Source organism: Massilia alkalitolerans DSM 17462 (assembly GCF_000427785.1).
Lineage (GTDB): Bacteria > Pseudomonadota > Gammaproteobacteria > Burkholderiales > Burkholderiaceae_D > Telluria > Telluria alkalitolerans.
Genome location: NZ_ATYR01000024.1, coordinates 1 through 54,839 on the forward strand (window position 1 = coordinate 1; position 54,839 = coordinate 54,839).

Genomic DNA, 54,839 nt, shown 5'->3' on the forward strand with positions numbered 1-54,839 from the left:
ATTGCGCACCAGGCGGTGAACCTGCGTGCCGGCGTGCGGGTACGCAGCGGCGTTGCCGGCGCCATCCATGTGCAGAATGTGAACGCCTATCACCAGCGCTTCCGGCAATGGTTGAGCCGCTTCCGCGGAGTAGCTTCGCGCTACCTGCCGAACTACCTGGGCTGGCGTCGGGCGCTCGATGGTGGACGGATAACGACGGTAGAGCAATTGCTACGGATCGCGATCGGGGTCATCCATAGCTAACGGTGACAGCGCCTGAAAAAAGGGCCTGCACGCGGCAGGCCCTTTTAGCATTCGGTCAGCGCAGGCCGGTCAGAACTCTTCCCAGTCGCCCGCCGTGGCGGCCACGCTCGGTTCCTTGCGTGCCGGCTTCGCCGGCGCCGCGACCTGTTTCACGACTGCCTTCGCCGGTGCCCTGGGCGAAGCCGGACGCGGCAGGGGAGGCGCCGCGGCGGCAGGCACGGCGGCCTGCAGGTCGAGGTCGCGGGTTTCGATGCGGAACACGCTCACCGCCGAGGCCAGCATGCCGGCCTGCTCCTGCATCGAGGCCGATGCCGCCGCCGCCTCTTCAACCAGCGCGGCATTCTGCTGGGTCACCTGGTCCATCTGGGTGACCGCCTCGTTGATCTGCTCGATGCCGGCCGTCTGCTCGGCGCTGGCCGCCGTGATCTCGCCCATGATGTCGGTGACCCGGCGCACGCTCTCGACGATCTCCTGCATCGTCGAACCGGCTTCGCCCACCAGCTTGCTGCCGGCTTCCACGGCGTGGGTCGAGTCGCCGATCAGCGACTTGATTTCCTTGGCGGCGGCCGCCGAGCGCTGGGCCAGGTTGCGCACTTCCGACGCCACTACCGCGAAGCCGCGGCCCTGTTCGCCGGCCCGTGCCGCCTCAACGGCTGCGTTCAGCGCCAGGATATTGGTCTGGAAGGCGATACCGTCGATCACGCCGATGATGTCGACGATCTTGCCGGCGGACGCATTGATCTGCTCCATGGTGCCGACCACGTCGCCGATCACCTGGCCGCCGCGTTCGGCCACGCGCGATGCCGCCTCGGCCAGGGTATTGGCCTGGCGGGCATTGTCGGCATTTTGCTTGACGGTCGAGGTCAGCTCTTCCATCGACGACGCGGTTTCTTCAAGAGAACTGGCCTGCTGTTCGGTGCGCGCCGACAGGTCGAGGTTGCCGGCGGCGACTTCGGCGGCCGCGGTGCCGATGGTGTCGGTGCCGCTGCGCACCGCGCTCACGGTGCGCGCCAGGTTCTCGTTCATGGTCTTCAGGGCTTGCAGCAGCTGGCCGGCCTCGTCGCGGCGGTCGACTTCGATGCGGCTGGTCAGGTCGCCGGACGCCACCGTATTGGCCAGGTCGAGCGCACGGCCCAGCGGTACCGTGATCGAGCGGGTCAGGAACCAGGCGATGGCTACCGTCAGCGCCAGCACGACGCCGGTCAGGACGAACACCATCGTGCGCGTCGAGGCTTCGATGGCGCGCACTTCCGCGGAGGCCTGCTCCGCCAGCTCGTGCTGGATCGTCATCTGTTCGCCAATGGCGCCTTTCAGCGCGGCCAGGTAGGGCCGCAGCGTCGTATTCAGGTAGTCGCGCGCGCCGGCGTCGTCGCCGCCATTGGCACGCTGCAGGAATTCCGTCAGCCCCTTGTCATAATTGGCGTGGGCCGATTTCATGCGTTCGAGCACGGCCTGGGCGCGCGGCACGGTCGGCTGGCGTCCGAGCATGTCGAGTTCCTGTTGCAGGGATTTGCGTGAAGCGGCGATCAGTTCGTTCTGCCTGGCGCGGCCGGCCGGATCGGCGTCCAGCAGGATGTTGCGCAGTGAGACCGCGATGTCGTTGACACCGTCCAGCACGCCATTGGTGCTCTTGATGTTCGGGATGCGGGCGTCGGCGAGTTCGGTGGCGCCGGCGCCGATCCGGGACAGCATCTGCATGCCCATGACCTGGCTGAGGACGAGGAAGGCGAGAATGACGCCGAAGCCGAGCGCGAGGCGCTTGGCGATCTTGATGTCGGAGATGTTCATGTGTGTTCTTGTTTAATGATGCTTGGTGGTTCAGGCAGCCGCCGGCAGCGCGTCGGCCAGGCCCATGTCGGGTGCGGCCATCACGCGCTCGATGTCGAGCAGGATCAGGGTGCGCTCGCCCACCGTGCCCAGGCCCAGTAATTGATCGGTGTCGATGGCGCTGCCCATGTCCGGAGCAGGGCGCACTTGCTCCGGGGTGAGGGCGCTGACGTCCGAGACGCCGTCGACCACCATGCCGATCACGTGGCGCCCGATGTTCAGGACGATGACGACGGTGAAGGCGTCGTACTGCGCTGGCAGGCCGAAACGGATGCGCATGTCCACGATGGGCACGATCCTGCCGCGCAGGTTGATCACGCCTTTCAGGAAGGCCGGCGCGTTGGCGATCCGGGTAACCGCCTCATAGCCGCGGATCTCCTGTACCGCCAGGATGCTGATGCCATACTCTTCCTTGCCAAGCCGGAACGACAGTATTTCCAGGTCACCTGCGGCCGATGCTGATTTGTCCATTCGATCCCAATCTTTCTTTAATATGAACTTGGTTTCCGTATGGAAATATTTTACTATGATGTTAGTGAGTTTGCGTGATTTTTGGTGAGAATTCGACGATGCTCTCTAAAATATGCGGCACATACGCATCAAAAAATGATGAATTTGGTACTGTCGCTGAGGAGCCCCGCAGAGCCGGCTGCGCGCTCGGACAATCGCCTGCGGCGCTATACTGGCGCTTTCGTTCATTCATCAAGCACTATGCGATTTCGCCGATCCCTTCCTGCCGCCGGCCCGGTATCCCTGGCAGTCTCGATGCCGGAGACGCCATGAGCTTCGTGTTCCAACTGGTGCGCGAAGACGAAGGCCTGCCACCCATGGTCGTGTTCGAGGATTCCATCACGCCCGGCCTCGTGCCCGTATGGGAAGAGGCCGGCGTCTATGACGCGTTGTACAACAGCGACGGCAGACTCGCACGCGACGTATCGCGCGCCATTTCCTATGGCCTCGACCGCGTCACCGAAGACGCCTCGCTCGCCCAGTTGATGCCGCCCGGCGTCTCGCAGGGCGAGGCCATCCGCTTCCTCGAGAACGTCAACCGCGCCTGCATCACACACGGCGCCGCCTGGATCCAGACCCGTTGATTTGGTAGTCGAGTTACATCTTTTTGTCGTACTATGTGATGCTCAGCCGTAGTAAAGGTAGTTTTCCTACGGCGCATTACACGACAAGGAGACCCGATGCACTTCCACCGCTCATTTGCCACGGCCGCTGCCGTGGCAGCATCCTGCCTGCTGGCCCTGCCGGCCTGGGCCCAGAAACTGATCGCCAGCGCCGCCTCCCCGGGCAATGTCATCAGCGTGGAAGTGCAGGTCGACGGCATGGGCAAGCTGGCCTACGGCGTCAAGCGCAAGGGCAAGGAGCTCATCGCCCCTTCGCGCCTGGGCTTCAACCTGGCCAATGCACACAAGCTCGACGGCGGCTTCAGCCTGCGCAAGCAAGACGTGAGCGACCATGACAGCACCTGGGAGCAGCCCTGGGGCGAGCGCCGCTTCGTGCGCAACCATTACCGCGAGCTGCGCGTCGACCTGGAACAGAAGAACCGCGCCGGCCGCCAGCTGGCGGTGGTATTCCGCATCTACGACGACGGCGTCGGCTTCCGCTACGAATTCCCGGCCCAGCCGCAGCTGAAGGAAGCCGAAATCATCGACGAGCTGACCGAATTCACGGTGGCCCAGCCGGCCACCGCCTGGTGGATTCCGGCGGCCGAACTGCCGGGACTCGAAGAAGAGATCCGCAAGGCGCCGCTCAAGGAAATCGGCATCGCCAATACGCCGCTCACCGTGCGCCTGGATGACGGCACCCACATCGCCTTCCACGAAGCGGCGTTGGTCGACTACGCCACCATGTGGCTGCGCAAGGTCGACGGCCAGAAGCTGCGCGCCATGCTGGCGCCGTCGCCGAGCGGCCCGGCGGTGGTGCGCAAGGGCGCCTTCACCACGCCATGGCGCACCATGCAGATCGCGGACAACGCGGCCGGCCTGTACATGTCCGACCTGGTCCTGAACCTGAACGAACCGAACAAGCTCGGCGACGTGAGCTGGGTGAAGCCCTCGAAGTTCGTCGGCGTCTGGTGGCAGATGCACCTGCAGAGCGGCACCTGGAACGCGGGCCCGAAGCACGCGGCCACCACTGCCAACACGAAGAAGTACATCGACTTTGCGGCGCAGAACGGCTTCCGCGGCGTGCTGGTCGAGGGCTGGAACAAGGGCTGGGAAAGCGACTGGGGCCATGGCGGCGCCGACTTCAGCTTCACCCAGCCTTACCCGGATTTTGATCTGCCAGGCCTGGCCGCGTATGCCAAGTCGAAAGGCGTGCGCCTGATTGGCCACCACGAAACCGGCGCCAACATCGTCGCGTATGAGAAGCAGATGGATGCGGCGTACAAGCTGTATGCGAAGCTGGGCGTGGACAGCATCAAGTCGGGCTATGTGCACGAAGCCGGCAGCGCCCTGTTCACGGGCCGCGACGGCAAGCCGCGCTACGGCCACTACGATTCGCAGGAAGGCGTGAATCACTTCCTGAAGGCGGTGACCGAGGCGGCGAAGTACAAGCTGTCGATCGACACCCATGAACCGGTCAAGGACACCGGCCTGCGCCGCACCTACCCGAACTGGCTCACCCGCGAAGGCGCGCGCGGCGTCGAGTACAACGCCTGGGGCAATCCGCCGAACAGCGTGGACCACGAGGCCAAGCTGGTGTTCACCCGCATGCTGAGCGGCCCGATGGACTACACCCCGGGCGTGCTGAGCCTGGTGGGCGCGGACAACAAGGTCTTCAACTCGACCCAGGCCAAGCAGCTGGCGAACTTCGTCGTGATCTATTCGCCGATCCAGATGGCGGCCGACCTGCCGGAGAACTACGCCAAGTATCCGGCGGCCTTCAAGTTCATCAAGGACGTGCCGACCGACTGGGCCGACACCCGCGTGATCAACGGCGAAGTGGGCTCCTTCGCCACCATCGCTCGCAAGGACCGTGCGGGCGACAACTGGTACGTCGGCGCGGTGACCGATGGCGAAGCGCGTAGCTTGCCGCTGCCGCTCGATTTCCTGGACAAGGGCAAGCGTTATACCGCCGAGATCTACCGCGACGGCGACGCTGCCGACTACCGCAGCGAGCGCCGCTTCGACCTGGTGACGGAGACGAAGACCGTCACCGCGGCGGATACGCTGCAGCTGCGCCTTGCGCCGGGTGGCGGCCAGGCGATCCGCCTGACCCCACAGCCTTGATTTTCGTAGGGTGGGCGGGTTTTCCCGCCCACGCGTTCAAGCGGCTGCAAGATCATCCGGCCGGACCCTTCACCCGATAGCTATCGCCGCGTGGGCAGGAGACCTGCCCACCCTACAACTGCGATCGTCCGCTATTACGCCAGCAGCTTCTCGATGTCGCCGGCGATTTCGCTTGGGGCCGTCTGCGGCGCATAGCGTTTCACGACCTCGCCGTCGCGGCCGACCAGGAACTTGGTGAAGTTCCACTTGATGGCTTCGGTGCCCAGCACGCCCGGCTTCTCGCCCTTCAGGTGCTTGAACAGCGGGTGGGCGCCGTCGCCGTTGACGTCGACCTTGGCGAACATCGGGAAGCTCACGCCGTAGTTCTTCTCGCAGAAGGCGCCGATCTCGTCCTCCGTGCCCGGCTCCTGCTTGCCGAACTGGTTGCAGGGGAAGCCCATCACCACCAGCCCCCGCTCGCCGTACTGGCGGTGCAGCTCTTCCAGCCCCTTGTACTGCGGCGTGAAGCCGCAGGCGCTGGCGGTGTTGACGACCAGGAGCACCTTGCCGTGGTAATCGCTCAAGTCCATCGGCTTGCCGTCGAGCGTGGCGGCGCTGAAATCGAATACGTTCATGTCTGAGCCCTCGTCTGGAAAACCAGAAGTGTATGTCATGGCGGCGCAACACGTATGCATGCCCCAATCGCTCAAGTCGGTGCTTGTTATCTTTTGTTACAAACGATAAGAAGGTGGCATGCGACAATCGCGCTCGCCTATATTGCAGAGCCGCTTCCATGCCTACCAATTCACACTTCGCCAGCCACTCCCGTCATCCGCGCCGTTCGCTGATCGCGCATCTCGTCGCAGGCACGCTGCTCGCCCCGTTCGCGGTGAGCGCACAGCAGGCCCCGGCCGTGCAGGAGCAGGCGAAGCAGCAGGCGCCGGTACAGGCCCAGCCGGCCCAGGCAACTGCTGCGCCGCCGGCGCAGACGCCGGTCGAGTCCACCGTGACCGTCAGCGCGACCCGCAGCCAGAACCGCATCGACCGCCAGAGCTATGACGTCAAGGCCGATCCGGCCACCTCGGTCGACACTGTGGCCGACACCCTGAACAAGGTGCCTTCGGTCGCCGTCGACGGTGACGGCAACGTGACGCTGCGCGGCCGCAGCGTGCAGATCCTAGTGGACGGCAAGCCCTCGGCGATGATGCAGGGCGAGAACCGCGCGGCCGCGATCAATGCGTTGCCGGCGGGCGATCTGGACTCGGTGGAGGTCATCAACAACCCGGGCGCGCAGTTCGGCAACGAAGGCGGGGGCGGACCGATCATCAACCTGGTGATGCGGCGCGAGCGCAGTCCCGGCGGTTTCGCAACCGTGAGTGCGAACATCGGCACCGAAGGCCGCTACCGGACTAACGTCTTCGGCAACTACACGCAAGGCCGCTATAGCGTGCAGGGCAACCTGGCCCGCAGCAAGGGTAAGAACGAGAACAGCGGCGAGCTCCAGCGCGAGCGCATCGACCCCGTCACCGGCGCCATCGCGCGCAGCACTTCGTTCTCGAATGGCGTGAACGAAGACGAGAACACCAGCGCTAACGGTGGCCTGACCTACAACTGGGGCGACAAGGACGTCGTCGGCCTCACCGCGAACTATTCGCAAGTCGACAGGACAGGCGAATCGAACAATCGCTACAGCAACAGCAACGCCGCCGGCGTCGTCGACTCCGAATATGTGCAGAGCAGCCTGCGCACCAGCAAGCAGCGTAATTACGGCCTGGGCGCTCGCCTCGACCACAAGGGCGACGCCCCGGGTGAAAAATTCCAGATGGACCTGCGCCTGTCGGGCACCGACGCCGACCGCGGGGCGCGCAACAACTACATCTACACCGTGCGTCCGGCGCGGGTCGGCACTCCCGTCATCCATGAGACCGGCGTGACCGAAACCCGCATCGCCGACTTCACCGGCGACTACGAGCTGCCCGGCGAGAACGGCGTGCTGAAGGTCGGCTACAAGGTGGCGCGCAACGAGAACGTGTTCGACAACGTGTTCTTCGATCTCGATCCGGTCACCGGCGCCGAGCGTGTGAGCACGTCCCGCACCAACCGCTTCGAGCTGAACGACACGACCTACGCGCTGTACGGCACTTACCAGTGGCGCGTCAACGAGGACTGGGGTGTGCTGGGCGGCCTGCGCACCGAGTACGCGGAGCTCGACATGAACCAGGTCACCACCGGCATGCGCGCGACCAATCATTATTTCGATGCGATCCCGAGCGCCTTCGTGACCTATGGCCTGTCGGACGACACCACGCTGCGCCTGAGTTATGCGCGCCGCATCCGTCGTCCCGGCGCTGGCGACCTGAACCCGTTCGTGGTGTACCGCGACGAGCAGAATGTCTCGTCTGGTAATCCGGACCTCCAGCCGACCAATAGCGATTCGCTGGAGCTGGGCGTCGAAACCAAGCTGGGCAAGGTGGATACCACCGTGCGCCTGTACGCGCGCCGCGACGCCGACCTGATTTCCGAACGCCGCTTCGTGCTGGCCAACGATGTGCTCCTGACTACCCGGGAAAACGCTGGCAGCGCCCGTTCCGGCGGGCTGGAATTCAGCTTCAGCGGGCGCGCCACTCCCCAGCTGACACTCAGGCTCAACGGCAACGTCGGCTATTCGGAACAGACCGTGCTGGGCAGCGTTAGGGATGACAAGCGCAGCGCTACCTCGCTCACCTTGCGCGGGCACATGACCTACCAGCTGGACCCGAGCAACAACTTCATGCTGATGCTGACCGGGCAGGGCAAGACCCTGTTCGGCGAAGGCTACCGCGAGCCGAGCTACTGGGCCATGTTCAACTACAGCCGCAAGCTGACGCCTGCGCTGACCCTGAACCTCAACATCAACGACTTGTTCGATTCGCAGAAGTCGGAGATGATCACCGAAACTGACCGCCTGCGCGAATACAGGGTCAACCGCAACAACGGACGCACCGCTTTCATCGGCCTGAGCTACCGCTTCGGCGGCTTCAGCGGCCCTGGCGGGCAGCGCCGCCAGATGATGTTCGGCGGTCCGGGCGGCGGCCGCGGTCCTGGCGGCCCCGGCCCCGGCTGATCAAGGCCTTTAGAGAAGCGCTTCAAACAGGGATGCGGCGGGGCGGCCGGACGTGTATGCTGTCCGGCCGAACCACCGCATCCTTGCCATGTCCCGCACCACCATTACCCTCGGCGGCGAAGCCCTCGACCGCGCCCGCATCGAATCCTCCCTCGCTTCCGGCAGCCTCCTCGTGTTCGAGGACTGCGACTTATCAAGCCTCGACCTGTCGCGCCTCGACCTGCAAGACTGCGTGTTCCGCTCCTGCCAACTGGCGGAAACCTCGTTCTACGCGGCCAAGCTGGCGCGCACGCGCTGGCAACGCTGCCGTGGCGGGCACGCCGATTTCGAGTCCGCCGAGCTGGTCGACGCGCTCTTCGCATCCTCCGACCTGAACAACAGTAGCTGGCGCCGCGCGCGCCTGGCGTCCGCCTCCTTCCGCAGCTGCAAGCTGACCGGCGCGCAGTTCGAGGAAACCAGCCACCTGGCGCTCAGCTTCGAAGACACGCTGCTGGTCGGCGCCGACCTGCGCCGCATGTCCTTCCGCAAGGCGAAACTGGTGGGGCTGGATCTCGCGGATGCAGACCTAGCGGGCTGCGACTTCCGCGAAGCGGTGTTCGAAGGCGGCAGCCTGCGCGACGCCCACATCAGGGACACGCGCTTCGAGGGCGCGGACCTGCGCGAAGCCGATATCGGCGGCTTGAAGCTGGCGAATGCGAAGCAGTTCGCGGGTGCGACTATCTCGGCGCGCCAGGCGGCCGAGATGGTGCGGGAGATGGGGCTGAACGTGGCCTGAACGGGGCCGGCGCTACGTGAAGTCCGGCCTGAAGGTCTTGGCCGGCGCGGTGCAGGGCGTCGAAGATCGGATTCGGCGTCAGAAGGTTTCCCATTCCTCCTCGCGCACGGCGGCCTTGCGTGGCGCCGGGTGGGCCGCCCTCAGGGCAGGCGCCGCCAGGCGCGTTGCCGGCCTGGCCTGCGCGGCAGGCGCAGCCACCGATGGCGCCCGCGCATCGAGCTTGAACACCGACACCAGCCCGGCCAGCTTGCCGGCCTGGTCCTGCAGCGATTCGGCCGCCGCCGCCGCTTCTTCCACCAGCGATGCGTTCTGCTGGGTCACCTGGTCCATCTGGCTGACCGCCATGTTGATCTGCTCGATGCCCGAGGTCTGCTCCACGCTGGCCGACGAGATCTCGCCCATGATGTCGGTGACGCGGCGCACGCTGTCGACGATCTCGCCCATCGTGGCGCCGGCCTGGTCGACCAGGCGCGCGCCGGCGTCGACCTTGCCCACTGAATCGTCGATCAGGAGCTTGATCTCCTTGGCCGCCGCGGCCGAGCGCTGGGCCAGGGTACGCACTTCCGAGGCCACCACCGCGAAGCCGCGGCCCTGTTCGCCAGCGCGCGCCGCTTCCACGGCGGCGTTCAGCGCCAGGATGTTGGTCTGGAAAGCGATGCCGTCGATCACGCCGATGATGTCGACGATCTTCTTCGACGACTCGTTGATCGAGGCCATGGTGTCGACCACCTGCGACACCACCATGCCGCCGCGTTCGGCCACTTCCGAGGCCGAGCTCGCCAGGCCGTTGGCCTGGCGCGCATTGTCGGCATTCTGCTTGACGGTCGAGGTCAGTTCTTCCATCGAGGAGGCGGTTTCTTCCAGCGAGCTGGCCTGTTCCTCGGTGCGGGCGGACAGGTCGAGGTTACCGCTGGCGATCTGGCGCGATGCCGAGGCGATCGCGTCGGTGCCGGTGCGCACCTCGCCGACGATCTGCGACAGGCTCTCGCGCATGCGCTTCATGGCGAACAGCAGGCTGGTCTTGTCGCCCGGGCGCAGCGCCACGTCGACGCTGAGATCGCCCTCGGCGATGCGGCCGGCGATGTCGCTGGCATAGTCGGGCTCGCCGCCCAGCTGGCGCATCAGGCTGCGGGTGATCAGGATGCCGATGCCGATGCCGGCAATGGCGCTGGCCAGCACCAGCACCAGCATCATGCTGCGGCTCGTGGTGTAGGTGGTGATGGCCTCGTCTGCGACGAGGCGGGCATTTTCTTCCTTGATCTCGATCAGCGCCGCCAGGCGCTTGTCGACTTCGTCGGAGCGCGGAACCACCACATCGCGCAGGTAGTCCAGCACCGCCTGCCTGTCGCCTGACTCTGCGTCCAGCACCATCTTCATCGCCTGCCGGGAAGCGGCTTCGTAATCGCGCAGGCCTTGGTCCACCGCGGCGAAGCTGCGCTTGCCGCGCTCCGAGAAGTACAGGGGACGCGCCCGGTCGAGGCTCGCGTTGAGCTCCTTCGCCAGGAACTCGATGCTGTCCAGGGCCGCCTTCTGCTCTTGCGCGCCGGACGCCAGGATCAGGTTGCGCAGCGAGCGCCCGATATCGATCAGGTGGATGTTGGCTTCCTTGGTATGGACGATGCCGAGCAGTTCGCGGGTGTAGAGGCGATCGGTATCCGCGTTCATGCGGGACATGCTGAAAATGCCGATGGCCGCGACGGCGGCGCCAAGGAGCGTAATGGTCAGGAAACCGGCCAGCAGCCGGGTGCCGACCTTCAAGTGCTTAAACATGGTAAATCCTCTGAAGAGTAAGGGTCAGGCCGCGCGCGGCGCGATCAGGCCGAGCTCGGGAGAAGCCAGCAGGCGCTCGATGTCGAGCAGGATCAGCATGCGTCCGTCCACCGTGCCGAGTCCGAGCAGGCAGCCGGCTTCGAAGTTGCCGCCCGTTTCCGGGGCGGGGCGGATGTCGCCGGGGCCGATGCGGACCACGTCGGACACGCTGTCGACCACCATGCCGAAGGTGCTGCCGGCCAGGCCGAGAATGATGACGGCCGTGGCGTGGCCCAGGCTGCCTTCGTCGATCCCGAAATGCGGACGCAGGTCGACGATCGGGACGATCGTGCCGCGCAGGTTGATGACGCCCTGGATGAAGCCGGGAGCGCCGGCGATGCGGGTCAGGGCGTCATGGCCGCGGATTTCCTGCACCGTCAGGATGTCGACGCCATATTCTTCCTGCCCGAGGCGAAAGGCCAGGACCTCGAGCGTGCTCGTATCGTTGCTCATGCTTGCTGTGATAAATGGTTGATGGCGGAACGAATGCCGCCTTGGACAACACCTTATCAGGGCAGATGAATAGTTCCAAGGGGAAACATTATTGCTGTAAGTTATTGATTTTATGAGGATTCGTGCTTGTGCAGCACAAATGTCCGGCGCGCCCTGCTCAGGTGGCGGGGACGTCGGTTTGTACAGTACAAAGCTGGCCGTTGGCGGCAGAGGGCGCGGGGCAGCCTGTTTCTTCCTTACAACAACATGCCCGTGCGAGCGTAGCTGTCAGCCGGGAAGTGCGACCGGACGCGAGACGTTCGCACGCCATCCCGACAAAGCCGTTTCGATATCGCGAAAAGATGGGATGTAGTCGATCCCGGCCAGGACCGGCAACTGGCCAGCGCCGCCGCCTCCGATCCACAGGACCGTCCTGGCCGGCAGGCTGGCGCGCAGGGCGGCCAGCCTGCGTTTCAGGTCGCGGCGCGGCGCGGCCATGTCGATCGACACCGCGACCAGCTCCGCTCCCGACTCCGCAACCGCCGCGGCGATTTCGTGCAGGGGAGTGTCTGCGCCGAGCTGCAGGCACTCCAGGCCGAGCGTGGTGAGGACCGTCTCCACCATCGTGATTTCCAGGACATGCGGATCGCCCGGCAGGGCCGCAAGCACGGCGCGGGGACGTGCCTCGGCGGCAGTGCGCACGGTGGACAGGCCACGGTGCAGGACCGAAGCCGCCACTTGCTCGTACAGGTGAGCGAAACGCAGCGCCAGCTCGCCATGGCGGACAGCCTCGGCCACCGTGTGCGACAGCGGCGCCAGCAGGTCGATGACGAAGTCGCGCATGCCGCTGCTCATCAGGTGGAACAGCAGGTGCGCGTGCAGCTCGGACAGGCGATAGGCGCGCAGCAGGTCGATGGCTTCCTGGTGCGCGGGGCTGGCCGGAGGACGCACGGGAATGGAAGGCGTGGCGCCAGCAGGAGCGAAGATGTGGCTTGGGCGGACGCCCTGCAGCATCAGGCAGCGCGCCTCCTTCAGGCGTTCCACCTGGGCCGGCGGGTAACTGCGCTTTCCATGCGCGTCACGCAGGGGGTGGGGAAAGCCGTAGCGGCGCTCCCACATGCGCAGGGTGCCCTGCCGGATGCCGGTGAGGCGTTCCACTTCGGCAATGGTCAAGAGCTCGCTGGCGAAAGGAGTAGGATCCTGGATCGTCACGCTCGCGAGTATATCCGATCGTGCTCAGACGATCCCGAGGTGGTCCATCCCGGTCGAGAAATCGCGGTTCTTCGCGTGCTTGCTGTTGAGCTTGATGTTCAGGCGCAGGTCGTTCACCGAATCGGCATTGCGCAGCGCATCTTCGTAGCTGATCTTGTCCGCCTCGTACAGGTCGAACAGGGCCTGGTCGAAGGTCTGCATGCCCAGCTCTCGCGACTTCTTCATGATTTCCTTGATCTCGTGGACATCGCCCTTGAAGATCAGGTCGGAGATGAGCGGGGAGTTCAGCAGGATCTCCATCGCCACCACGCGGCCCTTGGCTTCCTTCTTCGGGATCAGGCGCTGCGACACCAGGCCCTTCAGGTTGAGCGACAGGTCCATCAAGAGCTGCTGGCGGCGCTCTTCCGGGAAGAAGTTGATGATGCGGTCGAGCGCCTGGTTGGCGCTGTTGGCGTGCAGGGTGGCCAGGCACAGGTGGCCGGTCTCGGCAAACGCGATCGCGTGCTCCATGGTTTCGCGGTCGCGGATCTCGCCAATCTGGATCACGTCCGGCGCCTGGCGCAGCGAATTCTTCAGCGCCGCCTCGAAGCTGTCGGTGTCGACGCCCACTTCGCGCTGGGTGATCACGCAGTTGCGGTGCGGGTGGACGAATTCGACCGGGTCTTCGATGGTGATGATGTGGCCGTAGCTGTTCTCGTTGCGGTAGCCGACCATGGCCGCCAGCGTGGTCGATTTGCCCGAGCCGGTGGCGCCGACCATGATGACCAGGCCGCGCTTGGTCATGATCACGTCCTTCAGGGTTTCCGGCAGCTCGAGATCCTCGAATTTCGGGATGGTGGTGGTGATCACGCGCAGCACCATGCCGACGCAGCCCATCTGCATGAAGGCCGAGACGCGGAAGCGTCCCAGGTCGCCCGGGCTGATCGCGAAGTTGGCTTCCTTGGTCAGCTCGAAGCCGGCGGCCTGCTTGTCGTTCATGATGGCGCGCGCCAGGTCGGCGGTATGGGTGCCGTTCAGTGCCTGGTTCGAGACCGGCGTCATCTTGCCGTCGATCTTGATCGCCGGCGGGAAGCCGGCCGTGATGAACAGGTCCGAACCGCCCTTGCTGGTCATCAGGCGCAGCAGGTCGAACATGAACTTGGATGCCTGGTCGCGTTCCATTGCCGCTCCTTAGCCCGGGAAGTTTTCGGGAATTTTCGCAGCGGCGCGGGCAGCGGCGCTGGAGATCACGTTGCGGCGCACCAGGTCGGTCAGGTTCTGGTCGAGCGTCTGCATGCCGACGCTGCTGCCGGTCTGGATGCTGGAATACATCTGCGCGATCTTGGCTTCGCGGATCAGGTTGCGGATCGCCGGGGTGCCGATCATGATCTCGTGCGCGGCCACGCGGCCCGAGCCGTCCTTGGTCTTGAGCAGGGTCTGCGAGATCACGGCCTGGAGCGACTCCGACAGCATCGCACGCACCATCTCCTTTTCTTCGGCCGGGAACACGTCGACGATACGGTCGATGGTCTTGGCCGCCGAGGAGGTGTGCAGGGTGCCGAACACCAGGTGGCCGGTCTCCGCCGCCGACAGGGCCAGGCGGATGGTTTCCAGGTCGCGCAGTTCGCCTACCAGGATGCAGTCCGGGTCTTCGCGCAGCGCCGAGCGCAGCGCGTTGTTGAAGGACAGGGTGTGCGGACCGACTTCGCGCTGGTTGATCAGGCACTTCTTGGAGTCGTGCACGAATTCGATCGGGTCCTCGATGGTGAGGATGTGGCCGTATTCGTTCTCGTTGAGGTGGTTGACCATCGCCGCCAGCGTGGTCGACTTGCCGGAACCGGTGGGGCCGGTCACCAGCACCAGGCCGCGCGGCTTCAATGCCAGCTCGCTGAAGATCTTCGGCGCGTTCAGCTCTTCCAGCGACAGGATCTTGGACGGAATGGTACGCAGCACCGCGGACGCGCCGCGTTCCTGGTTGAAGGCGTTGACGCGGAAGCGGGCCAGGCCGGGAATCGCGAACGAGAAGTCGCACTCCAGCACCTCCTCGTACTGCTTGCGCTGGCCGTCGTTCATGATGTCATAGATCATGCCGTGCACGTCCTTGTGCTCCAGCGGCGGCAGGTTGATGCGGCGCACGTCGCCGTGCACCCGGATCATCGGCGGCAGGCCGGCCGAGAGGTGCAGGTCGGAGGCCTTGTTCTTGACCGAGAATGCGAGGAGTTCCGAAATGTCCATTGTCTTATAATCCAGAGCGTGTATGGAGCCAGGCGAAGTCCTCGTCTCGACTCGAAAATATTTCCTATAGAAAATCATTATGTCCATAATCGCCGGGAACTTGCAAGCTGTCGAAGCGACAATCCAGGCCGCCTGTAGCTCTGCCGGAAGGAGCAGGAACGAAGTCCAGTTACTGGCCGTTTCCAAGACCTTCCCTGCGGAAGCCGTGGTCGAAGCGATGGCCGTGGGCCAGCGCGCCTTCGGCGAAAACTACTTGCAGGAAGCGCTCGACAAGATGCAGGAAGTGGCGCGCCTGCAACCGGATGCCCCGGTCAGCTGGCATTTCATCGGTCCGATCCAGAGCAACAAGACGCGGCCGATCGCCGCCCATTTCAACTGGGTGCACACGGTCGATCGCCTGAAGATCGCCCAGCGCCTGTCCGAACAGCGTCCGCCGGAGCAGGGCCCGCTCGACATCTGCCTGCAGGTGAACATCAGCGGGGAAGCCAGCAAGAGCGGCGCCGGCGAAGCGGAACTGCCGGAGCTGGCGCGCCAGGTGGCCGCCTTGCCGAACCTGCGCCTGCGCGGGCTGATGGCGATTCCCGAAGCGAGCAATGACCCGTCGCAGCAGCGCGCCGCGTTTGCCCGCCTGCGCGGCCTGTTCGAGCATCTGCGCACCGACGGCCTGGCGCTCGACACCTTGTCGATGGGCATGTCGGGCGACCTGCAAGCGGCCATCGCGGAAGGCGCGACCATCGTCCGCATCGGCAGCGCCATTTTCGGCGCCCGCCATTACGAGCAATAAAAAAGGAACAGCATGAAGATTGCATTCATCGGCGGCGGCAACATGGCCACGGCCCTGATCGCCGGCCTGGCCGGACAACTCACCGGCGCCGGCAGCCTGCACGTGGTGGACCCGAATACCGAGGCGCGCGAGCGCCTGGCCAGCCAGTACGGCGTGAGCACGGCGGCAAGCATCGACGTGCAGGTAGGGGGCGCCGACGTGGTCGTGCTGGCCGTGAAGCCGCAGCAGATGCGCGACGTCGCGGCCAGCCTCAAGCCGCTGCTCGGCGCCCAACCCCTGCTGCTGTCGATCGCGGCGGGCATCCGCATTGCCGACCTGTCGCGCTGGCTGGGCGGCTACACCCGCATCGTGCGCTCGATGCCGAACACCCCGGCGCTGATCGCCATGGGCATCACCGGCATGGTGGCCGCCAGCGAAGTCGACGAGGCCCAGCGCTCGGCGGCCGACAAGGTGATGCGCGCGGTCGGCCAGACCGTGTGGCTGAAGGACGAGAGCCTGATCGATCCGGTGACGGCGGTGTCGGGCAGCGGCCCGGCCTATGTCTTCTACTTCCTCGAAGCGATGCAGCAGGCAGCGCTGGAGATGGGACTGGACGCGGAGCAGGGCAGGCAACTGGCGCTGGCCACCTTTACCGGAGCGGCGCAGCTGGCGGCGCAGTCGGGTGATCCGGTCGAGGTGCTGCGCCAGCGCGTGACCTCGAAGGGCGGCACGACGCATGCGGCGATTAGCAGCATGGAAGCGGCGGGGGNGAAGGACGCGATCGTCGCCGCGATGAAGGCGGCGGCGGATCGCGGACGCGAGCTCGGGGACGAGCTGGGCAAGGATTCGTAGGGTGGGCGGGTCTTCCCGCCCACGCGGTGATCGCTACCGGCTCCGCTTTCGTACCGAATGATCTTGCTGCTAACTATCACCGCGTGGGGTGTTCTGGTCCAGTGGACCAGAACACGAGCCGCCCACCCTACGGGTCAGTGGACTTCGAAGCCTCGCCAGCGCAGCACAGGCAGCAGCTTCTGCGCGAACTTGTAGGCCGAAACGACCGCCGTCACCGTGCCCACCGCCCATTTCGGCTTGGTGAGGAACAGTCCCGCAGCCACGCCGGCCACGATCAGCGCCGTCTTCTGGTGCCTGGCCGCGTAGGCCGGGATCAAGCCCAGCGTCTGCGGCGAGGACAGCATGGCCACTTCCTGCGCCACCTGGACGCGCTGGTCGGCGCACCTGGCCACCAGCGCCTCGCGGCGCTCCGCCAGCTGCTGGGATTTAGACGCCATGGAAGTCATCTCCCTTCAGGGCCGCCGCATCCTTGCGCAGTTCCGCCAGGGTGGCCGGCAGCATCGGCGGACGCGCGGCCAGGCCGGCGCGCAGCCTCATGACAGCGAACAGGGTGCCCAGGATGAACAGCACGGCCATGCCACCAACCGCGGCCAGGCGGTGGGTGTCCCAGAACAGCACCAGCACGAACAGGATGACCAGGCCCAGCGCGAACAGCCCCAGCACCGCGGCCGCAACGGCCCAGGCGAGGTAGCCGAACAGGCGCTGGGCGCCTTCCTGCAGCTCGATGGCGGCCAGCTCGAGGCGCGTGCGCGCCAGGTCGAGCACATCGGCCCCGATCCTTCTCACCGCCGCCGTGATACTCATCTTAGCGGCGGGCGATCAGCATGCCGATCACGACGCCGACGGCGGCGCCCAGGCCCACGGACTTCCATGGGTTCTCGTGCACGTATTCGTCGGTGACGCGCGCCGCTTCCTTGGTCTTCTCGACCACGGTGTGCTGGTATTCGCCTAGGCTTTCCTTGGCGGTCGACAGGGTCTGCTCGAACTTGGCCTTGGCGGCCTTCAGCTCGTCGCCGGTCAGTTGCCCGCCGTTGCGCAGCCAGGCCTCGGCGTCCTGAATCACGGTCTTCAGGTCCGACATCAGTTGGTCGCGGGTGCCGGTTTGGGTAGGGATTTTTTCCATCATGGTAGGCCTCGTCAGTGAAGGGTTGAATGCTTTTTGTGCAATATTACCTGAATGCATAGTCTAGCGCGACACCAATGAACAGTGCGGCGCCAAGCCAGTTGTTGTGACGAAAAGCCTTGAAGCAGGCCATGCGTTCGCGATCGCGGATCAGGGTGTAGTGGTAGAGCGCCATGCCGGCCGCGACCACGATGCCGCCCACGAACCACCAGCGCAGGCCCAGGTACCAGCCGCACACCAGGTTGATGGCCAGCGCCGCCCCGTAGCACAGCATGATGGCGGCCACGTCGAAGCGCCCGAAGGTGATGGCCGAGGTGCGCATGCCGATCTTGAGGTCGTCGTCGCGGTCGACCATGGCGTATTCGGTATCGTAGGCGACGGCCCAGAACACGTTCGCCACCAGCAGCCACCACGCCACCGCCGGCACCGTGTCCTGCACGGCGGCCCAGGCCATCGGGATGCCGAAGCCGAAGGCGATGCCCAGGTAGGCCTGCGGGATCGCGAAGAAGCGCTTGAAGTAGGGGTAGGTGCCGGCCACGATCAGGGCCAGCACCGACAGCTGCTTGGTCAGCGTGTTAAGCGGCAGGATCAGCAGGAAGGAGATCAGCGACAGCACCGCCGCCACCATCACCGCTTCCCATGCGCGGATCTTGCCGCTGGTGAGCGGGCGGTCGACGGTGCGCTTGACGTGCCTGTCGAAGTCGCGGTCGGCATAGTCGTTGATGGCGCAGCCGGCCGAACGCATCAGGGCGGTGCCGAGCACGAAGATCGCCAGCACCGTCATGTCCGGCACTCCGTCGGACGCCATCCACAAGGCCCACAGGGTCGGCCACAGCAGCAGGAGGATGCCGATCGGCTTGTCGGCACGGATCAGGCGGAAGTAGAGCGCCAGCTTGTTCATGATGTTGCGTCTTGTCGAGCAAGAACTGTTGAGCAGAAGACAGGGATTCTAAAGCCTTTTGGCGAAAGCAGCGGTTGAGCGCGTCCGATTCGGGAAGTTGCCATTTTGTTGTCATTGAACCGACATTTTTGTTTGTTTTAATGCATCAGCTGCACCTTTCGACCCATCACACATCGGAGAAGCACAGCATGACTGACAAGGACTTTTCGCCAGCAGTAAGCTCGCTGGCACGGCGCAATCTGCTCAAGGGCCTGGCCGGCACCACCGCGTTGCCCTTCATCGGCGCCTTTGCCGCACTGCAGGCGCAGCAGGCCATGGCCGCCAATGGCGTCACCACCCTGGTCGACAGCCCCTACGGCCCGATCGCCCCGGTCAATGACCTGGCGACCGGCCTGCCGCTGCTGCAGCTGCCGGCCGGCTTCACCTACAAGAGCTTTGGCTGGCGCGGCGACCGGATGAGCGACGGGAAGACCTGCCCGGGCGGCCATGACGGCATGGGCGTGGTCCTGTCGCGCAAGCTGGGCCGCAGCACGGAGCTGGTACTGGTGCGTAACCACGAAATCGGCGGCGCCGCCCCAGGCAACTTCCTGGATGCGGTCGGCGTCTACGATAGCGGCACCGTGAGCAGCGGCACGAGCAACCGCTTCGGGGGCGGCACCACCAACCTGCTGTTCCGCGACGGGAACTGGGTCAGCATGACGCCCAGCCTGGGCGGCACCCAGACCAACTGCGCGGGCGGCATCACTCCCTGGGGCACCTGGCTCAGCTGCGAGGAAGTCGGTTCGGACAATGTCAGCGCCTCCGGCAAGAAACACGGCTACGTGTTCGAAGTGCATGCGGACCCGGCGCTCACCACCGGCCAGCCGATCAAGGGCATGGGCCGCTTCGCGCACGAAGCCGCCGCCGTCGACCCGGTCACCGGCATGGTCTATCAGACCGAAGATTCCTCGGGCAAGTCGGGCTTCTACCGCTACGTCCCGGACATCCGGAGCGGCGCCTACGGCTCGCTGGCCCTGGGCGGCGTACTGCAGATGGCCAAGGTCAAGGGCGTCAATAACGTCAACCTGGCCACCATGCCGGTCGACGCCACCGTGGAACTGGAGTGGGTGAACATCGCCGACCCGGACGCCAACCGCGGCGACGCCACCGGGCCGAGCGGCGTGCGCATCACGAATGCCGCCGGTCCTTTCGTGCAGGGCTGGGTGCAGGGCGCCGCGCGCATGAATCGCGGCGAGGGCATCTGGTACGCGCAGGGCAAGGTCTACGTGATGGGCACCGCGGGCGGCGCCGTGTCGCGCGGCACCATCTGGGAACTCGACCTGGCCTCGCAGGTGCTCAAGTGCATCTACTCGAGCCCGAGCGCCCTGGTGGGCAACATGGGCGACAACCTGACCGTCAGCCCGCGCAACGCCATCCTGATCTGCGAGGATGCCTCGACCGCCGCCACCGATACCTTCGGTTTCGGCCAGCGCCTGATGGGCCTGACCGGCGCGGGCGACGCCTATATCTTCGCCAAGAACAACATCAACCTGAGCGAAGCCCAGCTGACGGGCGCGGGCAAGCTGGCCTCGCTCGCGGGCGACCGGCGCGGCAACGAATTCGCCGGCGCCTGCTTCGACCCGACCGGCCGCTACCTGTTCGTCAACATCCAGACCCCGGGCGTCACGTTCGCGATTACCGGTCCGTGGGCCCTGGGCCCTTTGTGAGCGCATTCCAGACCAATCGGAGAACCCAGATGAAACTGACCAAACTGTATGCATTCGCCGGCGCCCTGCTGCTGTCCGGCGCCGCCAACGCCGCCCTCCTGACCGGCAGCGCCGGCGCCAATCCTGTCGAGGATTTCAGCGGGGCGGGCAGCGTGGCCTTCAACCTCGACCTGCGGGACTTCAGCAGCAGCACGCTGAACTTCGTGCTGGAAGCGGATGACCTGCAGGGCCCGCTCAGCTTCGATGCCCTTGTACGCAACCTGGCCGGGGCCGACCTTGGCCGCTTCACTTTCAGCCTGCAGGGCATTCGCTTCGCCGGCGCCGGCAGCGTCACGCCGGCCTTCGGCAGCATCAAGGCGATCGAAGCGGGCGCCACCACGGCCGTGATCGACTTCGCCACGCCGGAGTACGCCGAGTTCCAGTTCGGCGACGTGTTCGGCGCTGCCGGCCAGGACTGGCTGCTCGACACCGCCGGCCTGCAGGCCGGCGACCGCTTCAGCATCACTGCCACCGTGCCGGAACCATCGACTGCCGCGCTGGTGCTGCCGATGCTATGCATGGGTCTGATGGCTGCCGCGCGCCGCCGCAAGAAGGGCTGAGCACGCGCCAGGAGTGCAGGGAAGGGCTTGCCGGTACAATCACCCCGGTTACCGACAAGCCTTCCATTCATCATGCACATCTGGGTCGATGCCGACGCCTGCCCGGGCGTCATCAAGGACATCCTCTTTCGCGTGGCCGAGCGCCTGCAGCTGGACGTCACGCTGGTGGCCAACCAACTGATTCGGGTGCCCGGCTCGCGCTTCATCCGCGCCCTGCAGGTGCCAAGCGGCCCGGACGTGGCCGACGCCGAGATCGTCGCGCGCGTGAACGCGGGCGACATCGTCGTCACCGGCGACATCCCGCTGGCGGCGCAGGTGCTGGAGAAGGGTGGGTTGCCGCTCAATCCACGCGGCGAGTGGTACACCAAGGACACGATCGCCCAGCAACTGACGATGCGCGCCTTCATGGAAGAGCTGCGCGGCAGCGGCGTCGATACCGGCGGGCCGGCGGCGTTCAGCCAGGCCGACAGCCGCAATTTCGCGAACGCGCTGGACCGGCAGCTGGCCCGCTCACACACCCGTAGGGTGGGCGGCTCGACTCCTACGACATGATCATCCGCGCTATTGTTGCCGCCCACGCGTTCAGCTCCCTCTTGAGCAGGCGCGCCGGCTATTCGTATTGTGCTTGAACGCGTGGGCGGCTTCACCATGCTGGCTGATCCAGCCGTCAGGTGTAGCCGCCCACCCTACAAAAGCGATAGCGCTCCGGTCAGGCGGCCGCTTCCAGCGCCACCATGTCCACGCCGGGCAGTTTGCACTCTCCCACCGCCGCGGCCACCGCGTCGATCGCCGCGCGGCGGGTAAAACTCTTGCGCCACAGGATGACGACCCGGCGCGAGGGCGCCGGATGAGAGAAGGGCACGTAGGTCAGCAGGCCGTTGGGGTCGTGCATGTCGGCCACCGAGGCGCGCGGCAGCACGGTTAGCCCGATGCCGCTCGCCACCATGTGGCGGATGGTCTCCAGCGAGGAGCCTTCGAAGGTGCGCTGCATGCCGTTGCCCGGCGACGAATAGCGCGCCATCTCCGGACACACTTCCAGCACCTGGTCGCGGAAGCAGTGGCCCGCGCCCAGCAGCAGCATGGTTTCCAGCTTCAGGTCGTCGGCCGGGATTTCCTTGCGCTTGGCCCAGGGATGCGAGCGCGGCATCGCCACCACGAAGGGCTCGTCGTACAGGGTCTGCATCGACATGCCATGCTCGGGCAGGGGCAGGGCCACGATGGCGGCATCGAGCTCGCCCTGGCGCAGCAGTTCGAGCAGCTTGTGGGTGTAGTTCTCCTGCAGCACCAGCGGCATTTGCGGCACGGTGTCGATCAGGCGTTTCACCAGCGGCGGCAGCAGATAGGGGCCGATGGTGTAGATCACGCCCAGGCGCAGCGGCCCGGCCAGCGGGTCCTTGTTTTGTTTCGCCAGTTCCTTGATGGCGGCGGTCTGCTCCAGCACGCGTTCGGCCTGGGCCACGATCTGGGCGCCCAGCGGCGTGACGGAGACTTCGGAACCGCCGCGCTCGAACAGCGTCACTCCGAGCTCGTCCTCGAGCTTCTTGATGGCGACGGAGAGGGTGGGCTGGGCGACGAAGCAGGCTTCGGCGGCATGGCCGAAGTGCCTGGCGCGCGCGACGGCGACGATGTATTTCAGCTCGGTCAGTGTCATAGGTTTTTTCCACGATGTCACGGCTGGTATGCCGTTTATCCTGACACAATGTTGGCATTTAGTCAGCCAGGATTTCATCACCCCCTCATCATAGTCGATATAATTGCCGGGCAGGATTTCCGCCTGCGTTTACGCGAGGTACCCATGTCGTCCACCTTCGGTCCGGCGGAAGCCCAGGCCTACATCCACAAGCTGCTGACGGTAATGCATCACCAGGGCGGCTCCGACCTGTTCATCTCCAGCGATTTCCCGCCCAGCATGAAGCACCAGGGCGCGATGAAGCCCCTGAGCCAGCAGCGCCTGTCCGGCGAGGTCACGCGCGCGCTGGCCCTGTCCCTGATGAACGAGCGCCAGCGTCTAGAATTCGAAGCCGAGATGGAGTGCAACTTCGCGATCTCGCTCCCCGGCGTGTGCCGCTTCCGCGTCAACGTCTTCGTGCAGCAGCAGAGCGTGGGCATGGTGGTGCGCACGATCGCCTCCGAGATCCCGAACTTCGAGAAGCTCGACCTGCCGGAAGTGCTGAAGGACGTCGTGATGACCAAGCGCGGCCTGGTGCTGGTGGTCGGCGGCACCGGTTCCGGCAAGTCCACCACGCTGGCGGCGATGATCGACTACCGCAACAGCAACTCGGCCGGCCACATCATCACCGTGGAAGACCCGGTGGAGTACGTCCACAAGAACAAGAACTGCCTGGTCACGCACCGCGAGGTGGGCGTGGATACCCACTCCTGGCACAACGCCCTGAAGAACACGCTGCGCCAGGCGCCGGACGTGATCCTGATCGGCGAGATCCGCGACACCGAGACCATGGAGCACGCGATCGCCTTCGCCGAGACCGGCCACCTGTGCCTGGGCACCCTGCACGCGAACAACGCCAACCAGACCCTGGACCGCATCATCAACTTCTTCCCGGAAGAGCGCCGCAACCAGCTCCTGATGGACCTGTCGTCCAATTTGCGCGCGGTGGTGTCGCAACGCCTGATCCGCACGGAGGACGGCAAGGGCCGCAAGGCGGCCATCGAGATCCTGCTGAACACTCCGACCATCGGCGAGATGATCCTGAAAGGGAACTTCCAGAACATCAAGGAGATCATGCACAAGTCGCGCGAACTCGGCATGTGCACCTTCGACCAGGCCTTGTACGAGCTCTATAACAAGGGCTACATCGGCTACGATGAAGCGATCCGCAACGCCGACTCGGCCAACGGCCTGCGCCTGCAGATCAAGCTCTCGGGCGAGCGCAAGGGGCCGGATGGTGCCGGCGCCAGGCCCACCGAGCTGTCGATGGCGATCGAGGAAGAACCGCAAGACGACGCACCCACTACCACCTGATTTTTACAAGCCTTATGCCTGCATTCGAGAACAAGATCTGCACGCGCGCCGAGCTGGCGCAGCGTATCGCCCAACTGCCGAAGCCGGTGGTGCTGACCAACGGCGTATTCGACATCCTGCACCGCGGCCACGTGACCTACCTGGCGCAGGCGCGCGAACTGGGGGGCTCGCTGGTGGTGGCCGCCAACACCGATGCCTCGGTCAAGCGCCTCGGCAAGGGCGACGACCGCCCGCACAACACCCTGGCGGACCGCATGGCGGTGCTGGCGGCACTCGAATCGGTGAGCCTGGTGGTGGACTTCGACGAGGACACCGCACTCGAAGTGGTATTGGAGGCGCGCCCGGACATCTATGCCAAGGGCGGCGACTACGACATGACGAAGATTCCGGAAGGGCAGGCGGTGCTGGCTTATGGCGGGCGGGCGGTGGCGGTCGATTTCGAGCATGACCGCTCGACGACCAAGCTGGTGGCGAAGATCCGAGGCTGAGTAATCCGGGCAGGGCTGCCTGCCCGGATACAAGCAGCTCAGGCCTTGCGTTGACGGCGACGCAGTGCCGTCATGCCTGCCATGCCCAGGCCCAGCAGTACGATACTACCGGGTTCCGGCACATCGTTGCCGCCGCCTTCGCCATCATCGGGGAGAACTTGCACGAAGAAGGTGTCATGGCCGCCGTTCGCGCTGGACAAGGATGCGGCGAGGCCAATCCGGTTGGACGAATCCCAGAAATCCTGTGAAGCCAGGGCCTGGGCAGCATCGAGCTTGAAGGCATAGCCCGACTTGCCCGTGCCAGTGTCAGTACCCTCACCCTCTACGGATTCCTCGAAGGTGATCGGTGCGAAGGCGCCTGAATTCCATAGAGACTCTCCACCGTCGGAATAGATGGTCAGGACCAGTGACTCAAGTCTAATACTGTCTCCACCAGGTTCGACAGGGTTAAAGATGAAATACAGTTGACTGGTCTGAGTGACGTTCAATTGGCTAAAAGACCATGTCGAGGCAAGCACCTTGGAGTTCCCATCGGCCTGGACGTCGCCGGTCGTGTCGTCCGTTCCATCGGTATCGCGAAACACCGAACCCGACGATTTTCCGTAGTCAGGGTTGTCGACCCCACGAGGCAGGTTTTTCCGATTGTCGTTCTTTAGGGTCAACACAGTGTTCACATTACCGATCCCGGACCCGGAATCGGTGACTTTGCCGGCTGAAATAAGTGAGGCTTGACTAGGTGTTGACAAAACCCCAAGCAGCGCTGTAGCAAGCGCCCATTTATAAGTCCTGAGTTTCATAAAATTCCTTTCAGGGAAGCTTTTCCCGAAGATTAAACCCCTAAAGAACTAATTTCGTTTAGTTTTGGCGGCCTCTAAAGTTTCAGTTGGTAATCAATAATCATCATTCTTAAGAGGTAGCCGTATTCATGCATGATTCATACCAGGAGTTACAAAACGCATTATAATCAAATGCTTGCATGTATTTACGATATTGGTGAAGTGGTCACTGTCAAATTCATCGACAAGATTGGTGCAAATGTACATGTAAGGAAGAAAAATATCTTAATGGAAATAATTTATACAAATGAAATCAACATGTTAAGTGTTTAATGTTTCTGAAAATTCTGATCAGGGTTGACCTTGCTCTAAAGAAAATTTTACGAAAAGTAGTAAATTTAGTTGCGTTCAGGAATCAAGGGTAATAACATCTGGTTTCTGAAAAAGGCAAACCGTGCGAAAGCGCGGGACGCAAAGTCACGGTCTACCGGGCGGATGCCCCAGGACGGCAGGACTGCCATACGCAACTACGCTTCCCGGACTCCACCGTGCAGTCCGGTATGGAGGCGCGTGCTCCTGCGGCAGTCCTGTTGAGAACACTTAACAGGAAATGCCATGCACACCAATTACATCCCATTCGCGCTGCGTGCCCTGACGTTTGCCGTGCTCGGCGCCGGCGCTCTCTGCGCCGCAGCTGCACCGGCCAACGATGAGCTGCTGGTCAAGGGCCGCATGCTGGTCGAAGTCCGCGACGGCGTGACCACCGATGCGCTCGGCAAGATGGTCGAGACGCCCGGCCACAAGCGCTACAAGCTCGGCCAGAGCGGCATCTATATCGTCGACCTGCCGGCCAATGCGTCCGAGAAGGCCGTGCTGGCGCGCCTGAAGAACAACCCGCATGTGAAATCGGCCGAGCAGGATCGCCTGGTGCCGAGCACGCTCGCGGTGAACGACCCTTACATCGGCAGCGCCTGGCACGTCGGCAAGATCGGCGCCAACGCCGCCTGGGACCTGGCCCAGGGCAGCGGCGTAACGATCGCGATCCTCGATTCGGGCATCGACGCCGCCCATCCGGACCTGGCGCCGAACCTCGTCGGCGGCTACAACGTCTACGATGCGAACACCAACCTGGCCGACGTCTGCGGCCACGGCACCTCGGTCGCGGGCGCCGCCGCGGCGGTCAACGACAATGCCATCGGCGTGGCCGGGATCGCAGGTCGCGCGCGCATCATGCCGGTGCGTGTCGCCTACAAGAAAGCCACCGACGGCGGCTGCTATGCCGCCTACAGCACCGTCGCCAGCGGCCTTATCTACGCCGCCGACAACGGCGCCCGCGTCGCCAACGTCAGCTACGGCGGCGTCACCACCAGCTCCTCGGTGACCAGCGCGGCGAACTACATGAAGTCGAAGGGCGGCCTGGTCTTCGTTTCGTCCGGTAACACCGGCACCGACCAGGGCTATGCTCCCAACAGCGCCATGATCGTGGTCGGCGCCACCGACAGCAACGACAACCGCGCCAGCTGGTCGAGCTACGGCAGCTTCGTGACGCTGACCGCACCCGGCAGCGGCATCTGGACCACGCGCATGGGGAACAGCTACGCCGCCGTCAACGGCACCTCGTATGCGAGTCCGGTGGCCGCCGGCGTGGCCGCGCTGATGATGGCCGCCGCGCCGACCGTCTCCAACAGCCGCATCGAAAGCCTGCTCTACTCGACGGCGGTGGACCTCGGCGCCGTCGGCCGCGACAACTACTTCGGCCATGGCCGGGTCAATGCCGCCGCCGCGGTGCAGGCCGCACTGGCCGCCGCCCCTGTCGTGGACAGCAGCGCGCCCAGTGTCGCCATCCAGGCTCCGCTCGGCAGCAGCACGGTGTCCGGCCTGGTGGCCGTCGATGCCGGCGCCAGCGACAATGTCGGCGTGACGCGCGTCGACCTGCAGGTCAACGGCACCACGGTGGCCAGCGACACCAGCGCACCCTACGGCTTCAGCTGGAATTCGGCGGGCGTGCCGAACGGGATGGCCAACCTGGTCGCCGTCGCTTACGACGCCGCCGGCAATGCCGGCCGCTCGGCCAGCGTGGCCGTCAACGTCGCCAACGCCACCACCGTTCCGACCGCGAGCAAGGACACCAGCGCGCCGGCGGTCAGCATCGTCAATCCGGTAGCCGGCGCGGTCTCGGGCAACGTCAAGGTCAGCGTGAGCGCGAGCGACAACCTGGGCGCCGCAGCGCTGTCCCAGCAACTGCTGGTGAATAATGCCGTGGTGGCGCAGGGCAGCGGCGGCAGCCTGTCGTACACCTGGAATACGCGCAAGCTGAAACCGGGCACCCATACGCTCCAGGCGATCGTGCGTGACGCCGCCGGCAACGTCGGCAGCGCGAGCGTGAGCGTGACGATCCGCTGAGCTTCAAACGCCTCTTGTCCTTCCAGCGCCCGGTGCACCGTACCGGGCGTTGTGCATTTCGTGGCAAGATTGCCGGAACTTAGACAGACAGGAGTCCGCATGCTGATCGCCCAAGTCACCGACCTGCACCTGCACGCGGACCCCGGCCATCCAAACCTGGCGCGTTTCAACAGGGTGCTGGATCACCTCCTGTCCCTGCAGCCGCAGCCCGGACTACTTGTCCTGAGCGGCGACCTGGCCGACGACGGCGCGCCCGAGAGCTACCGTCACCTGCAGGGGGCGCTGGCGCGCTGGCCGCATCCGCTGCGTTTCGCGCTGGGCAACCACGACCATCGTGCGCATTTCCGCGCCGTGTTCGGCGAGCGCCACGACGCGGACGGTTTCGTGCAGGGCCGCGCCGAGTTCGACGGACTGGAGGTCCTGGTCCTCGACAGCCTCGACGAGGGCCGCCACGGCGGCGCCTTCTGCGAGGCGCGCGCCGCGTGGCTGCGCCGGGCCGTGCAGGACTGCAGCGGTGCGCCGCTGCTGGTCTTCCTGCACCATCCGCCCGTCGACGTCGGCATTCCCTGGATCGACCCGGGTCCGGGCCAGGACTGGATCGCCCGCCTCAATGCCGCGCTGCAGGGCGCGCAGGTCGCGGGCATCTGCACCGGCCACGTGCACCTGGCCGGCGTGTTTCCCTGGCGCGGCCGCCAGGTCGTGACCTGCCCGTCCTCGTCCTCGGACCTGAGCCTGTCTTTCTCGCCCATGGGGGCCGGGCAGCCGGACGGACGGGCGCTGGTGGAGCAGGGCGAGCCGGCCTTCGCCCTGCACCGCTGGGAGGACGGCGCCCTGGCGACGCTCTTCGGCCGCTGCCCGCAGCGCGTGCTGGCGCGCTGGGATGCGGGCACGCAGCCCATGGTGGCGGCGATGCTGGCCGAAAAGAACCTGCCTTAGGCCCGCCTGTCGCTCTCGATGCGGCCGTCCGCCAGGGTGATGGTGCGGTCGCATTGCTCCGACAGGCGCGGGTCGTGCGTCACCAAGAGCACCGCGCAACCGAACTCGCGGTTGAAACGGCGGAACAGCTGGAACACTTCGGCGGCGGATTTGCTGTCGAGGTTGCCGGTCGGTTCGTCCGCCAGCAGCAGGGCCGGACGGGTCACCAGGGCACGCGCCACCGCCACGCGCTGTTGCTGGCCGCCCGACAACTGGTCGGGCTTGCGTGCTTCCATGCCCGCCAGTCCCACCTGCTCCAGCAGGGCGCGGGCGTGATCGGCCTGCGCGGGGGTAGGCTTGCCGCCCACGGCCATCAGCGGCATCAGCACGTTCTCCAGCGCGGTGAAGGCCTGGATCAGGTGGTGGAACTGAAACACGAAGCCGATGGTGCCGCCGCGCAGGGCGGTACGGCGGGCGTCGTCCATGGCGCTGGTCGGCTCGCCGAGCAGGAACAGCTCGCCCGCCGTGGGCCGGTCGAGCAGGCCGATCAGGTTGAGCAGCGTGCTCTTGCCGGACCCCGAGGCGCCCACCAGGGCGGCGAAGTCGCGCCGCTCCAGGCGCAGGTCGATACCGTGCAGCACCTCTACTTCGGTCGGCTTGCCGACGTTGTAGCTCTTGCGCAGGCCGTCCAGGCGCAGCACTTCCTGGCCGGCGTCGTGCCCGGGATCCCGTTCAGACATGGCGAATCGCCTCCACCGGATCGAGGGCCGCCGCGCGCCGCGCCGGCACCGCCGCCGACACGATCCCGGTCACGGTCGCCAGCGCCGCCGCGCCCGCCAACAGCGCGGGATCGAGCGGGATGGTGAACAGCTTCGGCCCGAAGGTATTGAACGCGCCCACCAGGGCGTAGCCGGCGGCCCCGCCCAGCAGCGAACCGGCCAGCCCGAGCAGCGCGCCCTGCACCAGGAACACGCGCAGCATCTGCCCGCGCGTGATGCCCATCGCGCGCAGGATCCCGATCTCGCGGGTGCGCTGGACCACGCTGACCGACAGCACGCTGGCGATGCCGAGGGCCACGCTCAGGGCCACGAAGGTGCTGATCATCCGCGTCGACAGGCTTTGCGAGCGCAGCGCGTTCATCAGCTGCGCATTGGTTTCCATCCAGCTCTCCACTTTCAGGCCGGTCAGGCGGGCGGTGCGCGCGGCGATCTCGCGCGCCGCGAAGATGTCGTCCACGGTCAGGTCGATCACGGTGGCGGCGCCCGGCAGGTCGAGCAGCGACTGGGCCTGCTTCATGTCCAGGTAGACGTAGCGCGCATCCAGCTCGCGCACGCCCAGCTCGAAGATGCCGGCCACGTTCACCACGCTCTCGCGCCCCTGGCCGCCATCGAGCCGCAGCTTGTCGCCGACCCGCATGCCGAGGTCCCTGGCCAGCTGCCTGCCGATCACCGCGTCGCCCGCGCCGATGCGAAAGGCCCCTTCCACGATGTCCTGCTGGATCGGGATGATGCGCTGGTAGCGCGGCGGATCGATGCCCACCAGCGCCACCGACTCCAGCGCATCGCCGCGCCGCGCGAAGGCCGGTCCCGAGATCAGGGGGGAGACCGCCGTGATGCGCGGCAGGGTATCGAGCACGTCGCGCACTTCCTGCCAGTTGTTGATCGAGCGCAGGCGCTGGGCGCGCTTGCTCTCCAGTACCAGCTGGGTGGTGCCCGCAGGCGGCGCCAGCACCCGGTTGTGCTCTTCGGTGGGCTGGACCTTGATGTGGGCCTGGGTTCCCAGGGTACGGTCAATGATGTTGGCCTGTAGCCCGTTGATCAGGGCGGTCAGGAACACGATGACGGCGACGCCGACGCCGATCCCCACCAGGATCAGGATGCTCTGCGCCCGGCCTTCGCGCAGGAAGCGGGTGGCGATGGTCCACTCGAGCCACATGGGTCAGTCCAGCCTGGCCGGCAGTTCCCTGCGGGTGGCCGAGTCGGCCGGCATCGCGGCCGGCGCCGGCCGTACCCGGTCTCCAGCGCGCAGGGTGGCGGGCGGATCCGCCAGCACCCAGTCGCCGGCGCGCAGGCCGGCCGTGACCTCGGTCTGGACCAGGCCGCGCAGGCCGAGCTGGATGCGGCGCCGCTCGGCCCGGCCGTCCGCCACCACCCAGGTCTCGGCCTGCCGGCCCTGCACCGCAAGCAGGGCGTCGTTCGGGACCACGATGGCGCGCTCGCGCCGGCCGGTTTCCACGTTCACCGAGACGGTCATGTCCTGGCGCAGGAAGGCGGGCGCCGGATCGACGGCGAGGCGCAGGTCCACGGTGCCGCGCTGGGGATCGACGGCGGGGGCGATGAAATCGACCCGGGCCCCGAAGGGCTGCAGCGGATAGGCGTCGGCGACGCAGACCGCGCCCTGGCCGACGGCCAGCACTTCGAGGTTCTTCTCGTCCACCGGCACCAGGATCTCGGTGTCTCCCGCGCGCGCGATCTCGAACAGGATGCGGCCCGGCTGCACCAGGTCGCCCGGCTCGGCGTTGCGGGTCAGGACCGTGCCGGCGACTTCGGCGCGGATGGTGGTTTTGGCCAGCTGCGCCCTGGCATTGGCGAGCCGCGCGCGCGCCGCCTGTTCGCCGGGATTGCCCGGCACCAGCGCACGCGCGGCGAGGCGCGCCTGCTCGGCCGCGATGCGGGCCACGGTTTCGGCCTGCGCCGCCTGTTCCATGGCCTCGCGCGTGATCATCTGGCGCTGGAACAGGTCGCGCCGGCGCGCCGCTTCACGGCTGGCCTGGGCCAGTCGCGCCTCGGCTTCGCGCAGGCTGGCCTGGGCCTGCGGCCGGGTCGACTGCTGCAGCTGGGCCAGCTCGGCCTCGGCTTCGCGCACCGCCGCCTCGAGGTCGTCGGCGCGCAGGATCGCCAGCACGTCGCCCGGCCGCACCGCGTCGCCTTCGCGCACGCGCCGTTCCAGCACCACCGCCGTCAGCGGACTGCCGACCTGGGCGCGCGAGACCGCCGCCACCCGGCCGGTGGCCACCACGGTCTGCACCATGGGCCGCTCGCGCAACTGGTAGGCGGCCAGCTCCGGCCCGCGCATGCCGTGGAGCAGCCACCAGGCCAGCGCAGCCAGGATCAGGACGGAGGCAATGACGAGCAGTCGACGTCGTTTCACGGCATTCTTTTTGTTGGAATTGATGAGCTTCATTCTAAACGAAGGACCGCGGGGCGGGGCGGCAGCCCATCCAGATAAGCCGGTATAGACAAGCCATGTCCCTTCGCTGACCCGGTTTTAAGCAAATTTTCAAGCGTGCGTCGCGATTGTGAACCTATATTTAAGGAAGAAACATCATAGTGAACCGCTTGCGCATACAACTTATTCAGGATGTATCACTTAACCGGAGAACTGACATGACACTGCAAGGTTTCCTCAAATATGGCTTGGTGGTCTTTGCTTTCGCGGGCAGCCTGGCCGGATGCGGCAGCAGCGACGACGATGACGATATGGCGCTAGTTCCGATGCAGAAGAACATTGCCGACGTCGCGCGCGAGCAGGGCTTCACCGCGCTGCTGGCGGCATCGAGCAAGGCCGGCGTCGCCACCACGCTGGCCGACCCCAATGCCCAGCTGACCGTGTTTGCGCCGACCGACCGCGCCTTCGGCGACCTGGCCACCCGGCTCGGCTTCGCCAGCGCGACGGCAATGGTCGATGCCCTGCCGGCCAGCGCGCTGCAGAACATCCTGAATTATCACGTGCTGACCAGCCGCAAGGCCTCGTCCGACCTGGCCGCGGGCGGCGCCACCCAGCAGACCGCGTATTCCTATGCCGGCGCGCCGAGCCGCCTGAACCTCGACTTCAGCAGCGGCGTGAAGATCACCGACGCCGCCCTGACCAGCGCCACCGTCACCACTCCCGACGTCGGCGCCAGCAACGGCGTGATCCACGTGGTCGACAAGGTGCTGGTGCCGCCCGGCGTGCTGAACATCGTGCAGATGGCCCAGGCCAATCCGGTCTTCAGCTCGCTCGTCAGTGCCGTGGTCGCGAGCAACCTGCAGGGTACGCTTGCCGGCGCCGGCCCGTTCACGGTGTTCGCACCGACCAATACCGCGTTCGCGGCCGCGCCGCAAGGCTTGACTGCGGCCCAGCTGCGTACCGTCCTGACCTATCACGTGGTGTCGGGCCAGGTGCTGTCGACGCAGATCCCGTTCGGCACGCCGGTCGCCACGGTCGCCGGCCAGAACATCGTGATCTCGGCGGGCACGCCGCCGACCATCCGCGACACCACCGCGGCCCCGGCGCGCATCACCGCGGTCGACGTCAGGGCCAGCAACGGCGTGATCCACGTGGTCGACAAGGTCTTGATCCCGACCCTGTAAGCGCGGCATTCGGCGGGGCGCCGTGCGCATGGCGCCCCGCCATCCGTGGCAAGATGTCGGGTATCGACACGGATAGAGAGCACTCATGCGCATCCTGCTGGCCGAAGACGACAGTTCGCTCGGCGACACCATCCAGGCCTGGCTGCGGCTCGACGGACACGCGGTCGACTGGGTCCGCCGCGGCGACTCGGCCCGCACCGCGCTCGCGACCCACCGCTACGACTGCGTGCTGCTCGACCGCGGGCTGCCCGGCTTGTCGGGTGACGACTTGCTCGCAAGCCTGCGCGCCGCCGGCGACACCGTGCCGGTGATCCTGATCACCGCCTTCAATGCGCTGTCCGACCGGGTCGAGGGCCTGGACCTGGGCGCCGACGACTACCTGGTCAAGCCCTTCGAGCTGGAAGAAATGTCGGCGCGCATCCGGGCGGCGGTGCGGCGCGGCGCCAGCCAGGCCAGCAACCTGCTGGCGCACGCTGGTATCGCGCTCGACCTGGAGACCCGCCAGGCCAGCCTGCATGGCCAGCCGGTGGCGCTGACGGCGCGCGAATACCATGTGCTGCTCGCGCTCCTGCAGCGCAGGAACGGCATCGTCACCCGCGCCCAGATCGAGGAAAGCCTGTACGGCTGGGGCGAGGAAGTCGAGAGCAATGCCATCGAGGTCTACATCCACAACCTGCGCAAGAAATTCGGCAGCGACAGCATCGTCACGGTGCGCGGCCTTGGCTACCGGCTGAAAGAACATGCGTAAGCCTGCCGGGCCCTGGTCGCTGCGCCGGCGCCTGCTGGCGGCCATCCTCGCCGCCAGCAGCGTGCTGTGGCTGGCCGGCCTCGGGACCCTGACCGCGATCGCCTGGCAGGAAACCGGCGAGGTGTTCGACGATGCGCTCGAAGAATCGGCCTATATGCTGATGGCGGCCACCACCGACCTCGATGCGCGCGGCCTGCTGGCTCCCTTGCCGCCGATGGAGGGGGACGGGGTGCGCCGGGTCGACATGCAATACCAGGTGGTGGCCGGCGGCCGGGTCGTGCAGCGCAGCGCCGGCGCCCCGGCGCATCCCTTCGTGGGCGGCTTCGGCGACGAGCATGGTTTTACCGACCTGCGGGTGGATGGCGACGACTGGCGCGTGTTCGTGGTGCGCGACGGGGTGCGGCGCTTCGAGGTGCAGGTCGGCCAGCGCGCCGACAAGCGCTTCGAGATCCTGGAAGACCTGGCCGAGGCCCTGTGGCTGCCGGCGCTCGGCATCCTCCTGCTCCTGGGACTGGTGTGCTGGTGGCTGACCGGGCGCGTGCTGGCGCCGCTGCGCCGCACCGCGGCCAGCATCGCCGCCAAGACCCCGAGCGACCTGGCGCGGGTGGCGCTCGATGGCCAGCCGCGCGAACTGCTGCCGATCGTGGGCGCCCTGAACGAGGTGCTGGGGCGCCTCGACCAGGCCTTGCAGGCCGAGCGCCGCTTCACGGCCGATGCGGCCCACGAACTGCGCACGCCGCTGGCGGGCCTGCACATGCACGTGCAGCTGCTGCAACGCCAGCATCCCGGCCTGGCGGAGTCTTTCCACAAGCTGCGCCAGGACATCGGGCGCCTGACCGCGCTGGTCGACAGCCTGCTGGCGCTGGCGCGCCTGGACCCGCTGGCGCGCACCCAGCTGGCGAGCCAGGCGGTGGCGCTGCCGCCCCTGTTCGCGGCGCTGCACGCCGAATATGCCCCCGAGGCGGCGCGGCGCGGTATCGACCTCGCCTTGCACAGCGCGATCGATCAGGTAGAGGGCGACCCGCAGATGCTGGAGATCGTGCTGCGCAACCTGGTCGGCAACGCGCTGCGCTATTGCCCGGCCGGCAGCCGGGTCGAGGTCGAGGCCCTGCGCCATGCGGGCCGCGACCGGATCGCCGTGCGCGACGACGGCCCCGGGGTCGACGCCGCCAGCAGGGCGCGGTTGACCGAACGCTTCTTCCGCGTGCTGGGGCAGGAGGAGGGCGGCAGCGGGCTTGGCCTGTCGATCGTCCAGCGCATCGCCGACCTGCATGGCGTCAAGCTCGCCTTCGGGCCGGGGCTGGGCGGGCGCGGGCTGGGTGTGACGCTCGACTGGCCGGCGCCCGGTTCTTAAGATCGGTTTAATGTCCGCCCGGTGTAATGCACCTGTGTCCCATCATTTACACCAGGAGCCAACATGAAACGCATTGTCCAGATTTCCGCTATTACAACCCTGCTGGCCGCATCGGCCTTCGCCATCGGCCAGCCGGCCGGCTATACCGGGCCGTCCGCCAAGCCGGCCGCGGCTGCGACTTCCGGCTACACCGGGCCGTCGAGCGTCCCCTTGACGACCGCCAAGGAACTGCTCGACAAGGGCAAGGACGACCAGCACGCGCGCCTGCAGGGCAAGCTGCTCAGCCACAAGGGCGGGGACGACTACGAATTCGCTGACCAGAGCGGCAAGATCACCGTCGAGATCGAGCCCGAACATTTCCCGGCGGGCGTCAGCATCGACCAGAACACCGTGGTCGAGCTGAGCGGCGAATTCGACAAGGAGACCTTTGGCGAATCGACTTTCGAGGTTAAGCAGATCAAGGTCGTAGGCAAATAAGAGCGCCTAACGCTCCAACAGCCTACTTGCGCTTGCGCCCACTGCTGGCGAACACCTCGATCTTCTTGGTCGGGCCGGACACGATCAGGAGGTCGTTCGGCAGGATGCGGGTTTCCGGCTGCGCATGCTGGAAGTCCTCGTTGGCGCGCTTGACGCCAACCACCGTGACGCCGTGGCGCGAGCGCACATGCGACTCGGCCAGAGTCTGGTGGTGGGTGTCGAGCGGCGCATGGATCTTGGCGATGGCGAAGCCGTCCTCGAACTCGATGAAGTCCATCATGCGTCCGGTGATCAGGTGGGCCACGCGCGCGCCCATGTCCGCTTCCGGGAAGATCACGTGGTGGGCGCCGATGCGCTGCGCGATCTGGCCGTGCTCCGGCGTCTGGGCCTTGACCCAGATGTCCTTGATGCCGAGCTCGGTCAGCACCATCAGCGTCATCAGGCTGGCGGACAGGTTCGAGCCGATCGCCACGATGGCGTGGGAAAAGTCGGCCACGCCCAGCTGGAGCATGATGCTCTCGTTGGTGGAATCGGCCTGCACCGCGTGGGTGAGGCGGTCGCCCCAGAACTGGACCAGGTCTTCGCGGTTGTCGATGCCCATCACGTCGTGACCCAGGCGCATCAGGGACTGGGCGACGGCGCCGCCGAAGCGCCCCAGGCCGATGACGACGACACTGTCGCTCGCCGAAAAGGCAAACTGCTCTGTAAAAATCCTACCCAACAATTGGATGTTCCTCCGGATAACGATAAGGCATGCGCCGTTCGCCCAATACGAGCGAAGTGGCGAGCGTGATGGTGCCGACCCGGCCGATGAACATCAGCACGGCGAGCAGCAGCTGGCCGCTCGGCGGCAGCTGGTGGGTGATGCCGGTCGACAGTCCCGCGCTGCCGAAGGCGGCGATGACCTCGAAGATGATCTGGTCGGTCGGGAAGTGGGTGATGCGCAGCAGGATCACCGTGCCCACCGCGACGATGATGGAGCCCAGGACCAGCACCGTGATCGCCTGGCGCTGGGCCGAGGCGCCGACGCGGCGCCCGAAGGCTTCGGTATCGGTATGTCCCTTCGCTTCGGCGATCACCAACAGGGCCAGGATGGCGATGGTGCCGACCTTGACGCCGCCCGCGGTGCCGCCGCTGCCGCCGCCGATGAACATCAGGAAGTAGTGCACGGCCCAGGTTTCCGGGGTGAGGGCGCCGATGTCGACCGCATTGAAGCCAGCGGTGCGCGCCGCGACCGACATGAACATGCTGTTCAATAGCTTGTCGAACAGGGAAAATGGCCCGATGGTTCGCACATTGTTCCATTCCAATACAACAATCGCCAGGAAGCCGCCCAACACCAGGATGAGCGAGCCGGTCAGCGTCAGCTTGGTGTGCAGCGACCAGTGGCGCGGGTCGCGCCAGCGGTGGCGCAGGTCGTGCAGCACCGGGAAGCCGATGCCGCCGATAACGATGGCGATCATGATCGGCCCCAGTACCAGGGCGTCGCCGGCGTAGCGCACCAGGCTGTCCGCATGGGTCGAGAAACCGGCATTGTTGAAGGCCGAGGCGGCATGGAACAGCCCGCTCCAGGCAGCATCGCCCCAATCCAGGCCATGGCCGAGGTGCAGCCTGAGCATCAGGACCACGAACAGCAGCAGCTGGCAGATCAGGGCGACCTTGAACACGATCTTCGCCACGCTCGTGATGTCGCCGAGTCCAAGCAGGCGGGTCTCGGTCTGCGTCATCATGCGGGTGCGCAGCCTGGGCGAACGGTTGACCATCAGGCCCAGCAGGGTGGCGGCGGTCATCAGGCCGAAGCCGCCGAGCTGGAACAGGAACATGATCACGGCCTGTCCGAAGCCGGACCAGTAGCTGCCCGTGTCGACGATGGCCATGCCGGTTACGCATACCGCCGAGACCGACGTGAACAGCGCGACCAGCGGCGGCGCCGGCAAGCCGTTGGCGCGCGCCGCCGGCAGCATGAGCAGCAGCGTGCCGGCCACGATGGCCAGCAGGAAGCCCAGGGCGACGGCCCGTGCGGGATGGATGAGTGTCTTCATGCGCGCATCCGGCTCGATGCGCGCAGCAGGGCGTAAAGGGTTCGAAAGTCCATGGTGTCGTGAGGCCTGGCCGCTTGTCGGCGGCACTCATTGCCTTGAATCACCCGAACCCTAACACATGGAGCGGGGGTGACGCCGCAAAACTGCGGCCATGCCGCTATCGGCGGCGCCGTGCGCGCCAGGTCAGCCCGGCCAGGCCGGCCGCCAGCATCGCCCAGGTCGATGGTTCCGGCGCCTGCGACATCATGGTCAGCTGGGTGTCGCTGGTCCAGTACAGGTGGCGCTCCTGGGTCATGCTGGGATTGAATTCGTAGGCGTAGTGCTGGTCGCCGGTGGTGATCAGGCGCCCGCCGCCGACCCAGCCTTCGGGATCCTGGCCGTAGCTGCCGACGCTGAAGTGCAGGCCGGCATCCTGGGAAAAGGAAAAACTGGTGGCGCCGCACTGGTAGAACGGGTTGCTGGTGGCGGCGCAGGCGACGTAGTCGAGTTCGCCGACGACCAGGGCCAGCAGCTCGTCTTTTTCCAGCAGGCCATTGCTGTTCAGGTCATGGCCCTTGAACGAGCCGGAGATGACTTCCTCGGGCAGGAAGCTGTTCGACACGCTGTCGTAGAAACCGCTGAAGGAAAAGCCCCAGGAAATGGTGTCGCCGGGGGCCGCGTGGGCAACGTCCGCGTAGGCGGCAGTGCCGCACAGGAGCAGGGCACCGGTGGAAAGTAACTTCTTCATTTGAAACCTCAAGCAAAAACAGGGGGCGCCGTTCGACAACGCCACGTGGCCAGCGTACTCCTGTTCGCCAAATACTGTCGCGTTAGATTGTAGATATTTCTACATTGTGTCGTAACTTCGCGACAATAAGTAACATTGCCATTGAGAATGCTCGAGGTCGATTCTCAGGCGCCGCCGGCGTAGCCGTTCTGGCGCCAGGCCTCGTAGACGACTACCGCGACCGTGTTGGACAGGTTGAGGCTGCGGTTGTCCGGCATCATCGGCAGGCGGATGCGCTGGCTTGGGGCGAAGGTCTCGCGCAGGGCCGGGTCGAGGCCGCGCGACTCGGCGCCGAACACGAACACGTCACCCGGCTGGAAGCCGGCATCGGCGAAGGGCGAGGAGCCGTGGGTGGTCAGCGCGAACATGCGCGAAGGATCCGGTTTCACGTCAAGCAGGAAGGCGTCCCAGTTCTTGTGCACCTTCATGGTGGCGTAGTCGTGGTAGTCCAGGCCTGCGCGGCGCATCTTGGCATCGTCGAGCGGGAAGCCGAGCGGCTCGATCAGGTGCAGCTGGACGCCGGTGTTGGCGCACAGGCGAATGACGTTGCCGGTATTCGGCGGGATTTCCGGTTCGACCAGGACGACGTGAAACAACATGTTCTCCTTCAGTTTCTATCAGTGGGGCGGCGTGCGCGCGAACACCAGGTTGGTAACGCGTGCCGCACCGGCGCGCTTGAGCACGCCGGCCAGTTCATCGAGTGTGTGGCCGCTGGTCATGACGTCGTCGACCACGCCGACGTGCACGCCTTCCAGGACCGGATGGCCTTCGGCCAGGACGAAGGCGCCGCGCACGTTGCGGCGGCGCTCGCCCGGCGCCACGCCCGACTGCGCGGCCGTCTCCACCTGCCGTTCCAGCAGCCGCGGCGCCAAGGGAATGGCCAGGGCGCCAGACAGCGGCCGGGCCAGCTCGAGCGCCTGGTTGTAGCCGCGCTCGACCAGGCGGCGCGGTCCGAGCGGCACCGGGCACAGCAGCGCCGGCAGGTCGCGCAGGTCCGGACTGCGTGCCAGCACGGCCTCGCGCAGGCGGCCCGCCATCCACGGCGCCAGCGCCAGCCGGCTGGCGAATTTCAGCTGCAGCACCAGCCCGTCGACCGGCGTGCCATAGTCGCAGGCCGTCACGGTGGCGTCGAAGGCCGGCGCATCGGCCAGGCAGGCGCCGCAGCGGCGGATGCCGTCGGCGTTGCCGACCGGGTTCGCGCAGCAGGGGCAGCGCGTGTGGAGGTCCCTCGCATGTGCCTGCGTGCAGGCTGGGCAGACCGCTTGCTCTCCCAGGCCGCCGCACAGCACGCAGCTGGACGGCAACAGCGCATGAAGGACACGCGGCAGCAGGGAGTGGAAAAGCAGGGGCATCTACTCGAATCCACAGGAGCATGTACACTCCGCCATTATCTCACCAAGTTATCGCACTGAGCGCTTCACCACCATGGCTTTACCGCAACCTTCCCGCATGAGCGCGCCAATCGACCTCGAGCGCGTCCGTACCCTGTTCGCCCAGCCCGGCCGCATCCAGGCTTCCGATTTCCTGCGCCGCGAGATCGCCCAGCGCATGCACGAGCGCCTGCAACTCGTGAAGATCGCGCCGAAGCAGGTGCTCGATGCCGGCTGTGGCACAGGCGCCGACCTGGCGCTGCTGCAGAAGACCTATCCGGCCGCCCAGATCCTCGGCATCGACGCCACCCCGGCCATGGCCACGGCCGCGAAAGCGCCCGCGCCGGCCACCCGCTCGCTGAACCAGATGCTCAGCCGTTTGCTGCCGGCCAAGGCCGGCGTGGACATCGTTTGCGGTGACTTCGGCAACCTCCCTTTCGGGACGAACTCGCTCGACCTGCTGTGGTCGAACCTGGCGCTGCACTGGCATCCGCAGCCTGACCGCGCGTTCGCGGAATGGCGGCGGGTGTTGCGGGTGGACGGCCTCCTGATGTTCTCGAATTTCGGCCCGGACACCTTCGCCGAGCTGCGCAGCGCCTTTGCCGCCATGGACGAAACGCCGCACACGCTGCCTTTCGTCGACATGCACGACTTCGGCGACCAATTGGTGGAGGCGGGGTTTTCCACCCCGGTCATGGACATGGAGCGCATCACCGTCACCTACGACACTGCAGAGAGCCTGCTGCGCGACGTGCGCGCCTTCGGCGGCAACCCGCTCGATACACGTCGGCGCGGCCTGGTCGGGCGGGCGGCGTGGCGGCGCATGCTCGACGCCTTCGAGGCCCAGCGCCGCCCCGACGGCAAGCTCGGCCTGACTTTCGAAGTCATCTATGGCCACGCTTTCCTCCCGGCCCCGCGCACCACCGCGGCAGGGGAGGCGATCGTGCGTTTCCAGCCACGCAAGCCTTAATAACCTGCGGCAAGAACAGCGCCCGATTTTCCTTGAATAAAAATTACTGATTTGATTATAATCAGTAGCTATTTTTGTCGTCTGGACGAGGAAAACGCTGAAAAAAGCAGCAATCCAGGCGCAAAAATAGAAATACAACGAGAAATGAATTGCAGCATCAGCAGAGCCGCTGATGGCAGGTAGCACAAAGCGACCGGCCCCCAGCGTGTAGGTTCCCACCGATTCCGCAGCGCAATTTCGCGGTACTGGTATAACCGTTCTGCGAATTACGTTTCGGAGCGGCGCCAGTTCGTTCATGGAGCTGTCGACCGTTAAAAAATATTTTTATTTTGGGTGGTTGGGGACAACATGACATACGCATCGCGACTTGGGGCCTGGATGTTCGGCCTCGCAGCAACGGCCGGCATCCCAGCATGGGCGGCTCCGGAAATCACGGGCCGGCCGGTGGAACACCAGTTGAACATGCAGCTCCCCGTGACCGGCGTCGGCGCCGATATCTACGACCTGCACAACTGGATGATGATCGTCTGCCTGGTGATCTTCGTCGGCGTGTTCGGTGTCATGTTCTATTCGGTGTTCAAGCACCGCAAGTCGCTCGGCCACAAGCCCGCCACCTTCCACGAATCGACCGCGGTCGAGATCGCCTGGACCATCGTTCCCTTCCTGATCGTCATCGGCATGGCCCTGCCGGCCACCAAGACCGTGGTCGCCCTGAAGGACACCTCGAATGCCGACATCACCATCAAGGCCACCGGCATGCAGTGGAAATGGGGCTATGACTACCTGAACGGCGAAGGCGAGGGCATTTCCTTCCTGTCCAACCTGGCCACCCCGCGCGCCCAGATCGGCCTGCCGGGCCAGGCTGCCACCGAGAAAAAGGGCGAGAACTACCTGCTCGAAGTGGACAACGAGATGGTCGTCCCGGTCGGCAAGAAGATCCGCATGGTGTTCACCGCCAACGACGTGATCCACGCCTGGACCATCCCGGCCTTCGCCATCAAGCAGGATGCCATCCCGGGCTTCGTGCGCGACGGCTGGTTCAAGGCCGACAAGATCGGCGTCTACCGCGGCAACTGCGTTGAGCTGTGCGGCAAGGACCACGCCTTCATGCCGATCGTCGTGCGCGTCGTCTCGGCCGAGGATTACACTGCCTGGGTCGCCGGCGAGAAGAAGCGCATGGCCGCCCTGGCCGACGATCCGAACAAGGTCTGGACCATCGACGAACTGAAGACCCGCGGCGAGCAGGTCTACGCCGCCAACTGCGTGGCCTGCCACCAGGCCAACGGCAAGGGTGTGCCGAACGCTTTCGCCCCGCTGGACGGCTCGCCGAACGTGCTGGGCGCCAAGGCGCACCAGATCGACATCCTGCTCAACGGCCAGGACACCCCGGCCTACCCGTCGGCGATGCCGGCCTGGAAGCAGCTGTCGGACACCGAGATCGCCGCCGTGATCACCTATACCCGCAACACCTGGTCGAACAAGGCTGCGGAAAACATCGTGCAACCGGCGGAAGTGCTGGCTGCCCGCAGCAAATAACGCAGCACTGTGTTAGCTATCTAAGCTTCAGGGAATCGACATGACTACCAGCACCATCGATCACGCACACGACCACGGCCACGACCACGCGCACGACCACCCACACGGCTGGCGCCGCTGGCTGTTCGCCACCAACCACAAGGACATCGGTACCCTGTACCTGTGGTTCTCCTTCATCATGCTGCTCTCGGGCGGCGTGCTGGCGCTGATGATCCGCACCGAACTGTTCGAGCCGGGCCTGCAGTTCTTCCGTCCCGAGTTCTTCAACCAGCTGACCACCATGCACGGCCTGGTGATGGTGTTCGGCGCGATCATGCCGGCCTTCGTGGGCTTCGCCAACTGGATGCTGCCGCTGCAGGTGGGCGCCTCGGACATGGCCTTCGCCCGCATGAACAACTTCTCGTTCTGGCTGCTGCCGCCGGCGGCAATCCTGCTGGCCGCCTCCTTCCTGTCGCCGGGCGGCGCCACCGCGGCCGGCTGGACCCTGTACGCACCGCTGTCGACCCAGATGGGCCCGGGCATGGACATGGCGATCTTCGCCATGCACATCATGGGCGCCTCGTCGATCATGGGCTCGATCAACATCATCGTCACCATCCTGAACATGCGCGCTCCGGGCATGACCCTGATGAAGATGCCGATGTTCTGCTGGACCTGGCTGATCACCGCCTACCTGCTGATCGCCGTGATGCCGGTGCTGGCGGGCGCCATCACCATGACCCTGACCGACCGCCACTTCGGCACCTCGTTCTTCAACGCGGCCGGTGGCGGCGACCCGGTGATGTACCAGCACATCTTCTGGTTCTTCGGCCACCCGGAGGTCTACATCATGATCCTGCCGGCCTTCGGCATCGTCTCGCAGATCATCCCGGCCTTCGCACGTAAACCCCTGTTCGGCTACGCCTCGATGGTCTACGCGACCGCCTCGATCGCGATCCTGTCCTTCATCGTGTGGGCGCACCACATGTTCACCACCGGCATGCCGGTGACCTCGCAGCTGTTCTTCATGTACGCCACCATGCTGATCGCGGTGCCGACCGGCGTGAAGGTGTTCAACTGGGTCGCCACCATGTGGAAGGGCTCGATGACCTTCGAGACCCCGATGCTGTTCGCGGTGGGCTTCATCTTCGTGTTCACCATGGGCGGCTTCACCGGCCTGATCCTGGCGGTGACCCCGATCGACATCCAGGTGCACGACACCTATTACGTGGTGGCGCACTTCCACTACGTGCTGGTGGCGGGCTCGCTGTTCGCCCTGTTCGCCGGTTTCTACTACTGGGCGCCGAAGTGGACCGGCCACATGTATCCGGAATTCCGCGGCAAGGTGCACTTCTGGGCTTCGCTCATCACGTTCAACGTCACTTTCTTCCCGATGCACTTCCTGGGCCTGGCCGGCATGCCGCGCCGCTATGCGGACTACGCCACCCAGTTCACCGACTTCAACATGATCGTGTCGATCGGCGCCTTCGGCTTCGGCCTGTCGCAGGTCTACTTCCTGTTCGCGGTCGTGCTGCCGACCATCCGCGGCGGCGCCAAGGCCCCGGCCAAGCCGTGGGAAGGCGCGGAAGGCCTGGAGTGGACCGTGCCGAGCCCGGCGCCATTCCACACCTTCGAAACCCCGCCGCTGGTGAAGTGATCATGGTCCAGGAACCACGCAAGCCCAGCAACCTGCGTACCGCCCTGATCCTGGGCGGGATCGCGCTGTTCTTCTTCGCCAGCGTGTTCGTCAAGTTCACCTGGCTGAGCTGAAGGTAGCGTCGAGATGAGCGCGAGCAAACGGCTGCTGCAACTGAACCGCACCACCCTGATGAAGCTGGTGGTGGTGGCGGTGCTGATGTTCGGCTTCGGTTACGCGCTGGTGCCGGTGTACCGCCAGATCTGCGAGGTACTCGGCATCAACGTGCTGACCCAGGGCGAGTTCGTGGAAGCGCCCAAGAATACCCAGATCGACAAGAGCCGCAAGATCGTCGTCGAGCTGGATGGCAATGCGCAGGGACCGTGGCGCTTCCGCCCGGTCCAGCGCAGCATCGAAGTGCATCCCGGCGAACTGGCCACCGTCACCTACGAGGTGGTCAACACGCAGGCGAGGGCGGTCAAGGCGCAGGCGATCCCGAGCTATGCGCCACATAGCGTCACGCCGCACTTCAAGAAAGTGGAATGCTTCTGCTTCCAGGAACAGACGCTTGCCGCCAACGAAGCGCGCCAGATGCCGGTGGTCTTCTTCATCGACCCGGCGCTGCCGCGCGAGGTGAAGAACATCACGCTGTCGTACACCTTCTTCGAGATCGGCGGCGCGGTGCAGACGGCGTCGGCGAAAGCGGCGACAGTCAAGTAAGGGCAGTAGACAAGAGTAGAGCGCCTAACAAAACCCCGAGGGCAAGGCGCATCGTCGAAAACAGTACGCTAGTACGGCGAGACGATGCAACGCAGCCATCGGGGGAATTGTTGGGCGCTCTTAGCGACACAAAAGAATCACCCGATAACACAAAGAGTAGATGAGGAGATGAAAATGAGTTCGCCACAAACCGCGCCCTACTATTTCGTGCCAGGCCCGTCGCGCTGGCCGATGTGCGCCGGCATGTCGATGCTGGTCACCATGGCCGGCGCGTCCGGCTGGGTCAACAGCGCCCCCTGGGGGCCGGCAGTGTGCCTGGCCGGCATCGCCGCCACCCTGGTGGTGCTGTACTTCTGGTTCGGCGACGCCATCAAGGAATCCGAATCGGGCATGTACGGCATGCGCATCGACCTGTCCTACCGCTGGTCGATGAGCTGGTTCATCTTCTCGGAAGTGATGTTCTTCGCCGCCTTCTTCGGCGCGCTGTTCTACGCCCGGGCGATCAGCATGCCCTGGCTCTCCGACCTCGACCACAAGATCATCTGGCCGGACTTCGCACCGACCTGGGGCAACACCGGTCCGGCCGGCGTGGTGGACCAGTTCCAGACCATGGGCCCGTTCCCGATCCCGACCATCAACACCGCGCTGCTGCTGCTGTCGGGCGTGACCCTGACCATTTCGCACCACGCGCTGCGCGCCGGCCACCGCTCCAAGACGGCGTTCTGGCTGTTCGCCACCATCCTGCTGGGCGCGATCTTCATGGGCTTCCAGGTCTATGAGTACATGCACGCCTACGCGGACCTGAACCTGAAGCTGACCTCGGGTATCTACGGCTCGACCTTCTTCATGCTGACCGGCTTCCACGGCTTCCACGTGACCATGGGCGCGATCATGCTGTCGGTGATCCTGTACCGTGTGCTCAAGGGCCACTTCACGGCGGACAACCACTTCGGCTTCGAAGGCGCGGCCTGGTACTGGCACTTCGTCGACGTGGTGTGGCTGGGCCTGTACGTCGTCGTGTACTGGCTGTAAAGAAAAGCAGGCGGCATTGCCGCCTTTGTAGGGTGGGCGGCTTTGCTGCCCACCTTACATTTGTACGGTAAGCAAGCTCGTCAGCGAATCCCGGTCGGGGCAATCCACCCCATCTTGTAGGCGCCGAGCAGGCACAGGAACAGGGTAATGGACAGCCCGACCCGCAGCGCCAACGCATGCACCGTCCGGTTGCTCTGGCCTTTGTCGCGCATCAGGAAGAAAAGGGCCGACGCAAGGCTGGCTAGGATTAGGATGAAGGCAATCGCAACAAGCAGTTTCATGGTCGGCCCAGTCAAGGTTGAGGCATCATTGTAATGCGCTTCCGCTTCCATTTTCGCCCCATTCCCTTCATCGCCGCACTGCTTGTTGCCCTGGTAGGAATTGCGCTGGGTAACTGGCAACAGGGCAGGGCCGCATACAAGCTGGCCGTGCAGGAAAAGCTGGCCACCCTCGCCACCGAAGCACCCATGGCGCTCGGCAGCGCCCTCACGCCCGCCGCCCAACTCGAATACCGGCATGTCAGCGTCAGCGGCGAGTTCGTCGCCGGCTGGCCGCTGTTCCTGGCCAACCGTCCGATGGCAGGCCGTCCTGGCTACTACCTCGTCATGCCGTTTAAAATCGCGGGTTCAAACACACATGTGCTCGTGATGCGCGGCTGGTTGCCGCGCGAAGCGGAATACGGCAAGCTGCCGGCCTTCACCACGCCTTCGGGCACAGTCACGGTCGAAGGCATCGTCGTGGCCTCGGCCGGACACGTGATGGACCTGGGCGAAGCCGCGCCGCTGGCGCCGAAGGCGATCGTCCAGAACATCGATCCGGCGCTGGTGGCCAAGGCCACCGGACTGGTGCTGCAGCCCTTCTTCGTGCAGCAGACCGGGCCGGACCAGCCGGGCGAGCTGGACGACATGCTGCTGCGGGTCTGGCCCTCGCCCTCGAGCGGCATCGACAAGCACCGCGGCTACGCCTTCCAGTGGTATGCGCTGGCGGCCATGGCCATCCTATTTTTTGTGATAACAGGGTTCCGAAGTGGAGCAAAGAGTGGAGCAAAACAAGCCGATGCAGGAAAACCTGAAGCAGAAACCAGTGATGCAGGCAACTGATCCCGCCAAGGATCCAGTGAAGGCCCGGCGCACGGGCCGCTGGAAACTTTTCGCCGTGCTGCTGGTCTGCGCGGCGCCGATGATCCTGTCCTATCTCACCTATTACGTCATCAAGCCGACCGGGCGCACCAACTATGGCACCCTGATCGACCCGCGCAGCAGGCCGATCCCGGCCATGGACAGCACCACGCTCGACGGCCGCCCCGAAAAGCTGGAGCAATACGCGGGCAAGTGGATCATGCTGAAGGTCGGCGGCGGCGAATGCCTGGAGGCCTGCCAGAAGCAGCTGTTCGCGATGCGCCAGTGGCGCACCATGCAGGGCAAGAACATGGACCGCGTCGAACGCGTCTGGCTCGTCACCGACGCGCAGCCGCTCGACACGATGACGATCCGCCAGTACGACGGCATGCACCTGCTGCGCGCGCCGAAGGACGTCGTCGACAAGTGGCTGCCGGCCGACAAGGGCACGCAGCCGTCCGAACATATCTACCTGATCGACCCGCTCGGCAACCTGATGATGCGCTTCCCCGTCAATCCCGATCCGGGCAAGGTACACAAGGACATCGCCAAGCTGCTCAAGGCTTCCGCGGTCGGCTGATACGGCACGATCCCATACAGCACCCTGATAGATGATGCAAGCTTCTTCCCTGATCCAACTGGCCCTGATGGGCGTGCTCGTGGCCATCCTGCCGCTGTCGATGGTCTGGATGTCCTCGGACCCCAACAAGTTCCGCAAGCTGGTCTGGGTCGCCGTCTTCCTGACCTTCGACCTGATCGTCTTCGGCGGTTTTACCCGCCTGACCGACTCGGGCCTGGGCTGTCCGGACTGGCCGGGCTGCTACGGCATGGCCAACCCCTTCCTGGCGCACGAGCAGATCTCGGCGGCCGAAGCGGCCATGCCGACCGGTCCGGTCACCGTGGTCAAGGCCTGGATCGAGATGATCCACCGCTACCTGGCGATGGGCATCGGCGTGATCATCATGGCCCTGCTCATCACGGCTACCGTGCAGTGGCGCAAAACGAAGATGCAGGCCTTCAAGCCGGGCATCCCGCTGGCGCTGTTCATCTTCGTGTGCATCCAGGGCGCTTTCGGCGCCTGGACCGTCACCCTGAAGCTGCAGCCGGTGATCGTGACCATTCACCTGCTGCTGGGCATGGGCCTGCTGGCCCTGCTGACCTGGCTTGGCGGGCGCGAAGACTACCTGATGCACAAGCCGCCACGCGCCGGCGACGACGCCGCGCTGCGCGGCATCCGCACGCTGGCGCTGCTGGCGGCGGTCGTCATCACCGTGCAGATCGCGCTGGGCGGGTGGGTGAGCACTAACTACGCGACCCTGGCCTGCGATGAATTCCCGCTGTGTGACGGCCGGGTGGTGCCGGAGATGGACTTCGAGCATGGTTTCCACCTGTGGCGCGAGCTGGGCAAGACGGCGGCCGGCCACTACCTGCCGTTCTCGGCCCTGGTGGCGATCCACTGGGTGCACCGCAACTTCGCCATCCTGGTGGTCGCCGTCGTCGGCCTGCTGGTGTGGCGCGCCTGGCGCCATGCCTATCTGGCAAAACACGCCAAATGGCTGGCCGGGGTGCTGGTCGTCCAGCTGCTGACCGGGGTGGCCACGGTCTACTTCGACTTCCCGCTCGCCATTGCCGTAATGCATAACGCGGGGGCGGCCCTGCTGGTCCTGCTCGTGACCATGCTAAACTATCGGGTGAATCAGCAACTTGAAGTGAACCGCGCCGGATGAACAGGGACATGCGCCTCGACGAGGGCTGTGACCTGGCCGGTGTGACCGCGACCCCGGCCCTGCCGCGGTTCGAGTCCCCACGCAGCCCATCGATGACGACCCAGACAGCCCTCCATAAACCCCAGAGCCGCATCGCCCAGTACTGGGCCCTGACCAAACCGCGGGTCACGCAGCTGGCCGTGTTCTGCGCGGTGATCGGGATGTTCCTTGCCACCGATGGTTTCCCGGGCTGGCAGGTGCTGCTTGCCGGCACCGCCGGCATCTGGCTGCTGGCGGGCGCCGCCTTTGCCGTGAACTGCCTGGTGGAGGCCGAGATCGACGCGCGCATGGCGCGCACGGCCCGCCGCGCCACTGCCATGGGCGAGCTCACCAGCACCCAAACGATCATCTTCTCGACGATCATCGGCGGCCTGGGCATGGGCGTACTGTATTTCCTCGTCAATCCGCTCACCATGTGGCTGACCTTCGTGACCTTCGTCGGTTATGCCTTCATCTACACCATGCTGCTCAAGCCGGCCACGCCGCAGAACATCGTCATCGGCGGCCTGTCGGGCGCCATGCCGCCGGCCCTGGGCTGGGCCGCCGTCGCCAACGACGTGCCGATGGAAGCCTGGCTGCTGGTGCTCATCATCTTCGTCTGGACCCCGCCGCACTTCTGGGTGCTGGCCATGTACCGCCGCGAGGACTACGCCCGCTCCGGCCTGCCGATGCTGCCGATTACCCACGGCATGCAGTACACCGGCCTGCAGGTGTGGCTGTACACCATCGCGCTGGCGGCGACTACCTTGCTGCCTTTCGCCGTCGGCATGAGCGGCCTGATCTACCTGGCCGCTGCCGTCGTGCTGAACGCGGTCTTCCTGCGCCATTCGTGGCGCGTGCACAAGCATTACAGCGACATGGCTGCGCGTAATGCCTTTACCTGGTCCATCGTCTACCTGTCGCTGCTGTTCGCGGCGCTGCTGGTCGACCATTACTTCAAGTTCTGACATGAAAAAACTGCTGACCGCCCTGATGCTGTCCGCGGCGGTGCTGGCCGCCGGCTGCGACAAGCTGTCGAACAAGACCCCGGCCTTCGTCAATACCGACATCACCGGCCTCGATTACGCCAAGGGCTTCTCGCTGACCGACCATACCGGCAGGCCGCGCACGCTGCAGGACTTCCGCGGCAAGCTGGTCGTGGTGTTCTTCGGCTATACCCAGTGCCCGGACGTGTGCCCGACCACGATGGCCAAGATGGCCACCGTGATGAAGGAACTCGGCCCGGCAAGCAAGGACGTGCAGGTGCTGTTCATCACGCTCGACCCGGAGCGCGACACCCAGGAACTGCTGAATGCCTACGTGCCGGCCTTCCACCCGAGCTTTATCGGCCTGCGCGGCGACGCCGAAGCCACTGCACGCACGGCCAAGGAATTCAAGGTGTTCTACTCCAAGACCCCGTCCGGCGACGACCCGAAGAACTACACGGTGGACCACATGACCGGCAGCTATGTGTTCGACCGCGAGGGCAGGGTGCGCCTGCTGGTGCGCCACGAAGCCGAACCTGGTGCAATCGCATCGGACCTGCGCCAGCTCCTGTAACGCTACAGTAGGGTGGGCAAGTTCCTTGCCCACGCGGTGGTTGCACGGGGCTCCGCTTTCGTGCCGGATGATCTTGCTATAAACAATCACCGCGTGGGCGGGAGACCCGCCCACCCTACGTCATCCTTAACAAGTCTGCTGTTATGATGGTGTAAACACCATCTGACAGGGACGGCATGGAACAACGCCAGGGCAGGAACTACACCCGCATCGCCATTGTCGTCCTGCTGACGCTCGGCTGCCTTTACGTCCTCAAGCCTTTCCTGGCCGCGATCCTGTTCGCGGCCTGCGTCGTGATCTCCTCCTGGCCGCTCTACCTGCGCCTGCAGGTCGCGATGCGCGGGCGCCGTACCCTGGCGGCGTTGACCATGACGCTGTCCCTCACTCTGCTCGTTATCATCCCGCTGTCGATGGTCGCCTACAACCTGGTCGACGACGTCGCCAGGGGCTTCAGCGAACTGCGTACGGCGGTCGAGCACCGTGAACTGATTCCGCCGTCCTGGATACGCGAACTGCCGCTGGTGGGCGCAACGATCGATAACTACCTGCGCGAGCTGGTCGCCAGCCGCGAGCAGATGATCGCACTGGCGCAGCGCATGCTGGAGCCGGCGCGGCGCTACCTGATCGCCGGCGGCCTGATGCTCGGCACCGGCGTAGTCCAGCTCAGCCTGGCCGCCTTCGTCAGCTTCTTCTTCTACCGCGACGGCAAGGCCCTGCTCGAGGTGATCGCCGTGACCATGCGGCGCGTGATGGGCGAGGGCGCCGAATCGGTCGCCAACACGGTGAGCCAGACGGTGCGCGGCGTCATGTACGGCCTGCTCGGCACCGCGCTGGCGCAGGCGGTGGTGGCGGCGATCGGCTTCACCATCGCGGGCGTGCCGGCGGTGCCGCTGCTGTCGGTGATGGTCTTCATCTCGTCCCTGATCCCGGTCGGCCCGCCGATCATCTGGGGTGGCGCGGCTTTCTGGCTGTTCCTGCATCACGAGACCGGCTGGGCAATCTTCATGGTGATCTGGGGCACTTTCCTGATCAGCGGCGTCGACAACGTCGTGCGTCCCATGCTGATCAGCCGCGGCAGCAGCCTGCCTTTCCTGCTCACCCTGCTGGGCGTGCTGGGCGGGGTGATCGCCTTCGGTTTCGTCGGCATGTTCATCGGGCCGACCCTGCTGGCGGTCGGCTACTCCCTGATGACCGACTGGACCGGCACGCCGGACCGGGTGATCCGCCAGGATGCCGGCGCCTAGACTCCGCCCGCAAGCCGTGGCATTGCGTGAGATTTCCTGTCATTCGCAGCTGCTAGACTCCTCGCCCGTACTTCAGCTGGAGAAGCTTCGAATGAGACTGCGCGCGCATTGCCTGCACCTGGCCATCCTTGCCTGCATCGCCCAAACGTCCCAGGCGGACGATGGACTGACTCAGACCACGATCTCCGTCCATGCCGGCGGCAAACCGGTCGGCGGGCTGATTTTCCCGATCGGCGCCAAGGTCAAGACCTCGGCCGTGGCCAACCGTGTCGACACGGGCGACAAGCAGCTCCGCTATGCCGGCAACGTGCAGGGCCGGATCACGATCCCGGCCGGAGAAGTCATCCTGTTCGGCGACGAGCTGGTGGTCAGTACCGAAGCGATCAGCGCCGAACGGCAGCGGGCCGTGCGCGACCTCGAAGCGATGGCCGGACCTGACCAGCTGTACCGCGGCCGTTCGCTGACCGGTGAACTCAGCGCGGAGGAATGGAAGCTGCAGACGAGTATCGACGTCGCCAACATGAAGCGGCTGGCCGAGATCATCGATAGCTTCGGCTGGCCCGGCCTGCGCTTCGCCGGCGCGGCCTCGCAGACCGCGTTCGCCGTCCTGCAGCACGCCGATCCGGCCAGCCAGCGCAAATACCTGCCGCTGCTACGCGACGCGGTGGGGCGCAGCGATGCCCTCGGCAGCCACCTTGCAATGCTCGAGGACCGCGTCCGCCTTGGCGAGGGCAAGCCCCAGCTGTACGGCAGCCAGCTGAGCGGCGATCCGCCGCGCTTCGATCCGATCGAGGACGAAGCCCGGGTCGACGAACGCCGGCGCAGCATCGGCCTGGAGCCCCTGGCCGACTACGCCAGGCGCTTTGGGCTGACTTACACGCCCAAGGGCGAGCAACAGCTGGATTGACCAGCATCACTTGTGCTTGTCCTTAATGCGTATATAATCCATATATGGAACGTATATGGAGATTATGGTGGGAATCGTAAATATCGACGACGAAGTACATGATCAGATCCGCAAGGCGAGCAGCGTGTCCTGCCGTTCGATCAACGCGCAGGCGGCCTTCTGGATCAAGATCGGGATGCTGTGCGAGATGAACCCGACGATGAGCTTTAACGAGATCGTTGGGCGCGAGCTGAAGGCTGCCGGGGTGGCGCCGGAAAACGTGCGGGTAGCGGGAGGACCGCCGGACGCCGTCAAGGCGGCGGCGGCATGACCAAGCGGCCTGAAGAAATTGCGCTGATGGCCGAATCGGGCCGGCTGCTGGCGGGCGTGTTCGCCCATCTCGACAGCCTGAACCTGATCGGCATGTCGACCATGCAGGTGAACGACCTGGTCGAGCGTTTCATCGTCGATGCGCTGGGCGCGCGTCCGGCCAGCAAGGGCCAGTACGGCTATGCCTATGCGCTGAATTCCTCCCGCAACGACGTGGTCTGCCACGGCGTGCCCTCGCACACCGAGATCCTGCAGAGCGGCGACATCGTCAACCTCGACATCACGCTCGAGAAGAACGGCTACATCGCCGACTCCAGCAAGACCTACCTGGTGGGCGAGGTGTCGCCGGCGGCGAAGCGGCTGGTGAAGGTGACCTATGAGGCGATGTGGAAGGGCATCCGGGCCGTGCGTCCCGGCGCGCGCCTGGGCGACGTCGGCCACGCCATCGAGCGCCACGCGCGCAGGCATGGCTATACGGTGGTGCGCGACTACTGCGGCCACGGCATCGGGCGCGAGATGCACGAGCCGCCCCAGGTGCTGCACTGGGGACGGCCGCGGACCGGGCTGGTACTGCGCGAAGGCATGACCTTCACCATCGAACCGATGCTCAACCAGGGGCGCCATGCCGTGCGTACCGAAGACGACGGCTGGACCGTCGTCACTTGCGACGGCCAGCTGTCGGCGCAGTTCGAACATACCGTCGCGGTCACGCGCCAGGGCGTGCGGGTCCTGACCCTGCGCCCCGGCGAGACGATACAAGCTTAGATTCTTGGCGGCAGGGCCTTGCGCCTGGCGCGGGCCCGGATGTTCAGCGCTTCCACCACCAGCGAGAAGGCCATCGCGGCGTAGATATAGCCTTTCGGGATGTCTGCTTCGAATGCTTCCGCCGTGAGCGCCATGCCGACCATCACCAGGAAGGCCAGCGCCAGCACCTTGACGGAAGGGTGGCGGTCGACGAAGTCGCCGATCGGCTTGGCCGCCACCAGCATCACCAGCACCGAGAAGATCACGGCCGCCACCATCACGCTGATCTGGTCCACCATGCCGACTGCGGTGATGACCGAGTCGAGCGAGAACACGATGTCGATCACGGCGATCTGGCCGATGATGCTCCAGAACAGCTTGTTGGTCGCCGCCGCCGCGGCGGCGGTGCCGGCGACGTCCTGCGGCCCGGCCTGGTCCTTGGCTTCCACCTCGACGAAGATCTCGTGCGAGGCCTTGTAGAGCAGGAACAGGCCGCCGAACAGCAGTACCAGGTCACGCCCGCTGATGCCCTGATTGAATACATTGAACAGGTCCGCAGTGAGCCCCATCACCCAGCTCAGCGAGAACAGCAGCAGCAGGCGCGAGACCATGGCGAAGCCCAGGCCCAGGCGCCTTGCCTTGTCGCGCATCTCGGGCGGCAGGCGGCCGACCAGGATCGAAATGAAGATGATGTTGTCGACCCCGAGCACGATCTCGAGGGCGCTCAGCATGAGGAAGGCGATCCAGACGTTCGGGTCCGCTAGCAGTTCCATGGCCGCTCCGTTATGAAAAATGCCATGGTAGCAGCCTGCCGCATTATGCAGAGCACAGCCGCGGCGCCACCCGGTCAGGCCTGCAGGGCGGTGACGATGCGGGCGGCGATTTGTTGCAGCTGCCCGGTATCCGCCGGCACCGCGGCGTGCGGCCGGAGCGCCGCCGCCTCCTCGCGCGGCACGATGTGGAAGTGCACGTGCGGGACGGTCTGGCCCGCCGCGCTGCCGTTGAACTGGGCCACCATGATGCCCGGCACGCCCATCGCGGCCTTGACCGCGGCCGCCACCTTCTTGGTGCTGCGGATGCAGGCTGCGGCCGCGTCGTCGGACAGGCCGAACAGCTCGACGGCCGCCTCTTTCGGCAGCACCAGCACATGGCCTGGGGCCTGCGGCATGATGTCCATGATGGCGAGCGTGTACTCGTCCTCGTAGACCTTGATGCAGGGGAGTTCGCCGCGCAGGATGCGGGCAAACGGGTTGTTGGGATCGTATTCCATTTGCTTGCTCCGTCGAAGTCGATCGGCGCCTGACGGACAAAGTCCGGGCCGGGCGCTTGTTATGTTAGCTCACGGTCCCAGGCCAGCACGTTCCATGAATACGAAAAAAGTCCAGAAGACGAGGACGCTGACGACGGCGCCAAGGAAGTAGAAGCCGCCCGGAACGGAAATGCCGCTCACCAGGGAAAAACCCCAGATTCCCGCTGGGAGCCTCGGGAAACCCATGTCAACGCAGAAGCGCTGAGCATAGCACCGTGGAGGCAGGTCAAAATTTGCACATTGTCACTGCTACGGTTCGCGTGCCTCGCAGACGATCCGAGCGCCGGCCGGGATCAGCCGGACAGGCTCTGGCCATGATGGTGGCCGGACCCCAGCACGCTGCGCAGCCGCTCGAAGTCGATCGGCTTGGTGAGATGGTGGTCGAAGCCGGCGTCGAAGGCGCGCTGGCGGTCCTTTTCCTGGCCCCAGCCGGTGGCGGCGATCAGGCGCATGTGCCGGCCTGCCGTCGTTGCGCGCAGGCGCCGCGCCAGCTCGTAGCCGTTCAGGTCCGGCAGGCCGATGTCGAGCAAGGCGACTTCCGGCGCGAACTCCTGGGCCATGGCCAGCGCGGCGCTGGCG

The 54,839-nt window shown here is 65.5% G+C and carries 58 protein-coding genes, 1 pseudogene and 1 riboswitch (1 of these 60 running past the window's edge); of the genes and pseudogenes, 33 read left to right on the forward strand and 26 right to left on the reverse strand.

From position 1 onward, the window contains the following. Positions 1-243, forward strand: a pseudogene (locus YWC_RS33390) (IS1595 family transposase); the annotation flags it as partial. Between the two features lie 69 nt (positions 244-312). On the opposite strand, the gene YWC_RS0119865 reads toward YWC_RS33390, so the two are convergent. Beyond that, positions 313-2,031, reverse strand: a complete 1,719-nt coding sequence (locus YWC_RS0119865; RefSeq protein WP_027866963.1) for a methyl-accepting chemotaxis protein — start codon at positions 2,029-2,031, stop codon at positions 313-315. Between the two features lie 30 nt (positions 2,032-2,061). Beyond that, positions 2,062-2,541, reverse strand: coding sequence for a chemotaxis protein CheW (locus tag YWC_RS0119870; protein ID WP_027866964.1), 480 nt, complete (start codon positions 2,539-2,541; stop codon positions 2,062-2,064). Between the two features lie 308 nt (positions 2,542-2,849). On the opposite strand from YWC_RS0119870, the gene YWC_RS0119875 reads away from it, so the two are divergent. Continuing rightward, a complete protein-coding gene (locus tag YWC_RS0119875; protein ID WP_027866965.1) occupies positions 2,850-3,164 on the forward strand; it encodes a hypothetical protein in 315 nt (104 codons plus the stop codon). Between the two features lie 96 nt (positions 3,165-3,260). Continuing rightward, complete coding sequence (locus YWC_RS0119880) at positions 3,261-5,309, forward strand: glycoside hydrolase family 97 protein (protein ID WP_036215138.1); 2,049 nt, start codon at positions 3,261-3,263, stop codon at positions 5,307-5,309. A gap of 134 nt (positions 5,310-5,443) precedes the next feature. Here YWC_RS0119880 and YWC_RS0119885 read toward each other — a convergent pair whose 3' ends face one another. Further along, positions 5,444-5,923: a glutathione peroxidase gene (locus YWC_RS0119885; protein WP_027866967.1), complete on the reverse strand. Its 480-nt coding sequence runs from the start codon at positions 5,921-5,923 to the stop codon at positions 5,444-5,446. Positions 5,924-6,081: 158 nt separating this feature from the next. Here YWC_RS0119885 and YWC_RS0119890 point away from each other — a divergent pair, with 158 nt between their 5' ends. Both YWC_RS0119890 and YWC_RS0119895 read left to right on the forward strand, forming a co-directional pair. After that, complete coding sequence (locus YWC_RS0119890) at positions 6,082-8,391, forward strand: TonB-dependent receptor domain-containing protein (RefSeq protein ID WP_084416498.1); 2,310 nt, start codon at positions 6,082-6,084, stop codon at positions 8,389-8,391. Between the two features lie 88 nt (positions 8,392-8,479). Beyond that, entirely contained in the window at positions 8,480-9,166 is a 687-nt protein-coding gene (locus YWC_RS0119895) for a pentapeptide repeat-containing protein (protein ID WP_051306596.1), read from the forward strand. Between the two features lie 78 nt (positions 9,167-9,244). Here YWC_RS0119895 and YWC_RS34125 read toward each other — a convergent pair whose 3' ends face one another. The 5 genes from YWC_RS34125 to YWC_RS0119920 form a co-directional block, all read right to left on the reverse strand. After that, a complete protein-coding gene (locus YWC_RS34125; protein ID WP_036215141.1) occupies positions 9,245-10,936 on the reverse strand; it encodes a methyl-accepting chemotaxis protein in 1,692 nt (563 codons plus the stop codon). A 24-nt stretch (positions 10,937-10,960) separates the two neighbouring features. Beyond that, positions 10,961-11,428: a chemotaxis protein CheW gene (locus YWC_RS0119905; protein WP_051306597.1), complete on the reverse strand. Its 468-nt coding sequence runs from the start codon at positions 11,426-11,428 to the stop codon at positions 10,961-10,963. A gap of 267 nt (positions 11,429-11,695) precedes the next feature. Next, entirely contained in the window at positions 11,696-12,619 is a 924-nt protein-coding gene (locus YWC_RS0119910; protein WP_084416499.1) for a MerR family transcriptional regulator, read from the reverse strand. A gap of 24 nt (positions 12,620-12,643) precedes the next feature. Continuing rightward, positions 12,644-13,780 (reverse strand): PilT/PilU family type 4a pilus ATPase, encoded by a 1,137-nt coding sequence (locus YWC_RS0119915; protein ID WP_027866973.1) that lies wholly within the window; start codon positions 13,778-13,780, stop codon positions 12,644-12,646. Positions 13,781-13,789: 9 nt separating this feature from the next. Then, entirely contained in the window at positions 13,790-14,833 is a 1,044-nt protein-coding gene (locus YWC_RS0119920) for a type IV pilus twitching motility protein PilT (protein ID WP_027866974.1), read from the reverse strand. 79 nt (positions 14,834-14,912) lie between these two features. Here YWC_RS0119920 and YWC_RS0119925 point away from each other — a divergent pair, with 79 nt between their 5' ends. Continuing rightward, the gene (locus YWC_RS0119925; protein WP_027866975.1) at positions 14,913-15,617 is read left to right on the forward strand and encodes a YggS family pyridoxal phosphate-dependent enzyme; all 705 of its coding nucleotides are present in this window, start codon (positions 14,913-14,915) and stop codon (positions 15,615-15,617) included. 12 nt (positions 15,618-15,629) lie between these two features. After that, on the forward strand, positions 15,630-16,448 hold the full coding sequence (proC, locus tag YWC_RS0119930) for a pyrroline-5-carboxylate reductase (RefSeq protein WP_027866976.1): 819 nt from the start codon (positions 15,630-15,632) through the stop codon (positions 16,446-16,448). A gap of 134 nt (positions 16,449-16,582) precedes the next feature. Here proC and YWC_RS0119935 read toward each other — a convergent pair whose 3' ends face one another. Genes YWC_RS0119935 through ubiA form a run of 4 tightly spaced genes read right to left on the reverse strand, consistent with a single transcriptional unit; the run spans position 16,583 to position 18,472 of the window. Further along, positions 16,583-16,885 (reverse strand): hypothetical protein, encoded by a 303-nt coding sequence (locus tag YWC_RS0119935; RefSeq protein WP_027866977.1) that lies wholly within the window; start codon positions 16,883-16,885, stop codon positions 16,583-16,585. After that, positions 16,875-17,252 carry a phage holin family protein gene (locus YWC_RS0119940; protein ID WP_027866978.1) on the reverse strand — a complete coding sequence of 126 codons (378 nt, stop codon included), beginning with the start codon at positions 17,250-17,252 and terminating at the stop codon, positions 16,875-16,877. Before YWC_RS0119940 ends, YWC_RS0119935 begins: the two co-directional genes overlap by 11 nt. Before the next feature lies 1 nt (position 17,253). After that, entirely contained in the window at positions 17,254-17,574 is a 321-nt protein-coding gene (locus YWC_RS0119945; protein WP_027866979.1) for an ElaB/YgaM/YqjD family protein, read from the reverse strand. Between the two features lie 43 nt (positions 17,575-17,617). Then, a complete protein-coding gene (gene ubiA / locus YWC_RS0119950) occupies positions 17,618-18,472 on the reverse strand; it encodes a 4-hydroxybenzoate octaprenyltransferase (RefSeq protein WP_027866980.1) in 855 nt (284 codons plus the stop codon). Between the two features lie 188 nt (positions 18,473-18,660). Between ubiA and YWC_RS0119955 the strand changes: the two genes are divergently transcribed. The 3 genes from YWC_RS0119955 to YWC_RS0119965 all read left to right on the forward strand — a co-directional run bounded on the left by YWC_RS0119955 (position 18,661) and on the right by YWC_RS0119965 (position 21,329). Continuing rightward, a complete protein-coding gene (locus YWC_RS0119955) occupies positions 18,661-20,178 on the forward strand; it encodes a PhoX family protein (RefSeq protein WP_051306607.1) in 1,518 nt (505 codons plus the stop codon). Positions 20,179-20,207: 29 nt separating this feature from the next. After that, entirely contained in the window at positions 20,208-20,777 is a 570-nt protein-coding gene (locus tag YWC_RS0119960) for a PEP-CTERM sorting domain-containing protein (RefSeq protein ID WP_027866982.1), read from the forward strand. A 72-nt stretch (positions 20,778-20,849) separates the two neighbouring features. Then, positions 20,850-21,329, forward strand: coding sequence for a YaiI/YqxD family protein (locus YWC_RS0119965; protein ID WP_027866983.1), 480 nt, complete (start codon positions 20,850-20,852; stop codon positions 21,327-21,329). Between the two features lie 157 nt (positions 21,330-21,486). On the opposite strand, the gene YWC_RS0119970 is transcribed toward YWC_RS0119965, so the two are convergent. Further along, positions 21,487-22,428 (reverse strand): hydrogen peroxide-inducible genes activator, encoded by a 942-nt coding sequence (locus tag YWC_RS0119970; protein WP_027866984.1) that lies wholly within the window; start codon positions 22,426-22,428, stop codon positions 21,487-21,489. Positions 22,429-22,572: 144 nt separating this feature from the next. Between YWC_RS0119970 and YWC_RS0119975 the strand changes: the two genes are divergently transcribed. Further along, positions 22,573-23,760 (forward strand): PilT/PilU family type 4a pilus ATPase, encoded by a 1,188-nt coding sequence (locus tag YWC_RS0119975; RefSeq protein WP_027866985.1) that lies wholly within the window; start codon positions 22,573-22,575, stop codon positions 23,758-23,760. Positions 23,761-23,774: 14 nt separating this feature from the next. After that, the gene (locus tag YWC_RS0119980) at positions 23,775-24,248 is read left to right on the forward strand and encodes an adenylyltransferase/cytidyltransferase family protein (RefSeq protein WP_027866986.1); all 474 of its coding nucleotides are present in this window, start codon (positions 23,775-23,777) and stop codon (positions 24,246-24,248) included. A gap of 38 nt (positions 24,249-24,286) precedes the next feature. Here the strand turns inward: YWC_RS0119980 and YWC_RS0119985 are convergent, their stop codons facing one another. After that, on the reverse strand, positions 24,287-25,045 hold the full coding sequence (locus YWC_RS0119985; RefSeq protein ID WP_084416500.1) for a PEP-CTERM sorting domain-containing protein: 759 nt from the start codon (positions 25,043-25,045) through the stop codon (positions 24,287-24,289). Between the two features lie 415 nt (positions 25,046-25,460). Then, positions 25,461-25,546, forward strand: a riboswitch (cyclic di-GMP riboswitch). A gap of 93 nt (positions 25,547-25,639) precedes the next feature. Between YWC_RS0119985 and YWC_RS30095 the strand changes: the two genes are divergently transcribed. Beyond that, positions 25,640-27,427, forward strand: a complete 1,788-nt coding sequence (locus tag YWC_RS30095) for a S8 family serine peptidase (protein WP_084416501.1) — start codon at positions 25,640-25,642, stop codon at positions 27,425-27,427. 99 nt (positions 27,428-27,526) lie between these two features. Beyond that, entirely contained in the window at positions 27,527-28,363 is an 837-nt protein-coding gene (locus YWC_RS0119995) for a metallophosphoesterase (RefSeq protein WP_027866988.1), read from the forward strand. On the opposite strand, the gene YWC_RS0120000 is transcribed toward YWC_RS0119995, so the two are convergent. Genes YWC_RS0120000 through YWC_RS0120010 form a run of 3 tightly spaced genes read right to left on the reverse strand, consistent with a single transcriptional unit; the run spans position 28,360 to position 31,492 of the window. Further along, a complete protein-coding gene (locus YWC_RS0120000) occupies positions 28,360-29,082 on the reverse strand; it encodes an ABC transporter ATP-binding protein (RefSeq protein ID WP_027866989.1) in 723 nt (240 codons plus the stop codon). The two genes, YWC_RS0119995 and YWC_RS0120000, sit on opposite strands and share 4 nt — an antisense overlap. Next, positions 29,075-30,277, reverse strand: coding sequence for an ABC transporter permease (locus YWC_RS0120005; RefSeq protein ID WP_027866990.1), 1,203 nt, complete (start codon positions 30,275-30,277; stop codon positions 29,075-29,077). The genes YWC_RS0120000 and YWC_RS0120005 overlap by 8 nt, the downstream gene beginning before the upstream one ends. Before the next feature lie 3 nt (positions 30,278-30,280). Beyond that, positions 30,281-31,492 (reverse strand): efflux RND transporter periplasmic adaptor subunit, encoded by a 1,212-nt coding sequence (locus YWC_RS0120010; protein WP_027866991.1) that lies wholly within the window; start codon positions 31,490-31,492, stop codon positions 30,281-30,283. Between the two features lie 236 nt (positions 31,493-31,728). Here YWC_RS0120010 and YWC_RS0120015 point away from each other — a divergent pair, with 236 nt between their 5' ends. From YWC_RS0120015 to YWC_RS0120030, 4 genes are all read left to right on the forward strand, one after another. Next, a complete protein-coding gene (locus YWC_RS0120015; RefSeq protein ID WP_027866992.1) occupies positions 31,729-32,694 on the forward strand; it encodes a fasciclin domain-containing protein in 966 nt (321 codons plus the stop codon). Between the two features lie 85 nt (positions 32,695-32,779). After that, positions 32,780-33,442, forward strand: a complete 663-nt coding sequence (locus YWC_RS0120020; RefSeq protein ID WP_027866993.1) for a response regulator transcription factor — start codon at positions 32,780-32,782, stop codon at positions 33,440-33,442. Continuing rightward, positions 33,435-34,796: an ATP-binding protein gene (locus tag YWC_RS0120025; RefSeq protein ID WP_027866994.1), complete on the forward strand. Its 1,362-nt coding sequence runs from the start codon at positions 33,435-33,437 to the stop codon at positions 34,794-34,796. The genes YWC_RS0120020 and YWC_RS0120025 overlap by 8 nt, the downstream gene beginning before the upstream one ends. Positions 34,797-34,859: 63 nt before the next feature. Continuing rightward, on the forward strand, positions 34,860-35,273 hold the full coding sequence (locus YWC_RS0120030; protein ID WP_027866995.1) for a YgiW/YdeI family stress tolerance OB fold protein: 414 nt from the start codon (positions 34,860-34,862) through the stop codon (positions 35,271-35,273). A 22-nt stretch (positions 35,274-35,295) separates the two neighbouring features. Here the strand turns inward: YWC_RS0120030 and YWC_RS0120035 are convergent, their stop codons facing one another. From YWC_RS0120035 to YWC_RS0120055, 5 genes are all read right to left on the reverse strand, one after another. Beyond that, a complete protein-coding gene (locus YWC_RS0120035; protein WP_229413147.1) occupies positions 35,296-35,997 on the reverse strand; it encodes a potassium channel family protein in 702 nt (233 codons plus the stop codon). After that, on the reverse strand, positions 35,987-37,315 hold the full coding sequence (locus YWC_RS0120040) for a TrkH family potassium uptake protein (protein ID WP_027866997.1): 1,329 nt from the start codon (positions 37,313-37,315) through the stop codon (positions 35,987-35,989). The genes YWC_RS0120035 and YWC_RS0120040 overlap by 11 nt, the downstream gene beginning before the upstream one ends. Before the next feature lie 157 nt (positions 37,316-37,472). After that, the gene (locus tag YWC_RS0120045; protein WP_027866998.1) at positions 37,473-38,042 is read right to left on the reverse strand and encodes a PEP-CTERM sorting domain-containing protein; all 570 of its coding nucleotides are present in this window, start codon (positions 38,040-38,042) and stop codon (positions 37,473-37,475) included. A gap of 164 nt (positions 38,043-38,206) precedes the next feature. Beyond that, positions 38,207-38,677 (reverse strand): tRNA (uridine(34)/cytosine(34)/5-carboxymethylaminomethyluridine(34)-2'-O)-methyltransferase TrmL, encoded by a 471-nt coding sequence (gene trmL, locus YWC_RS0120050; protein WP_027866999.1) that lies wholly within the window; start codon positions 38,675-38,677, stop codon positions 38,207-38,209. Between the two features lie 21 nt (positions 38,678-38,698). Then, positions 38,699-39,433 carry a ComF family protein gene (locus YWC_RS0120055; RefSeq protein ID WP_027867000.1) on the reverse strand — a complete coding sequence of 245 codons (735 nt, stop codon included), beginning with the start codon at positions 39,431-39,433 and terminating at the stop codon, positions 38,699-38,701. Between the two features lie 97 nt (positions 39,434-39,530). On the opposite strand from YWC_RS0120055, the gene YWC_RS0120060 reads away from it, so the two are divergent. The 6 genes from YWC_RS0120060 (at position 39,531) to YWC_RS0120085 (ending at position 45,324) form a co-directional block, all read left to right on the forward strand. Next, the gene (locus YWC_RS0120060) at positions 39,531-40,421 is read left to right on the forward strand and encodes a methyltransferase domain-containing protein (protein ID WP_051306598.1); all 891 of its coding nucleotides are present in this window, start codon (positions 39,531-39,533) and stop codon (positions 40,419-40,421) included. Between the two features lie 348 nt (positions 40,422-40,769). Then, the gene (gene coxB, locus YWC_RS0120065) at positions 40,770-41,957 is read left to right on the forward strand and encodes a cytochrome c oxidase subunit II (protein ID WP_027867002.1); all 1,188 of its coding nucleotides are present in this window, start codon (positions 40,770-40,772) and stop codon (positions 41,955-41,957) included. 40 nt (positions 41,958-41,997) lie between these two features. Then, positions 41,998-43,593 carry a cytochrome c oxidase subunit I gene (ctaD, locus tag YWC_RS0120070; protein ID WP_027867003.1) on the forward strand — a complete coding sequence of 532 codons (1,596 nt, stop codon included), beginning with the start codon at positions 41,998-42,000 and terminating at the stop codon, positions 43,591-43,593. Positions 43,594-43,595: 2 nt separating this feature from the next. Then, positions 43,596-43,706, forward strand: coding sequence for a cytochrome oxidase small assembly protein (locus YWC_RS33595; RefSeq protein WP_209587845.1), 111 nt, complete (start codon positions 43,596-43,598; stop codon positions 43,704-43,706). Between the two features lie 13 nt (positions 43,707-43,719). Next, positions 43,720-44,292, forward strand: a complete 573-nt coding sequence (locus YWC_RS0120080) for a cytochrome c oxidase assembly protein (protein WP_027867004.1) — start codon at positions 43,720-43,722, stop codon at positions 44,290-44,292. A 174-nt stretch (positions 44,293-44,466) separates the two neighbouring features. Beyond that, positions 44,467-45,324, forward strand: a complete 858-nt coding sequence (locus YWC_RS0120085; RefSeq protein ID WP_027867005.1) for a cytochrome c oxidase subunit 3 — start codon at positions 44,467-44,469, stop codon at positions 45,322-45,324. Positions 45,325-45,404: 80 nt separating this feature from the next. Here the strand turns inward: YWC_RS0120085 and YWC_RS0120090 are convergent, their stop codons facing one another. Further along, positions 45,405-45,605 (reverse strand): twin transmembrane helix small protein, encoded by a 201-nt coding sequence (locus YWC_RS0120090; protein WP_027867006.1) that lies wholly within the window; start codon positions 45,603-45,605, stop codon positions 45,405-45,407. 33 nt (positions 45,606-45,638) lie between these two features. On the opposite strand from YWC_RS0120090, the gene YWC_RS30100 reads away from it, so the two are divergent. The 9 genes from YWC_RS30100 to map all read left to right on the forward strand — a co-directional run bounded on the left by YWC_RS30100 (position 45,639) and on the right by map (position 52,972). Continuing rightward, positions 45,639-46,424, forward strand: a complete 786-nt coding sequence (locus YWC_RS30100; RefSeq protein WP_051306599.1) for an SURF1 family protein — start codon at positions 45,639-45,641, stop codon at positions 46,422-46,424. After that, entirely contained in the window at positions 46,411-47,022 is a 612-nt protein-coding gene (locus YWC_RS0120100) for an SCO family protein (protein ID WP_036215148.1), read from the forward strand. The genes YWC_RS30100 and YWC_RS0120100 overlap by 14 nt, the downstream gene beginning before the upstream one ends. Positions 47,023-47,056: 34 nt before the next feature. Continuing rightward, the gene (locus YWC_RS30105; RefSeq protein WP_051306610.1) at positions 47,057-48,169 is read left to right on the forward strand and encodes a COX15/CtaA family protein; all 1,113 of its coding nucleotides are present in this window, start codon (positions 47,057-47,059) and stop codon (positions 48,167-48,169) included. Positions 48,170-48,261: 92 nt separating this feature from the next. Further along, complete coding sequence (gene cyoE, locus YWC_RS0120110; RefSeq protein ID WP_027867008.1) at positions 48,262-49,155, forward strand: heme o synthase; 894 nt, start codon at positions 48,262-48,264, stop codon at positions 49,153-49,155. 1 nt (position 49,156) lies between these two features. Then, complete coding sequence (locus YWC_RS0120115; RefSeq protein ID WP_027867009.1) at positions 49,157-49,747, forward strand: SCO family protein; 591 nt, start codon at positions 49,157-49,159, stop codon at positions 49,745-49,747. A 176-nt stretch (positions 49,748-49,923) separates the two neighbouring features. Further along, positions 49,924-50,991 (forward strand): AI-2E family transporter, encoded by a 1,068-nt coding sequence (locus YWC_RS0120120; RefSeq protein WP_027867010.1) that lies wholly within the window; start codon positions 49,924-49,926, stop codon positions 50,989-50,991. Positions 50,992-51,082: 91 nt separating this feature from the next. After that, positions 51,083-51,898: a DUF6624 domain-containing protein gene (locus tag YWC_RS31720; RefSeq protein ID WP_051306600.1), complete on the forward strand. Its 816-nt coding sequence runs from the start codon at positions 51,083-51,085 to the stop codon at positions 51,896-51,898. A gap of 67 nt (positions 51,899-51,965) precedes the next feature. Continuing rightward, positions 51,966-52,208 carry a ParD-like family protein gene (locus YWC_RS30115; RefSeq protein WP_051306611.1) on the forward strand — a complete coding sequence of 81 codons (243 nt, stop codon included), beginning with the start codon at positions 51,966-51,968 and terminating at the stop codon, positions 52,206-52,208. Further along, the gene (map, locus tag YWC_RS0120135) at positions 52,205-52,972 is read left to right on the forward strand and encodes a type I methionyl aminopeptidase (RefSeq protein WP_027867011.1); all 768 of its coding nucleotides are present in this window, start codon (positions 52,205-52,207) and stop codon (positions 52,970-52,972) included. Before YWC_RS30115 ends, map begins: the two co-directional genes overlap by 4 nt. Here the strand turns inward: map and YWC_RS0120140 are convergent. The 3 genes from YWC_RS0120140 to YWC_RS0120150 all read right to left on the reverse strand — a co-directional run. Then, positions 52,969-53,724: a TerC family protein gene (locus tag YWC_RS0120140; RefSeq protein WP_027867012.1), complete on the reverse strand. Its 756-nt coding sequence runs from the start codon at positions 53,722-53,724 to the stop codon at positions 52,969-52,971. The two genes, map and YWC_RS0120140, sit on opposite strands and share 4 nt — an antisense overlap. A 74-nt stretch (positions 53,725-53,798) precedes the next feature. After that, the gene (locus tag YWC_RS0120145) at positions 53,799-54,221 is read right to left on the reverse strand and encodes an HIT family protein (RefSeq protein WP_027867013.1); all 423 of its coding nucleotides are present in this window, start codon (positions 54,219-54,221) and stop codon (positions 53,799-53,801) included. 332 nt (positions 54,222-54,553) lie between these two features. Then, a protein-coding gene (locus tag YWC_RS0120150) for a hybrid sensor histidine kinase/response regulator (RefSeq protein WP_027867014.1) crosses the window boundary here: on the reverse strand, positions 54,554-54,839 show its 3' portion. 1,310 nt of this gene lie beyond the right edge of the window; 286 of the gene's 1,596 nt are visible here — the last part of the coding sequence; the start codon falls outside the window, past its right edge; the stop codon is at positions 54,554-54,556.

Excerpts from the sequence above, each read along its gene's own strand:
- YWC_RS0119865 (WP_027866963.1), bottom strand. The coding sequence starts at position 2,031 with ATGAACATCTCCGACATCAAGATCGCCAAGCGCCTCGCGCTCGGCTTC.
- YWC_RS0119870 (WP_027866964.1), bottom strand. The coding sequence starts at position 2,541 with ATGGACAAATCAGCATCGGCCGCAGGTGACCTGGAAATACTGTCGTTC.
- YWC_RS0119875 (WP_027866965.1), top strand. The coding sequence starts at position 2,850 with ATGAGCTTCGTGTTCCAACTGGTGCGCGAAGACGAAGGCCTGCCACCC.
- YWC_RS0119880 (WP_036215138.1), top strand. The coding sequence starts at position 3,261 with ATGCACTTCCACCGCTCATTTGCCACGGCCGCTGCCGTGGCAGCATCC.
- YWC_RS0119885 (WP_027866967.1), bottom strand. The coding sequence starts at position 5,923 with ATGAACGTATTCGATTTCAGCGCCGCCACGCTCGACGGCAAGCCGATG.
- YWC_RS0119890 (WP_084416498.1), top strand. The coding sequence starts at position 6,082 with ATGCCTACCAATTCACACTTCGCCAGCCACTCCCGTCATCCGCGCCGT.
- YWC_RS0119895 (WP_051306596.1), top strand. The coding sequence starts at position 8,480 with ATGTCCCGCACCACCATTACCCTCGGCGGCGAAGCCCTCGACCGCGCC.
- YWC_RS34125 (WP_036215141.1), bottom strand. The coding sequence starts at position 10,936 with ATGTTTAAGCACTTGAAGGTCGGCACCCGGCTGCTGGCCGGTTTCCTG.
- YWC_RS0119905 (WP_051306597.1), bottom strand. The coding sequence starts at position 11,428 with ATGAGCAACGATACGAGCACGCTCGAGGTCCTGGCCTTTCGCCTCGGG.
- YWC_RS0119915 (WP_027866973.1), bottom strand. The coding sequence starts at position 13,780 with ATGGAACGCGACCAGGCATCCAAGTTCATGTTCGACCTGCTGCGCCTG.
- YWC_RS0119920 (WP_027866974.1), bottom strand. The coding sequence starts at position 14,833 with ATGGACATTTCGGAACTCCTCGCATTCTCGGTCAAGAACAAGGCCTCC.
- YWC_RS0119925 (WP_027866975.1), top strand. The coding sequence starts at position 14,913 with ATGTCCATAATCGCCGGGAACTTGCAAGCTGTCGAAGCGACAATCCAG.
- YWC_RS0119935 (WP_027866977.1), bottom strand. The coding sequence starts at position 16,885 with ATGGCGTCTAAATCCCAGCAGCTGGCGGAGCGCCGCGAGGCGCTGGTG.
- YWC_RS0119940 (WP_027866978.1), bottom strand. The coding sequence starts at position 17,252 with ATGAGTATCACGGCGGCGGTGAGAAGGATCGGGGCCGATGTGCTCGAC.
- YWC_RS0119945 (WP_027866979.1), bottom strand. The coding sequence starts at position 17,574 with ATGATGGAAAAAATCCCTACCCAAACCGGCACCCGCGACCAACTGATG.
- ubiA (WP_027866980.1), bottom strand. The coding sequence starts at position 18,472 with ATGAACAAGCTGGCGCTCTACTTCCGCCTGATCCGTGCCGACAAGCCG.
- YWC_RS0119955 (WP_051306607.1), top strand. The coding sequence starts at position 18,661 with ATGACTGACAAGGACTTTTCGCCAGCAGTAAGCTCGCTGGCACGGCGC.
- YWC_RS0119960 (WP_027866982.1), top strand. The coding sequence starts at position 20,208 with ATGAAACTGACCAAACTGTATGCATTCGCCGGCGCCCTGCTGCTGTCC.
- YWC_RS0119965 (WP_027866983.1), top strand. The coding sequence starts at position 20,850 with ATGCACATCTGGGTCGATGCCGACGCCTGCCCGGGCGTCATCAAGGAC.
- YWC_RS0119970 (WP_027866984.1), bottom strand. The coding sequence starts at position 22,428 with ATGACACTGACCGAGCTGAAATACATCGTCGCCGTCGCGCGCGCCAGG.
- YWC_RS0119975 (WP_027866985.1), top strand. The coding sequence starts at position 22,573 with ATGTCGTCCACCTTCGGTCCGGCGGAAGCCCAGGCCTACATCCACAAG.
- YWC_RS0119980 (WP_027866986.1), top strand. The coding sequence starts at position 23,775 with ATGCCTGCATTCGAGAACAAGATCTGCACGCGCGCCGAGCTGGCGCAG.
- YWC_RS0119985 (WP_084416500.1), bottom strand. The coding sequence starts at position 25,045 with ATGAAACTCAGGACTTATAAATGGGCGCTTGCTACAGCGCTGCTTGGG.
- YWC_RS30095 (WP_084416501.1), top strand. The coding sequence starts at position 25,640 with ATGCACACCAATTACATCCCATTCGCGCTGCGTGCCCTGACGTTTGCC.
- YWC_RS0119995 (WP_027866988.1), top strand. The coding sequence starts at position 27,527 with ATGCTGATCGCCCAAGTCACCGACCTGCACCTGCACGCGGACCCCGGC.
- YWC_RS0120000 (WP_027866989.1), bottom strand. The coding sequence starts at position 29,082 with ATGTCTGAACGGGATCCCGGGCACGACGCCGGCCAGGAAGTGCTGCGC.
- YWC_RS0120005 (WP_027866990.1), bottom strand. The coding sequence starts at position 30,277 with ATGTGGCTCGAGTGGACCATCGCCACCCGCTTCCTGCGCGAAGGCCGG.
- YWC_RS0120015 (WP_027866992.1), top strand. The coding sequence starts at position 31,729 with ATGACACTGCAAGGTTTCCTCAAATATGGCTTGGTGGTCTTTGCTTTC.
- YWC_RS0120020 (WP_027866993.1), top strand. The coding sequence starts at position 32,780 with ATGCGCATCCTGCTGGCCGAAGACGACAGTTCGCTCGGCGACACCATC.
- YWC_RS0120025 (WP_027866994.1), top strand. The coding sequence starts at position 33,435 with ATGCGTAAGCCTGCCGGGCCCTGGTCGCTGCGCCGGCGCCTGCTGGCG.
- YWC_RS0120030 (WP_027866995.1), top strand. The coding sequence starts at position 34,860 with ATGAAACGCATTGTCCAGATTTCCGCTATTACAACCCTGCTGGCCGCA.
- YWC_RS0120040 (WP_027866997.1), bottom strand. The coding sequence starts at position 37,315 with ATGAAGACACTCATCCATCCCGCACGGGCCGTCGCCCTGGGCTTCCTG.
- YWC_RS0120045 (WP_027866998.1), bottom strand. The coding sequence starts at position 38,042 with ATGAAGAAGTTACTTTCCACCGGTGCCCTGCTCCTGTGCGGCACTGCC.
- YWC_RS0120055 (WP_027867000.1), bottom strand. The coding sequence starts at position 39,433 with ATGCCCCTGCTTTTCCACTCCCTGCTGCCGCGTGTCCTTCATGCGCTG.
- YWC_RS0120060 (WP_051306598.1), top strand. The coding sequence starts at position 39,531 with ATGAGCGCGCCAATCGACCTCGAGCGCGTCCGTACCCTGTTCGCCCAG.
- coxB (WP_027867002.1), top strand. The coding sequence starts at position 40,770 with ATGACATACGCATCGCGACTTGGGGCCTGGATGTTCGGCCTCGCAGCA.
- ctaD (WP_027867003.1), top strand. The coding sequence starts at position 41,998 with ATGACTACCAGCACCATCGATCACGCACACGACCACGGCCACGACCAC.
- YWC_RS33595 (WP_209587845.1), top strand. The coding sequence starts at position 43,596 with ATGGTCCAGGAACCACGCAAGCCCAGCAACCTGCGTACCGCCCTGATC.
- YWC_RS0120080 (WP_027867004.1), top strand. The coding sequence starts at position 43,720 with ATGAGCGCGAGCAAACGGCTGCTGCAACTGAACCGCACCACCCTGATG.
- YWC_RS0120085 (WP_027867005.1), top strand. The coding sequence starts at position 44,467 with ATGAGTTCGCCACAAACCGCGCCCTACTATTTCGTGCCAGGCCCGTCG.
- YWC_RS0120090 (WP_027867006.1), bottom strand. The coding sequence starts at position 45,605 with ATGAAACTGCTTGTTGCGATTGCCTTCATCCTAATCCTAGCCAGCCTT.
- YWC_RS30100 (WP_051306599.1), top strand. The coding sequence starts at position 45,639 with ATGCGCTTCCGCTTCCATTTTCGCCCCATTCCCTTCATCGCCGCACTG.
- YWC_RS0120100 (WP_036215148.1), top strand. The coding sequence starts at position 46,411 with ATGCAGGCAACTGATCCCGCCAAGGATCCAGTGAAGGCCCGGCGCACG.
- YWC_RS30105 (WP_051306610.1), top strand. The coding sequence starts at position 47,057 with ATGCAAGCTTCTTCCCTGATCCAACTGGCCCTGATGGGCGTGCTCGTG.
- cyoE (WP_027867008.1), top strand. The coding sequence starts at position 48,262 with ATGACGACCCAGACAGCCCTCCATAAACCCCAGAGCCGCATCGCCCAG.
- YWC_RS0120115 (WP_027867009.1), top strand. The coding sequence starts at position 49,157 with ATGAAAAAACTGCTGACCGCCCTGATGCTGTCCGCGGCGGTGCTGGCC.
- YWC_RS0120120 (WP_027867010.1), top strand. The coding sequence starts at position 49,924 with ATGGAACAACGCCAGGGCAGGAACTACACCCGCATCGCCATTGTCGTC.
- YWC_RS31720 (WP_051306600.1), top strand. The coding sequence starts at position 51,083 with ATGAGACTGCGCGCGCATTGCCTGCACCTGGCCATCCTTGCCTGCATC.
- map (WP_027867011.1), top strand. The coding sequence starts at position 52,205 with ATGACCAAGCGGCCTGAAGAAATTGCGCTGATGGCCGAATCGGGCCGG.
- YWC_RS0120140 (WP_027867012.1), bottom strand. The coding sequence starts at position 53,724 with ATGGAACTGCTAGCGGACCCGAACGTCTGGATCGCCTTCCTCATGCTG.
- YWC_RS0120145 (WP_027867013.1), bottom strand. The coding sequence starts at position 54,221 with ATGGAATACGATCCCAACAACCCGTTTGCCCGCATCCTGCGCGGCGAA.